The organism is Aquimarina brevivitae (assembly GCF_004216895.1).
Classification (GTDB): Bacteria; Bacteroidota; Bacteroidia; order Flavobacteriales; family Flavobacteriaceae; genus Aquimarina; species Aquimarina brevivitae.
In genome coordinates this window covers 8,894-66,564 of the sequence record NZ_SGXE01000006.1, presented here as the reverse complement: position 1 = coordinate 66,564, position 57,671 = coordinate 8,894, and the positions used below count along the sequence as shown (strand labels likewise).

Below are 57,671 nucleotides of genomic sequence, written 5' to 3'. Positions count from 1 at the left end.
TTCCATACTTGCGCAGGAGTGAGTTTACCTTGATGATACCAAATTTCATTATTATCGTCAGTAGCAAACAAATTGATATCTGCCAACTTACCGCTGGCAATAGTACCGCGATCGGTTAAATCTAAAGCAGCTGCAGCTCTATAGGTAATACCTGCTAATAATTCGGCATTACTTAATTTTTGAAAGGTGCCCAAAATACTTGCTTGTGTTAATAGGTCTCCCATCGGCGCAGATCCAGGATTCCAATCACTAGCGATTGCCAAGGCACCGCCCTGATCTAAAATCTTTCTTGCAGGAGTGAAAGCGCATCCCAATCCTAAAGATGCACCTGGAAGGGCTACGGCTATGGTATTACTGGCGGCCAGGATAGCAATTTCGGTGTCTGTGCTTACCTCTAAATGGTCTGCACTAAGCGCGCCCATTTCTGCTGCAACTTGACTACCGCCCGTTGTAAATTGATCCGCGTGTACGGTTAAGTTGAATCCCATTTCAATAGCTTTGGAGTAGTAGGGAATAATATCTGCGGTTGAAAAAGCACTTTCTTCAATAAACGCATCAATCCGGTTGGTTAACTTCTCTTGTTTTAAGACCGGAAAAAGTTCTTTAGATATCCATTCTAAATATGCTGATTCAGATCCATTGAAATCTTTAGGGAGCATATGAGCCGCTAAACAGGTGCTAATAAGATCAGCTTCGATATTACGGTTGGCAAGTGCGATGGCTCGTAACATTTTCAATTCTTCTTCTATGGATAAACCATAACCACTTTTAACTTCTATAGTGGTGATACCATTTTTGATCATTTGATTTGCCCGTTTCATAGTGTTATGAAACAATTGTTCCAAAGAAGCTTCTCTGGTTTTGGTTACGGTGTCCCAGATACCTCCACCTGCTTTAGCAATTTCAAGATAGCTCTTCCCGGCATTACGCATCGCGTAATCTTTTGCTCTACTCCCTGCAAAGCATATATGGGTATGGCAATCGATGAATCCTGGTGTTGCCACATACTTTCCTTTTAATTCGATTAGTTGGGCTTTGAGACGTTGGGCTTTTTTTAAGAGTTCTCTATGTGAACCAACTGCGATAACTTTTTCATCTTGTAGTAGTATTCCAGCATCTTGAATAATTGGAAGTTCTTCATCCTTTAAGGCTCCTTTGACTGGAAGTCCTTCCATACTGATCAATTGCGTAATTGGACCGATCAATTTGTAACTATGTTCTTGACTCATTGGTCTACATTTTTAGCTTGCGTTAGGGATTGCGGCTTTGTTGGAGCTCACCCTAGTAATAGGGTAGCGACTGCCAAAAGCCCGACCCCGAATAGGGGTAACGCCCGTATTAATATACTTCAAATTCCTCAGAGTAACTTGTAAATAATGATACATTATGTTCTTTAGCCGCTTTTTCGGCTGTTTTTAATACGAGTCCGGCTTGTATTAGGGTAATTCCTTTATTGATATCATCTGCAAACACACGATCTTTATCCGCAAATGCAACTTGTTTGCGAACCAGTTGATGAATCTCATCGAGTACAGGTCCAGATTTTAAGGGTTTACGGAATTCAAAGGCCTGAGCTGCGGTTAATAATTCGATTGCCAAGATTTTTTCGAGATTATTTAGGACACGTAGTGCTTTTCTACCACCTATAGAACCCATACTTACGTGATCTTCTTGGCCTAATGAGGTTGGTATACTATCCGCACTAGAGGGGAAGCATAATCCTTTATTTTCGCTGGCCAGGGCAGCTGTGGTGTATTGTAGGATCATATATCCTGAATTGATACCGGTGTCTTTCATCAGTAATTTGGGAACTCCTGGTGAGTTACCCTCTAAGGCCAAATATATTCTACGATCTGAGATGTTACCCAATTCTGAAGCAGCTAAGCAAGCATAATCAATAGCCATGGCTAAGGGTTGCCCGTGAAAACTACCACCACTTATCGTTAGTTGGTCATTGATAATAATCGGGTTGTCGGTGACAGCATTAAGCTCAACTTCTAAAAGTTCTTTGAGATGAAGCCAGGCATTTCTGGATGCCCCGTGCACCTGTGGTATACAACGCAGGGAGTAGGGGTCCTGTACACGATCGCAATCGATGTGATCTTCCATTATCTCAGAACCTTGAAGCATTGCTTGTACTCTGGCAGCTACGTGTATATTTCCCTTGTAGGGTCTTAGTTGGTGTAATTCCTTATAGAAAGGCTTCACTGAACCTTGCAAGCCTTCTATCATCATAGCTCCGATGATATCTGCCTGCGAAAGACATTGTTGTAATTTTTCAACTACTTTGACGCCGTGGGCTGCTATAAACTGAGTTCCATTGATTAGTGCTAAGCCTTCTTTAGGACCTAAATCTAAAGGCGTTAAGTTGTGTGCTTGCAATACTTCCTTAGCGGGAAGTGTTTTATTGTTATAAACTACTTCGCCTAGTCCCAATAATGGAAGAAATAAATGCGATAATGGCGCTAAGTCTCCTGAAGCACCTACTGAGCCTTGGCTAGGTACTACAGGGATTACATCAGTATCAATATGCCATAGAATTCGATCAACTGTAGCTTCTGCGATACCAGAAAATCCTTTACACAGGGATTGTAATTTTAAAATTAACATCAGTTTGGCTATTTCGGTAGCTATGGGCTCTCCAACACCAACACTATGACTTTGTAATATATTACTTTGTAATATGTTGGTCTCCTGTTTGGATATTTTGGTAGTACATAATGGACCAAAACCTGTATTGATTCCATATACAGGTTCTCCTTTATCTACAATAGAAGCTACATGTGCAGCGCTTTGCCTTATTTTATCTCTAGTTTCCTCAGTTATGGTTGCTTGTAATGTACCTCTTGCAATTTGTAGCGCTTTGCCACTGGTTAGGTAGTCTTGTCCAAAAGAGAAAATAGCCGATGTTGTTGACATTTGATGGGTGTTTTTTTGAGCAAACTAAAATACTACGTATATTTAATAATTAGAAATACCAATTTTGTCAATTATTAATAACTATGGGTTATCAGTTAGAATTACGTCATTTTACTTATTTTTTGGCTGTTGCCGAAGAACTACATTTTAGAAAGGCTGCAGAACGACTTTACATTTCTCAACCGGGATTGAGTAGACAAATACGGCAAATGGAAGAGATCATTGGGGCCTCACTTTTTATTCGGAATAAAAGAAATGTGGCACTGACCACCGCGGGAGCCTATCTAAAAAAGGAATTAGAGTTTGTAATGAATCATATAGATTTTACACTAAAGCAAACCAAATTACTGGATGCTGGTGGAGAAGGGGAGATTAGAGTGGGTTTTTTGGGTTCGGCCATGCAATCGGTTATTCCAACCTTATTGATCAAAGTGGACAAAGAGTATCCAAGTATTCAGTTTAGTTTAGAAGAGCTTTCTAACAATTTGCAGGTTGAAGCCATACAAAAGGATCAATTGGATCTGGGCTTTGTGCGATTAGCCAGAGTGCCAGATGGTATGGAAATGAAATCTGTATTTACGGATACGTTTTCTATTGCGCTACCGATTGATCATCATTTGAATCAAGAAAATTTTAAAAGTATTGAGCAAGTAGCAAAAGAGAATTTTATACTCTTTTCTTCAGACTATAGCTCTTTATACTACGATAAAATCATGAGCATTTGTGAAGACAAAGGATTTACTCCTAGGGTTACCCATAAATCAGTGCATGCCCAGACCATATTTAAACTAGTAGAAAGTGGTTTAGGAGTGGCGATAGTACCAACCTCATTACAACATGGATTTAATCTAGGTGTCAAATTCTTAGAGGTGCCAAATATTCCACAGCGTGCAATTTTATCTGCTATTTGGAAAAAAGACAATCGTAATCCTGCGCTTGAGCATATTTTACGATTTATTTAGTTTGGCATGTTGTAAAAAAACTGTTCTTCTACGATTTTTCCATTGTCTACTTTGTAAACGGCAAGCTCTTCAATTTGCATCCTTCCTTCTTTTTTAAAAGTGCAATCCATTTTCATTTTACAGGAAAAGTAATTGTTAGCTACTACTGGATCTGATATATGGCTGCTATGAAATTCTTCTACCTCTTTGAACCAATTTTCGCTCTTTTTAATGACTTCATCTTTACCGGTAATAACTTCATTTGGTGTTCCGGGAATTTCTTTACTTACAATATGGTCAGCATAGAGTTCTTGAATAGCTTGCATGTTTTCGCCAAGACGGCAAAGTTCTACCAATCGATTTGCAGTTTGTTGAGTATCCATTTTTGGTTTTTTTAAAAGTTGTTACTTATAAAAATACAAAAAAGATATTTTTTTTACCTCAAGAAACTGCTTCTTTGTAGGTTTCTAGGCAACGTTCTCTTGCTTCTTTATGATCCACCATTTTATCAGGATATTCATCGGTCCCAAATTCTTCAACCCATTCCTTGATATATGCCTTGTTTTTGTCAAACTTATCGATTTGTGTGGTGGGATTAAAGATTCTGAAGTAGGGTGCAGCATCTACACCGCTACCTGCTGCCCATTGCCAATTACCGACATTGCTAGCCATTTCATAATCTAAAAGCTTTTGGGCAAAGTAAGCCTCACCCCATCGCCAGTCAATAAGCAAGTGCTTACATAAAAAACTAGCCACAAGCATACGGACTCTGTTATGCATGTAACCAGTTTTGTTAAGTTGTCGCATCCCGGCATCTACCAGAGGATATCCTGTGGTACCGTTTTTCCACTTTTCGAATTCTTCTTCACTGTTGCGCCATTTGATATTGTCATACTTGGCTCTGAAAGCATTGTCTATGGTTTTGGGATAGTGATATAGGATTTGCATAAAAAATTCTCGCCAGATCAATTCTGACCAGAAGGTTTCATTTTTTTCTGCAATAGCCTTTTTAACCATTTTTCGAACGCTTACGGTACCGAAGCGGAGATGCGGACCTAAACGAGAGGTGCCTTCTTTAGCGGGATAGTTGCGCGTATCTTCGTAGTTTTGTATCAGTGTGGGGGTTACCGTATAATCGGGGACCTCAATACTTGACTTCTTAAACCCCATATCACTTAAGCTCAAATTCGGTAATCGGGTGTTTTGCAACAGGTTATCCAGATATTGAGAGGTGTAATGTATGGTTAGTTTAGATTCGTCAAAATGCTCCATCCATTTGTTCTTGTAGGGGGTATATACCACATAGGGATCTCCATCATTTTTAACCACTTCATCCTTTTCAAAAATAACCTGATCTTTATAGGTGAGAAATTCAATGTCATTTTCTTTTAAGAGTCCTTGAATTTCCCCATCTCGGTCTTTGGCATAAGGCTCATAATCTCTATTGGTAAACACCTTTTTTATGGTATGCTCCTTAATTAGATTTTTAAATATGGCCATTGGTTCACCGTAGTACACTGCAACAGAACTGTGGTGTTCATCCTGTAAAGTGCTTCTCATGCGTTGCACATTTTGATAGATAAAACTTACCCTTGCATCATCTTCGGGTAATTCATCTAGAATGTTTTTATCAAAAATGAATATGGGCATTACAGGATTATCACCTTTTAATGCTGCTAAAAAACCAATATTATCGTCTAATCTGAGGTCTCTTCTAAACCAAAAAATAGAAACTGCTTGTGCCATATAAAAATTAAACCTTTCTTTAGATTATTCAATAATTTTTAGTTGATGTTTAAGGTCGACATACCTCCATCAACACCAAGAATTTGACCCGTAATCCAGCTGCTTTCATCGCTTAGTAAAAATTTGGCAACATTGGCAATATCTTCTGCTTCTCCAACTCTTTTGAGTGGGTGTCTTTCGTCCATTTTTTCTTTTTTCTTATCGTTACCCAATAATCGCTCTGCAAGCGGGGTGTCTGTTAAAGATGGAGCAATTACATTAACTCTAAATTGTGGAGCGTATTCTGCAGCTAGTGCTTTAGCAAATCCTTCAATCGCACCTTTAGCCGCAGCTATACTGGTATGAAAAGGCATCCCTACCTTAACGGCAACGGTACTAAAGAATACTAAACTAGCTTGTTTTGAATTTTTGAGCTTAGGTAGTAGATCGTGCACAATTTTAATTAAAAACATAAAATTGATATTCATATCCTCCTCAAATGCTTTTGGGCTTAACATTTTAAAGGGTTTAAGATTAATACTCCCCGGACAGTAGACAAAGCCATCTATTGTATCTGGAAGATCTGTAGTGTCAATCTCATCTGTTGATGCATCATAATTAATATGCGTTACATCTATGTTTCCTAAGTTTTCAGAAGTTCGTGAAGCGATATAAATATTATGTTCTTTATATAGTTTCATCGCTATTTCAAATCCAATTCCGTGGCTTCCGCCTATTAATAATATATTTTTTTTCACGTTGTAAAAATTAATTAAGTATATCCTGTTTTAAATTGATGTTTTGTTGTTTTGGTTCTTGATACTCTCCAAACATTTGGATAAGTGCTTTTTTGCGATACTCAAATATTTCATTGAGTTTTGGCTTTACCAAAATGGGGTGTGCCAATTGCCCAATTATTCCAAAAGGAATTTTGTAGTCAATGATATCTTCCATTTCTACACCTCCCGGTATTTCTTTGATGAAGTGTTTATGATGCCAAAGTGCATATGGACCGAACCGTTGTTCGTCAACAAAATACTCTTTGTCTTTGACGTGTGTAATTTCGGTTACCCATTTGTTTTTGATACCGGCAATCGGAGTAACAATATATTGTATTAGTTGTCCAGGGAACATGGGACGATCGGCTCCAGATAGAATTTGGAATCCCATATAATCTGGAGTGATGGTTTTGAGATTTTTGGGATCAGACAAAAAATTCCAAGCCTCTTCTAGGGTTATAGGTAATTTTTGTTTGGCTTGTAATTGGTATATTTTCATATGCTTTTTACTTCATTACTTAGCTCACCAAGGCGAAGCTAAAATTCTAATTGAAGTAAAAATACAATTGATTTGTTTAACTATTTAATATGTTTTGTTAAACAAAAAATAAAATTTTGATTAAAAGTAGTGGTTTGCCCAGGATTCGGCATCATCTAAAGAGTCAAAGAATACAAAAGACTTATCGTAGAGCTTTTGCTCCTGACTAGCCACAGTTTTTTCTTCTTCAAAGGGAGAAACTACCGCTAACCCTTTCATATTTTCTAAAAGGCCCTTTTTATATACCTGAGCATCTATCTTATGTCTGTTTTTTCTATAACTGATCATCAAAAATTCTCTGTCTTGATAATTTTGCTCTAGTATTTCTTTTATAATCAGTGCTTTAGATAGGTCTAGATCAACACCTTCCTGGATCACAACAATTACATAATTGGTGTGCATAGCTAATTCACAGAAATCATTAGAAAATGTTTTCATAGGGTTGGGTTTTAAGCAGGTCTATACAAATATATGTTAAAGAAATCTAAAAATTAATTTTTAAGTACAAGATTTTCAAAATTTAACAATCTGTACAGCAATTATCTGCCTTAACCAATTTACAGCTTAGAACCGCCAAGAGTGCTCCTAATATAGGTGCAATAAAGTATAGCCATTGATGTTCCCAATTACCAGAAACTAATGCTGGGCCTAATGATCTTGCAGGGTTCATAGAAGCTTTGGTAACCGGACCGGCAAACATAGCCTCTAACAATACGACTCCACCGATAGCAATACCTGCCATAGTACCTATTTCTTTTGAGCCGGTGGACACGTTGATAATCACCACCATTAAAAAATAGGTAAGCAGTAGTTCCAAAACAAAGGCCTTTAATGGGGGGATGGAAGGAATGGTACCTCCTAATGTTTCGTTTGTTGGGAATAAAAATAGTACTATAGCACTTGCTGCTATTGCACCGCCTGATTGTGCAAGCACATATTTAGGAACATCCTGCCAGGGAAATTTTTTGGCGTAAGCAAAAGCTATGGTTACCGCTGGATTAAAATGTGCCCCAGATATTTCACCAAAAGCATAGATCATTGCCATGACAATAAGCCCCCAGGTTATGGCAACACCTACATGGGTTATTGTACCTTCACTAAAATCATTAATTACCATTGCGCCCGTTCCACAAAATACTAAGCTAAACGTTCCAATAAATTCCGAAATATACCTTCTCATTGCATTATGTTCTGGCAGCAAAGATATCAAACCTATTTTTAAGTTTTTGTTAACTCTTAATGTAACCCTATTCCTTATTTTCGTTACACATTATTCTAAAATTCATAATCCAAATTCACTACAATGAAAAAGATAGGTTTATTTTTTACCATGGTATTAGGTACTATGGTAACCGTAGCACAAGTGACTGTTCCACAACCAAGTCCTAGTGCTAAGATTGATCAAACTATTGGTTTAACAGAGGTAACTGTAGAGTATTCTCGCCCAAGTAAAAAAGGAAGAACTATCTACGGAAATTTGGTGCCGTATGATAAAGTATGGAGAACAGGAGCAAACAAAAATACTCAAATTACATTTGGCGATGATGTCAAAGTAGGTGGTAAAGAATTGAAAAAAGGAAGTTATGCGATCTTTACTAAACCGGGTAAAGACAGTTGGGAAATTATGTTTTATACCGATACCAACAATTGGGGAACACCTCAAAAATGGGAGGAAAGCAAAGTAGCTGCTAAGATATCTGCAAAGCCAAATCAACTGCCTATGGAGGTAGAAACGTTCACTATTATGTTCAATGATTTCACTATGGACTCAGCAATGATGTATTTGGTTTGGTCTAACATAGAGGTGCCCGTAAAAATAGAAGTGCCTTCTAAAGAAAAGGCCATGAAGAGCATTGAGGTAGTAATGGCAGGTCCTTCTGATGGAGATCACTATCAGGCTGCAGTATTCTATAAAGAAGTTGGAGAGTATGATAAGGCAAAAGAGCATATTGAAAAAGCAATTGCATTAAGAAAGAATCCTGCTTTTTGGTACCACAGACAACAATCTTTAATTTATGCTGCAAAAGGCAATAAAGATGAGGCTATTAAGGCGGCTAAAACCTCTTTAGCCCTGGCGGAAAAGGCTGGAAATGCAGACTACGTAAAGATGAATAAAGATTCACTTGCTGAGTGGGGAGCAAAATAAACGCTTTTCACTAGTACAAAATATTAAAAGCGCTCGTTAAGAGCGCTTTTTTTATGAGTTTTTGTAACACATAGTTCTTGTTTTGGGTTTGAGTTCATCTTGCGTACTGCTAACCCTTTTTAGGCTTTTGACGTATAGTTCAAATCAATACACTGGCGTACCTCGTCAAGTATGCTAATTAATTCCAGGCTTCTTTCAAAGGTCATTATGTTGCTTTCCATACCTCCTTTGCGAAGCATTTCAGAAACGTGTTGAGCTTCATAATTGTATCCATTAGTAGTGTAGTCAAATGTTTTAGTGATGGTATTGTTTTCAGTTATAATGGATACATCGGTTGGTTCGTGAAAACGACTATTAATTATAATTTTTCCTTTTTCGAATGCTATAATAGCTTCAGTGGTAGTTTGTTTCGTAATTGAAGCATATAGCGAAGCTTTTTGATTGGAGGCATAGGTAAATAGCATAGTACATTCTTCATCTACACCGGTAGGTCCAAAAACAGCATTTGCCTTAATATGATCAGGAGCACCTAGGAGTGTTAATGCAGCAAATATGGGATATATACCAACATCTAAAATGCTTCCTCCACCTAATGCTTTATTAAACAATCTTCCATTAGGATCAAAAGTCGCTTTAAATCCAAAGTCAGCAGTTAGGCTTTTTACTTCGCCCAGGGTTTTATCTTTTACAAGTTGCAGTACATATTGGTAATGTGGTAAGAAATAAGTCCAAAGCGCCTCCATTAAAAACACCTGATTTTCTGAGGCGGTAGAGATCATTTCTTTTACCTGTTCCGTATGCATTGCGAATGGTTTTTCGCACAAAACAGCTTTTTTATGCTTTAGACATAGCAAGGCATGTTCTTTATGGAAAACGTGTGGCGTTGCGATATAAATCACGTCTATTTTAGGGTCAGCTGCTAAGTCTTGGTAGTCATTATAATATGTTGTGGCGCTGTATGTTTTTGCAAATTGACTAGCGTTTTCAGTAGTTCTACTGGCTACGGCGTGCAAGGTTGTGTTAGGTACGTGTTTAAGATCAGCTGCAAATTTATGTGCTATTTTACCACAACCTAAGATCCCCCAATTAATTATTTTACTGTTTTTCAATGGTATAGTTGATGTTTTTATGTTGATTTGAGAATGATATTCAGATTGTATTTTTTCAAATCGACAATTATTTAATACTTATTTTAAGAATTTCAGATTTTTTAAACTAGTATTATATTTATTTTATTTTTTTATTAAAAGTAAGGTATTGAATTGCAGTTGGTTATTAGTTTTTTTAACTTTAAAAGACTTCACTAAAAACTTAACTGATATGAAAACATTAACCTTAAAAATGCAAACCAACACACCATTATGCAATTTACGTTTAAATAGGATAGAAGAGGAAATTCAACTTATCGTAAAAAAACTTAGAAACTATCACTACGAGCCGTGTACGCAATCCATGTATAAACAATATGCAGAGTTGGAAAATTTTCGTGAAAAATTAAGTCGATCCATTGGCAAAGCCAGAGATCTCATACATATGGATACCGTTTCCAAAGCTGAAATGACGAAAACCACTAATGATATTATTCAACTATACAATAATTTTATTGATAGTTCATCAGCCTATTTTGATAATGCAGAGTTACATCATCAAAAATAAATGCCTAATTTTTCTTGCTAAAAGCCTGTAGCAGTATTGCCAACATCATTACTAATGCACAACCAAACAAATTTAACCATAAATAAGGCATCCAATCGTACCACCATCCGATGATAACAATGATTTGAGTAATGATCGCTGCTATAAAGGTGGCATTACTTTTTACATACTTTATAAAAAAGGCCAATAGAAAAATTCCTAGTACATTGCCATAAAAGATGGAACCAATAATGTTTACTAGTTGAATAAGGTTGTCAAAAAGATCAGCAATACAAGCTACTAGGATGGCGATGACACCCCATAAGAACGTAAATCCTTTAGAGACATTTACAAAATGGCTATCTGTTTTTGGAACACTTACATTTCTTTTATAAAGATCCATGGCTGTCGTAGAAGCAAGGGCATTCAATTCTGAAGCTGTTGAGGACATGGCAGCACTTAAGATTACTGCAAGTAGTAAACCGATTAATCCCTTGGGTAACTTATCTAATATAAAATGAATAAAAACATAATCTTTATCATTGGTTTCGATAGTCTCGTCAGCTTTTTCGATAAGAGTTTTCGCTTTTTCTCTCAATGCTACCTCTTGCGTATTCAGTTCTTTTATCGTATTGCCAATTGCTGGATTATTTGCTTCGATATTGATGATATCAGATTGCGCTAAAATAAAGTCCTTCTTTTTGTTTTGAACACTTTTAAGTTCTTCGTCCAAGGTGGCATACTCATCAGCATATTGTGAATTTTCAACCGCTAATTGCGCTGCTGGATTAAAGTTAAGTGGTGTGTTGTTAAATTGATAGAACACAAATACCATTACCCCAGTAAGCAATATAAAAAATTGCATAGGTACCTTAAGCAAGCCATTGAAGATTAACCCTAACTGGCTTTCTTTTACCGATCTTCCAGATAAGTATCGTTGTACCTGACTTTGATCGGTTCCAAAATAGGATAAGGCTAAAAATGTACCGCCTATAATGCCACTCCAAAAAGTATATCTATTATTAAAATCAAATGAGAAATCAAGGATTTCCATTTTACCACTAGCGCCAGCAATAGCTAATGCTTTTGAAAAAGTGATATCGTCAGGAAGGTAACTGACAATTAGGAAAAATGCGATAAACATCCCTGTAAAGATAATCGCCATTTGTTGTTTTTGTGTTACACTAACCGCTTTGGTACCACCGGTAACGGTGTAAATAATGACCAATACTCCAATTATAATGTTTAAGGTATTTAGGTCCCAACCCAAAACAGCAGATAATATAATGGCTGGTGCAAATATGGTTATCCCTGCCGCTAATCCGCGCTGTACTAAAAAAAGTAGAGCAGTCAGCGTTCTTGTTTTTAAATCAAAGCGACTTTCTAAGAATTCGTATGCGGTATATACTTTTAATCTATGGTAAATCGGAATGAACACTAAGCAAATGATAACCATAGCTATAGGCAATCCAAAATAAAATTGTACGAAACCCATACCACTATGAAAGGCTTGTCCGGGTGTAGATAAAAAGGTTATCGCACTGGCCTGAGTAGCCATAACGGATAATCCAATGGTCCACCATTGCGCTTCACTACCTCCCTTTATGTATTCTTGTACATTTTTACTTCCTTTTGTTTTCCAGGCACCGTATAATACAATAAATAATAGGGTGCTAAATAAAACGATCCAATCTATGGGTTGCATATTAAAAAAGGATTAGAGTGTTAGGTGTTAAGAAAACATGTTAGAAATAAAGTAAAACAGTAGAATATAGATTGCGTTAGCAACCAAAACCAGTGTATATAGTTTTTTCCATTCGTATTTTTCAGGTTGTTCCATGGTTTATTTTCCTAAGGATAGTAAATTAGCAAATAGGCGATAGGCTCCGGAAACCCCAGCAGGAAACTCTCTAAAAAAGCTAAGTCCTGTATAAACGTAATACCCTTCACCGTATTTAGCTACTAACAAAGCTCCATTCTTTGGTGTTTCTCCTTTATCATTAGCGGTCAGTATGGCTTGATAGTCATCAGACCACTCTCCAGGAAAATACAAACCTCGCTCTTGTACCCATCCTTCAAAATCAGCTTGTGATAATTTATTAGGTGTATTGAGTACAGGATGATCTGGTACCAAAAATGTAATTGCTGCATTTTCATCGGTAACACGATCTCTTGATAAGGTTAGGGGATAAGGCCCTAAGGTATCCACTTTTAATCTGCGATTGGTATTATACTGTACAATGAGATTCCCACCATTTTTCACATACGAAAGTAAAATTGGCTGTTTGAATTTTAATGCATCCACCGTATTATAGGCTCGTATCCCCATAACAACTGCATCAAAATTTTGTAAGTTTTTTTCCGAAATAGTTTCGGGGTCAATCAATGTTACCTGATATCCTATTTGTGCTAAGCTTTCCGGTACCACATCACCAGCTCCGGCAATATATCCGATGTTTTCTCCTTTTTTGGTAATATCTAGTTTAACTACTTTACTTTCTGCAGGGAGAAATACCGTTTGAAATGGAATATGATCATAATCGATGGTGATCATTTCATCACTGAATTCCTTATTATTTACCATGGCCACTGGCTTAATGTAGCCTTCACTTTGTTGCTTTGGTGCATAGAGCGTAAAATTAATTGTCTTTTCTTCTCCCTTTTGAGCCAATTCAAAAGCTACAGATTGAGGACTTACTTGCCATCCTTGTGGTATGTTAAGTTTTAAGGTGCCTTCAACATTATCTTTACCAGCCTTAACGGTCACTGGAATGGTTTTATATGCTCCATTGGCATAAATAATTACCTTGTCCTTTATGCCTACCGCTACTTGAGGTATAATTTCAAGTGGGCGATAGACTTCTCCCTTTACCGGATCGGTGGTTTTGTACACCACATCTTTAGAGAAAGTGATAGGTGTACCTGCAATATTAACCGTAAAATTAGCTTTTACCTGGTGTTCCGTTTCCGGTTTACCAATCAGGTTTGGGTCTGCAACTTTATACATCCCTAAACTTCCTTTTTCTTTGAGCCAATAAGCATTAGTGTAAGGAATAGTTGCCGCTACCTTCCCTTTTAGGGTTTGATTTATTTTTTGATTGTTTTGTAATGGTTCAGCCTTAGAATAGGTAATATCAATTCCTTCGATAGTGAAAGATTGTAAGGTTATATCGGCATCACTTCGGTTTATGGCTTCAAAAGTAACTTCAACTTCGCTTCCTTTTGTAGCTAAGGGTGAACTGGAAACCGCCTCAAGATATAATCCTGCTGCTGCTGTAATAATATCTTGGATCTCATTAAGCTTTATCGTTCTCCAGTGTTCGTCTTTAAGCGATTTGATTAGCTTGTAGGCTTCTATAAGTTGCGGAATAGATTTAGAAGGATTTTTAAAGTCATAGTTTTGTTGTACTTCCGTTAGAATTTTACCAATTTTTTCTCCTCCTTCAACACGACTCCAAGTAGTATTTACCCCTTCGAATACATCAGACTTATCTTTAGGTAAGTTTCCTTTGATCAGCTCAATATATTCGGTAGAAGAACCTCTAGAGCCTGTGCTTCCAAATCCTTGGGATTTATGCTGACTTCTACTTAGCGAGGCAATTTCAGTATTAGAAAGTCCAAGTGTAGGATAGTATGTCCCAATGTCAAAAGCTAATAAATTTGATTTGTCAGCCTTTTCAAAGTTTTCTCTGCCTCCATAAAACCACCAAGAGGTATTAAAGAATAACCGTTTTGGCTGCCAAGGATCAACCTCTTTTAATTGTGATGGATATGCTGATTTATCGTTGGCTTTATCAAAAGCTTCGACGCTTAGTATAGCAGAGGAGGTATGGTGACCGTGTGTAGAACCAGGAGTTCTGTGATCAAAACGATTGATAATTACATCTGGTCTGAATTGTCTAATTGCCCAAACTACATCTGCTAATACTTCTTCTTTATTCCATATGGCTAAGGTTTCATCAGGATGCTTAGAATACCCAAAATCATTGGCTCTGGTAAATAATTGGTTGCCGCCATCAATTTTTCTTGCCGCCAACAATTCTTGTGTTCGAATTACTCCCAGAAGTTCTCTAATTTCCGGACCAATCAAATTTTGGCCCCCATCGCCTCGAGTTAGCGATAAGTACGCTGTTCTGGCTTTTGCCTCATTGGCCATATAGGAAATAAGTCTGGTGTTTTCATCGTCTGGGTGTGCAGCGATGTACAATACAGAACCTAAAAAGTTAAGTTTTTTAATGGATTGATAAATCTCAGCGGAATTGGGTTTTTTGGGCTTTTGGGCTTTTACGGATAGGTTAAAAAGCATAAAGCTAGCCAACAATACTATTCTATACATCATATTAAAGACTGTACTATTTAATGGAATTCCATCAAATATAAAAAGTTATTACAGCACGCTTTTTTGTTTAAGGATACTTTAACAGCCATAAAAAGGGTTTACTTTTTTCTTTCTACCAATTCTAGTTGATCTAAGGAAACATTAGTTGTAAATATACCATAGTTAACAATAGCCTTGCCTTTTTCAATACTATCAATGGTTCCGACTGATTTGCCATCCTCCATACGTACACGGTCTCCTGTTTTTAGAGTTACTTTGGGTTTTTTCTTTTCAATTTCTTGGGCTACTTTCTTTTCTTCTTTCTTTTTCTCTCGTATTACTTCAACCTTTTTTTCAACTTCTTTAGCGACTCTTTTTTCTTTTGCTTTTTTAGCTTTCTGCTGTTTTGCGGTTTGCTTAACTCGCTTGGAGTTTTCTACTTCTACTATTTTAAGAAACTCTCCAATAAGTTCCCTTTTTCTTTTAGTATTGAAATATTTTTCACTGATTTCATCGATCTTTTGACCTAAGTAAATCATTCTTTGGTTACTATCGTATAGTTCCTGATAGCTCTCCAACTTGTGTTGTACTTTTTGGTTTATTTTTTCGAGCTTTTCTTTTTGTTCTTCTGCTTTTTGCTCTTTAGTTTTTAGTGTCGAGGTTGTTTTTTGCAGTTTAGATCTTTCTTTCTGTAGGTTAGCAATACTTTTATCAAAACGTATTTTACCGCGTTCTACTTTCTTCTTGGCTTTATTAATCAAGCTATAGGGTATGCCGTTTTTTTGCGCTACCTCAAAGGTGAATGAACTTCCTGCTTCTCCAAGAAATAACTTAAAAAGAGGTTCTAAAGATCTGGAGTCAAAAAGCATGTTAGCATTGGTCATATTGGGGAGTTCGTTAGCTAACATTTTTAAGTTGGCGTAGTGGGTAGTTATGATACCAAAGGATTCTCTATCGTAGAACACCTCTAAGAAGGCCTCAGCAAGTGCACCTCCAAGTTCTGGGTCACTACCGGTTCCAAATTCATCAATAAGGAATAAGGTTTTATCATTACATTTTTTTAAAAAGTAATTCATATTCTTTAAACGATAACTATAGGTACTCAAATGATTTTCGATCGATTGATTATCTCCGATATCTGTGAGTATTACATCAAACAGGCACATCCTACTATACTCGTGTACAGGTATTAGCATTCCGCTTTGAAGCATTACTTGTAATAGTCCTACAGTTTTTAGCGTGATACTTTTACCCCCAGCATTCGGTCCAGAAATTACTATGATGCGATTATTTAGGGTGAGTTCAATACTTTGTGGATAAGTTTTCTCGCCTTTTTTATAATTGGTTATATAGAGTAGTGGATGGTATGCGTCTTTAAGATAAAGTTCTCGTTCTTGGGTTATTTTAGGAAGGACAGCGTTTAGTTGTTTAGCATATTTTGTCTTAGCTGCTACGATGTCAATATGACTTAAAAATTCTTGGTATTGCTTTAATAATGGTGTATAGGGTTGTAAACTGAGGGTTAGTTGTTTAAGAATCTTGACAACTTCTTCACGTTCGTCATATTGCAGGTTATTTAATTCGCGATTATACTGCACGGTGGCTTCGGGCTCAATGTAAACAATACTTCCGGTTTTGGAATTACCTAAGATTGCTCCCTTTACTTTTTTACGATACATCGCTTTTACTGCCAGCACACGTCGGTTATCGACTACACTTTCTTTAATTTCATCTAAGTACCCAAAACTATTATAGCGAGACAAGTCTTTACCAAAGCTACCATTTAATTTACCTTGAACTGTGCTGATTTCTTTGCGTAATTTTTGGAGGAGAGGTGAGGCATCATTTTTTACTTCGCCAAACTTATCAATAATTCTTTCTATGGCCTGTATGATATGATTAGTTAGCTCTACTTCAGAAGCTGTGTTGTTTAATGTTGGATACAACTCTTCATATTTTTTAAAAAAACGGATGAGCTCATTTGAAGTAGCGCTTAGGGTGCTTATTTTTTTAAAGGCAGAGGTTTCTAAGAAGGTGTTTTCTATTTGGAGTAGTTTAATTTCTTTATCAATGCTATCGTAACCGTGATTCGGTATTTTCGCTTCATGCAGATCAGAGGATTTATATTCGTTTACTTCGTGTAACGCAGTAATCAATTCGTCCTCATTGCGGAATGGTTTAATTTCCAAAGCTCCTGTCTGACCGTGTTCGGTGTTACAAAATTCAGCAATTTGAGCTAAAACGGTTTTAAATTCGAGATCGTCTAAAGTTTTTTTAGAAATTTTGATCATTCTTTGTTTTGGACTTTTATTGATTTATATTTCCTCTTTTAATTTAAAAAGGAAACAAAAATACGTAATTACCTACTTTTTTAATATCGCTATGGATGTAAATATTGACCCCAGCTGGAAAGCATATCTAGAAAATGAGTTTACTAAACCTTATTTTAAAAAATTAGTTGCTTTTGTTGAGAATGAATATCAAACTCACCAATGTTATCCAGAAGCGTCAGACATATTCGCTGCATTTGATTATTGCACTTTTGATAATGTTAAGGTAGTTATTATCGGTCAAGACCCGTATCACGGACCGGGACAGGCCAATGGTTTGTGTTTTTCGGTCAATGAGGGTATTTCACTACCACCTTCCTTGCAGAATATTTTTAAAGAAATTGAGTCTGATTTAAATGAAAGTATCTCTAAATCCGGTAACCTTCAACGTTGGGCAGAACAGGGAGTCTTACTACTTAATGCGACCTTGACGGTTAAGGCTAATCAAGCTGGTTCTCATCAAAAACAAGGCTGGGAACAGTTTACTGATACTATTATTTCCTTACTATCTGAGCAAAAAGAAGGATTGGTTTTTATGCTTTGGGGAGGATTTGCAAAAAAGAAGGGTAAAAAAATTGACCGAAATAAGCACTTAGTGCTAGAGAGTGGGCATCCCTCTCCCTTAAGTGCTAATAGAGGCTATTGGTTTGGACATAGGCATTTTAGTAGGGCTAATACATATTTAACCCAACTGGGAAAAGATAGTATAAAATGGTAAGTGCTTAAGCAGCTTCAGCAATTTTAGCAGATTTATTTTTTGCTACTACTGATTTACTAACTTTACTGGTTTTGGCTTTGCTATTTTTACTATCTACGGATTGCATACTAAATTTTAGTAAAATAAAATTAAATGCAATAAGACCTCCAAGTATTAAAAGAAACGTAAGCATATTGATTAAGGTTTTAATTTTTTCGCTATTTCATCAGTTTTTTAAAATGCGATCGTTATTAACAGCTTTTCTTTTATGTGGGGTATGGCAACAAAGATATTAAAAAATAATTGTTAATAACTACTGTATTACCACATACTTTAGCTTTTTATTCAATCGTTAAATTTAATTCTCTTTCAAATTATATTTCTAATTCTTTACTAGGTTTTGTTGCTGATCTCATATTAATTTAGAGAAATTAGTCATTAAAGTTTAATGAATTTAGAAACGCTATTTCCTTTTTTGATAAAATAATAACCAGCGGATAAATTACTAACATCAATGGTTACCTCATTTCCAGAATACACTTTGTGTCCTAATGGAGTGTAAATATCTATTTTTAGGTGGTCAAGGTCTTCATTTTCGTATTCGCATAGCGTAATTAAGTCGTTAACAGGATTTGGATAAAAGCAGTTACTAGTAGTTGTTTGTTCAAACTCTTCTACAGAAAGGGTATCGTCTGTGATGCCGGTTTTAGAATAATTAGTAACTACTTCCCAGATCATGGTTTGTAGATATCTAGCTAAGGCTTCTGAAGGTACATCACGATTCGTTTCGTTTTCAAGAAATAAGTCATTAGGCAGACCAACAGGACTTTCATTATAAATGCACGCATAATGGATCATCGCGACTGCATAAGCACCTAGATCATTGACGTGTATAGTGTCTTCAAAAAATTCATCAAAGGTGGTAATACCTGGTACTACACCAGCTTGTACATCGTCATAGAGACGTGCCATCATTCTATGTCCTGGTATAATGTAAACTGGCGTGGCGCCGACAGGTCTATTGTTATTAGCATGGTCCATCATTTCTTCCCAAAGGAGCTCATATTCGTCCAGCATTGTTCTAAAAGGGCCATCTCGATCATCTATATTAGTCCAGGTAGTCCAGAGTAGGGTTGGTGTCCCGTTACCTGCATTACCATTTTCCCAGGCGTTGTTAACATAGGTGGATAGATATTCTTTTGCCGGGGTGATTTGTGGTGGATTGGAGCTATCAACGGGTAGCGGTACCCCTTCGGTAATGACAAGCAACTCCCAATCAGCGATATCATATCTTGCGGAAGGGTTTAAGGTGTGTTCATTATCCCATCTCCAAAACATAGGTGATCCTGGTATGGTAGCTGTCCCTACATTGTCATAATTGCCCCCAAGAATATCATAGATCAAAAAACGATATTGACCTGGCCAGGGATGGAACAAAGGATCCGTTAAACTGTGACCACTATGTATTTGTCTTACTTCTAATGGGTATGCCTCTTTAGGCGGTAAATTTTGTCCATATAGTAGTTGAAACGTACTAATTACCGTAAAATATACCAAGAGATGTAGCTTCATTTGTTCCAAGTTTTAAGCTTCTATTTAGGATTTAACTGCCTTTCTATATCTAGAACGCTTTTGATACTTGGAACCCTACCCCTAAATTGACTTTTTTAAAGTAATATTCTACTTTTATCTACTTTGGTATTGATGATATTTAAGTCAAGTAATTTTTGCTGTACCTCTTCTAAAGTATGTTCATCTAATTGAGATTGACTCCACTCTGTTATTTTCAGCCATTCTTTGACATCTATTAGTTTTTGATCGTATTTAGATGCTATGATTTTATCAATATCTGGTATCCTTTTAAATGTATCCGTAATTTCATTAATAATAGATAGAACAGTTTTAATATGGTTCATATTATTAGCAATAAACTCTTGGTGAGCAGCGATAACAAAACAAGGCCATGGAGTAGGGCAGTCGCCCAACCTTCTAAATACCCCTTTATCCACCAAAGGTTTTGTGGTAAAATGCTCCCACATAAAATAATCAGCTTGTCCAATTGTTAAAGCATCGATTGCTCCTTGAAGATGGTGTACTACCTGAAAATCTAAAGCATTGGTATCCCATCCTTCGTTTTCTGCTTGGACATAGGCCATAAGATGAGACCCAGATCCGTAACGACTGATGGCTGCGGTAGTTCCTTGTAGCTCTTTTATGTGTTGATATGTTGATTTTGCCGCTACATGTATTCCCCAAATTAACGGGGACGTCACATAGGTTTGCAAAATTTTAGAAGGATTACCAGCTGTGATATCTTTTACAATTCCCTCAGTCAATATGATAGCCATGTCCAATTCCTTATTTCTTAATGCCTGGCACATGGCTCCGGTACCTTCAGGGATATCCCTCCAAATGAGGTTGATATCCTTTTTTTTGAACAAATTATCCTCGATTGCATTGTGCCAAGGCAGATTGAAATGCTCTGGAACTCCTCCGATTTTAATGTTTTTCATAAAAAATTGCTTTTTGATGTGTATTTCATCGATAAAATATGAATTTTAACGATGAGTTATGAATTTTTTTATTATATTTGAACAGTTCTCTGAATAAGAAACTACATTTGAAAAATAATATAGCCCAATTTAAACACAATCTTTGCTATGAAAAAGAATTTTTTTAAGAACAGACAAGCATTAGTAAAAGTTGCAAAATTAAAAGACAATACCTTAGAGAATGGAATTGTTGTTTTTATTGCAATTCTACTGATCACCAATTTATTTTTAAGCCTTAAAGTATTATTTGGTTAGTAGCTGATGCACTTTATGTGTTGTTTTTAAAAAGGTTCTAATTTCTTTTTGGGACCTTATTTTTTTGTCCTCATTTTTCCTTCTAACGTACCTATTTAATCCCATATCGTCGTGCAGCCTGGCCTTAACATTATCTGCTAACTGTAGGTCAAGGATAGTATTGAGCTCTTCTTTTAAATCCTGATTATAGATAGGGGTAAGCACTTCAATTCTTTTGTCCAAATTACGTACCATCCAATCAGCACTTCCAATAAAGGTTTTAATTTTACCACCATTAGCAAAACTATAGATTCTTCCGTGTTCTAGATAACGGTCAACGATACTTATTGCTTTAATATTCTTGCTATGTATAGGATCATTAGGTACTAAACAACAAAACCCTCTAACGACTAACTTAATAGTAACGCCAGCCTTGCTAGCTTCATATAATTTACTAATAATTTCCGGGTCTTCTAAACTATTTAATTTGGCTTTGATAAATGCTATGCGTCCATTACCAGCGTTTTCTATTTCTCGGTCAATTAACGTATTAAATTGCAAGCGCGTGGTATAGGGAGAAACCGTCAAATGTTTTAAGGATGGTTGATTTGTGGATCCTGATAGAATGTCAAATACCAGTTGAAGTTCCTTGGTGACCCTTTCATCTTTAGTAAATAATCCGTGATCGCAATATATTTTTGCGGTTTTAGCATTAAAATTTCCTGTACCTATATACCCATAGGATACTTCTTTATTATTTTCTATTCGATGTACAAGAAGTATTTTGGAATGTACTTTTATTTTTGGATAACTGTAATGAACTTCTGCGCCTTTGTTAGCTAATATTTCTCCCCATTTTAGATTGTTTTTTTCATCAAAGCGAGCTTTTACTTCTACAAATACCGTAACTTTCTTACCATTTGCTAAGGCTGTTAATAGCGCAGAAGTTAGTGCGGACTCTTCGGCGATACGGTAGAGAGAAATCTTGATTTCTGTCGTATGCCTATCCGTAGCCGCCAATGCAATAAAATCCTGTACGTGGTCAAAGGACATATAAGGAAAATGCAAGAGTTGATCTCTTTTACTAATGAGCTGAAATAGGTCTTGTGGTTTCGTAAAATTGTTGTGAATAATTGGTTGCTCTTTAGAAAAATGAAGGGTTTGGTTATCAGTAGGATCTGGAAATGAAAAAAAATCACTAAAATTATGATATTGACCTCCAGGAACCATGTCGATCTTACCTAGTCCAAAAAGCTTTCTTATTTTTTTAACTAAATTTTCGGGCATGCTAGCATCATACAACAATCGTGTGGGCTGCCCGGTGATCCTTTTGCTTAAGGATTCCTTAATTTGATCTGCCAGCTCTCCTTTAAATTCATCTTCAATGTAGAGTTGTGCATCTCTGGAGAGTTTTATTTGATAACACATTTTAACTTCGACGTCATTGAATACCTGTTGGATGTTATATTGGATAAGGTCATCTATAAATGCAATATAATGTTTGCCATGATGTGTCGGAAATTGTATAAACCGACCCAAATGATCAACCGGTATGTTTACAATTCCTACCTTATCGTTTTGATCAAAAATTACTACAAAGTAGAGTTTATTGTTTTGTAAAAAAGGTGTTGCTTCTTGACTTAAATCTATTATGTTTACTGTCAGATAGGGTAAAATACTATCATTAAAATACGCCTTAGCAAATGCTTTTTGGGGATCTGTAAACTTTTTTTCGGAAAGAATATAAATTCCGTTTGATGCCAGTTCGGGAATAATTTTGGTATTGAAAATAACACCAAATTCGTGAAGTTGTTTTTTTACAATTTTGACAATCTTTTTTACTTCTTTAGAAGGTTTTAAAGCTAGTTTTTTTCGGATTTTCTTGTCTACAGACTTTATCTGTCTTAACCTAGCCACCCGCACTCTAAAAAATTCATCTAGGTTTGAAGAATATATTGCTAAGAACCTAAGTCTTTCAAACAAAGGATTTTTAGTGTCTTCGGCCTCCTGAAGAACTCTTTTGTTAAAACTGAGCCAATTGATATCTCTATTGAGTAATGGGATCTGTTTATTGCGCATAGTACAAATTAAATGATCGCAATATCGATGGTGTTTAAATTATCGTTAAATCTAGTGAGGATAACTCGCAATTTTTTCGAGACAAAAACGGATGAGACGATCTACCGCTTCTTTAGGATCCGTACTAAATTTGCCCAATGGTCGGTTAGCTAACACTACATTCATAGAAATTGCCTTATGACCAAGTAGTTTGGCTAATCCATAGATGCCAGCAGTTTCCATTTCTAAGTTAGTAATCAACTTATCTTTGTACGAATAAGCTTCTATTTTATGATTTAAATTAGTGTCTTTAAGTGGTGCTCGCAAAACTCTACCTTGCGGACCATAAAAACCTGCGTTAGTCATCGTAATTCCTTTGTGAACATTTTTATCCACAAAGTGAGCGCCTAAGTTCTCATCCCAATGTACAGCATAAGGTGCTTTTGCAGCGTCCCATGTTAGATATTTACCCAAATCTGAAGCTAACTTTAGATCCTGTATGTCATCGCTTTGATAAAAATGAAGCAAATTGTCAAACCCTATTCCTATTTCAGAAGCGATAAAACTATCTACTGCTATATGTTTTTGAATAGCACCTGTAGTTCCAATTCTGATGATATTGAGAGCAGTTGCTTCTTTTTTGATCGTTCTTTGGGTAAAATCAATATTTACCAAGGCATCTAATTCGTTGAGTACAATATCTATATTATCCGTTCCAATTCCTGTAGAAATTACGGTCAATCTTTCACCTTGATAATATCCTGTTTGTGTAAAAAATTCTCGCTTTCGGATCGTGAATTCTATTTCATCGAAATACGAAGTGACTTGACTTACTCGATCTGGATCACCAACCGTTATTACAGTGTTTGCAATATGTTCTGGTAAAAGATTAAGATGATATATGCTGCCATCTTTATTCAGAATTAATTCAGATTCTGCTATTCTCATACTATAACTTTAATAATTTATGACTTTCATAATCATATAAGTAGTCATACTTTTTAACCCCTCCATAGTACCATTCCAACTTTTGGGTGTTATAAAAATTCTTTTTTTCTGCCACTGCAAGCTTACCTCGTTCAGATAATAATAAACGTTCTTTGGTTTGGTTTAAAAATTGAAAAAGTCGAGCAATAACTCTTTTCATTTGCATATCCCCGTAACCATAATAGCCTTGATATTCCAGGGCATAGCCCAATAATTGTTTTGTATTGAGTATTTGATGCTGCTGAATCATTTTAAGGATATTGTGTTCCAGCACATTTAAACCGGTAAGCATATTGGGGAAACGTTGTAAGTGTGCTCTGAGGCAAATACTCATGTATTCAAAAGAGGTGTTTTTTTTGATTTGCCCTACAAAACGCTGGGGATCACTCTCGCAATAAATAGTCCATAAATAATCTGCAAATTCTAAATCGTCTGTGGAGAGTTCTGTTCTATTTATAAAATGTTGCCGGAGTTGAGTTTTATTTAGTTCTGATAAACCCAGAACTTCATTCTTCACTCTACCGGAGCAAACCAGTGAAAATTTTGGCGCTTGGATGTTATTTCTAAGTAAAAAACTAATAGCAGCAATCATATTAATATGGCAGAACAGATCATACTCAAACCATAATATTATTTCATCATATTGGCTATTTGGTTTATAGGAATGTAACTCGCTACTAAATTTTTGACGATAATCATCTTTAGAAATACGGTAGTATCTCTGTAAAAAATTTGCGCGCTTTTGTAAAGACGCTTCGGATTCTAATACGGTATGAGTGGGCCCTTCACAGAGTATTTCTCTCCAAATCTTGGTTTGACCTTCTACGAAATTAAAAGCTTCTAAATTAGCTTTTAGGCTATCCCCGTTAAGAATATGTAATGTGTGATGCCCCAATTAAAATGTTTTGATACCGTTATTATTTATCCACCTACTCTTTTAACCTTAAACCCTTTGTCTTTAAGAATTTCCATAATTTCTTGGCGGTAGTCTCCTTGAATAATTATGGTTTCGTTTTTAAAACTACCACCAACACCTAATGTTGTTTTAATTTCTTTTGCTAGTTTTTTGAAGTCTCCATCTGCCCCTGTATAGCCATCGAGTATAGTAACAGGTTTACCTTTTCTCTTTTCATATTTGCATAAAATAGGATCGTCTTGCATCCATATTTTATCAGTATCAGGTGTCTTTTCTTCTTCTTTAAATTCGTGCTCAGGAAATAAATTCTTTAGTTGATCCTTTAAGTCCATTTTATTTACTTTTAATTAAGCCGATCTCAACGAGTCGTTGATGTAAAAACTCACCAGCTGTAATATCTTCGTATTGTTTAGGATTGTCTTCTGTAATACATTCTTCAAGACAATTCAGTTTCATGTCACTTCTTGGGTGCATAAAAAATGGAATGGAATATCTTGGTTTACTCCATTCTTCTTTAGGAGGGTTAATAACACGGTGAATGGTCGATCTTAGTTTGTTGTTTGTATGCCGCTCTAACATATCACCAACGTTTATGACCAACTCATCTTCTTGGGGTATTGCATCAATCCATTCTCCATCTTTGCGCTGTACTTGCAAGCCACCTGTAGAGGCTCCCATTAGCAGGGTAATTAAATTAATATCACCGTGAGCACCGGCTCTAACAGCTCCTTTTGGTTCTTCTTGTATAGGTGGGTAATGTATCGGTCTCAAAATACTATTGCCGTTGCTTGCCCAATGATCAAAATAATGCTCATCCAATCCAATATACAAAGCCAAAGCTCTAAGTACATAGATTCCGGTTTTTTCTAACATTTTATAGGCCTGCATACCCGTTTTGTTAAAATGCTCCAGTTCTTCAACCTGTACATTTTCAGGATATTCTTCAGAAAGGTTAGCGTCAGCATCAGGTTCTTGACCAAAGTGCCAAAACTCTTTTAAATCGCCTTCTTTTTTGCCCTTAGCGTGTTCTTTACCAAATGCGGTATATCCTCTCTGTCCACCGAGACCTTCAATTTCATATTTCTTCTTCACAGCTACCGGAAGATCGAAAAAAGCTTTTACCTCTTTATATAAATTATCTACTAACTGATCATCTAGGAAATGATTTTTGAGTGCAACAAAACCAATATCTTCATAAGCCTTACCGATTTCATTCACAAACTTTTGTTTTCTATTAGGATCATCTGATAAAAAATCCGCAAGATCAACACTAGGTATATTATTCATTAATTCAGTATTAAAATTATGTGTACTACTAGGTTTTTACTAATAAACCTGAAAATGCAAAATTACGCATTTATAAAGGATGGCGGTAATTTGTTATTAAATTTAATTATTCTTAATAAAACAACTCTAAAATTATTAAGTATGTAATAAAATTGAGAATTGAACTTTATATCTCTTCTAATTTATAGTACATTTACGTAAATAACAAACCCAATATGAACTTAATTCCTCAACCACACACTAAAATTACATACGATACATCAAAGCATACTTCAGAGACTTTACTTTCATTGTATAGATCGCTGTTAATGCCAAGGCTAATTGAAGAAAAGATGTTGACCTTACTGCGCCAGGGTAAGATATCCAAGTGGTTTAGCGGTATTGGCCAAGAAGCTATTGCAGTTGGGGTTACCGCTGTTTTGCAATCCCAGGAGTACATTTTGCCGATGCACCGCAACTTAGGTGTTTTTACTACACGTAATGTACCACTACACCGTTTATTTAGTCAGTGGCAAGGAAAGGCTAATGGATTTACAAAGGGTAGAGACCGTTCTTTTCATTTCGGTTCACAAGAATATAAAATCGTTGGAATGATTTCGCACTTAGGGCCTCAATTAGGAGTGGCTTGTGGAATTGCGCTTGGTAATAAGTTACGTGATAAAAAAGAGGTAGTGGTCGTTTTTACTGGAGAGGGCGGCACTAGTGAAGGCGATTTTCATGAAGCGTTGAATCTTGCTTCTGTATGGAAGTTACCGGTACTATTTTGTATAGAAAATAATGGATATGGATTGTCTACACCCGTTGATGAGCAATATGCTTGTGAGCATTTAGCGGATAGAGCTGCCGGTTATGGAATGAAGTCTCAAATTGTAGATGGTAATAATATTCTTGAAGTACACGACATCATAGAGGAGTTATGTGCTGAAGTACGTGAGCATTCAACACCCGTATTAGTAGAATTTAAAACCTTTAGAATGCGAGGACACGAAGAAGCTAGTGGAACCAAATATGTGTCAGATGCATTAATGAAACAGTGGGCAGAGAAAGATCCTATAGAAAATTTTAAAGCTTTTTTAAATCAAGAAGGAGTACTTTCGGAAGAAGAGGATAAAAAAATACACGAAACCCTTAAAAGTATCATTGACGAGCAGTGGCAACAAGCCAATGAAGCGCCTACGATCACACCTGATCTAGAAACTGAATTGGAGGATGTCTACCATAAGCATCTATACAGTAAAATTTATCCTTCATCTGCTACGAGCGAAAAAAGGCTTATCGATGCAATTTCAGATGGTTTAAAACAGTCTATGCAACGCCACGAAAACCTCGTAATTATGGGTCAGGATATTGCAGAATACGGTGGTGTTTTTAAGATTACAGAAGGGTTTGTGGATGAATTTGGAAAAGAACGAGTTCGAAATACACCCATTTGTGAATCAGCAGTAATCGCTGCGGCCTATGGGCTATCTGTAAATAACTTTAAGGCTGTGATGGAAATGCAGTTTGCAGATTTTGTGTCCTCTGGTTTTAACCCTATTGTTAATTTATTGGCCAAGTCGAACTATCGCTGGGGTCAAAAAGCGGATGTGGTTATACGTATGCCTTGTGGAGCAGGGGTAGGAGCAGGACCTTTTCATAGCCAAACTAATGAGGCCTGGTTCACCAAAACACCTGGATTAAAAGTGGTATATCCTGCGTTTCCGGCAGATGCTAAGGGGTTATTAGCTGCAGCAATTGATGACCCAAATCCTGTTTTGTTTTTTGAACATAAGGCATTATACCGAAGCATACGCGAGGAAGTTCCTGATGATATATACACCATACCTTTAGGTGAGGCTAAGGTATTAAGAAGTGGTACGGATATAACAATATTAACTTATGGAGCAGCTGTACACTGGGCGTTGGAGGAATTAGATCAACAACCAGATATCGCTGCCGATTTGGTGGACTTACGTTGTTTAAAGCCATTAGATTTGGATACGATTATAACTTCCGTTAAAAAAACAGGTAAGGTTATCATTTTACAAGAGGATACCTTGTTTAATAGTATGGCCTCTGAACTTTCAGCGATACTACACGAAAACTGCTTTGAGTTTTTGGATGCGGCTATCGTTCGGGTAGGCAGTATCGAAACGCCAATTCCTTTTAATTCAGAATTGGAGCGGCAATATCTTGCCAAAAGTCAATTTAAGGAGGCGTTATTGAATTTACATAGCTATTAGATGGTCAATATGAATAATTTAGAAGTATTTATGCATAAATTCTAAAATACAATAAATTCACTTTTGCCAGTTCTGTAGTTATATGTTAATTTCGTGCCGGTACTCTTCACTAGTTATAAGGTGTAAAGAAGAGTTAAATACGATATCGATGAATAAATCAGAACTGGAGCTGCTTGGCTCTTCTAAAATCCTTGTTACCGGTGCTGCCGGATTTATAGGTGCTAACCTATGTGAAACTCTTATTGCTACTGGGGCTCAGGTAGTGGGGATGGATAATTTTGCAACAGGTCACCAAAAGAACTTGCAAGAAGTATTGTCCAAAGATAATTTTGAGTTTATAGAAGGCGATATCAGAAATCTTGATGATTGTCATAAGGCGTGTATGGAGGTGGATTTTGTATTACATCAAGCTGCGCTTGGCTCTGTACCGAGATCGATTAATGACCCTATTACAAGTAATGATGTTAATGTTGGAGGCTTTTTAAACATGTTGGTTGCGGCCAGGGATGCAGGTGTGAAACGTTTTATCTATGCCGCAAGCTCCTCAACTTATGGAGATTCTAAAGCCTTACCCAAAGTAGAAGAAAACATAGGAAAACCTTTATCTCCCTATGCTATCACAAAGTATGTCAACGAATTATATGCAGATAATTTTAAAAAGACTTATGATCTTGACACCATCGGATTACGATACTTTAATGTGTTTGGGCGAAAGCAAGATCCTAATGGAGCATATGCGGCTGTAATTCCTAAATTTGTAATGCAGTTAATGCAACATCTGTCTCCAGTAATTAACGGAGATGGTACCTATTCTAGAGACTTTACTTACATTGATAATGTAGTACATATGAATCTTAGGGCTATTGTTACAGCAAATCAAGAGGCTTTAAATCAAGTATATAATACGGCATATGGCGATAGAACAGATCTAAATGAACTGGTGTCTTTATTAAAAGAATATTTGTCAGAATTTGATCCTCAAATTAGGGATATCGTGGTAAAACATGGTCCTGAAAGAAAAGGAGATATTCCGCATTCTTTAGCTGCTGTGGATAAAGCTAAAAAACTACTGGGTTATAACCCCCAGTTTGATATTAAGGCGGGATTAAAAGAGGCCGTACAGTGGTACTGGAATAACCTGCAGCAGAATAATTAGAAATATAACGTTATGGAGAAAATTAGTATTGCGGTAATTGGTTTAGGTTATGTTGGCTTACCGTTGGCACGGTTATTTGCAACAAAATATACTACTGTTGGACTTGATATCAATACGGAAAGAATCAAGGAGCTTAAAGCAGGGAAAGATAGTACCTTAGAAGTTGAAGATGAGTTATTAGCTGCTGTTTTAAAAGATGATAATACCGAAAATGTAGGTTTGTATTGTACCGCATCGATTGAGGATATTGCAAATTGCAACTATTATGTAATTACAGTACCAACCCCGGTTGATAAAAATAATCGGCCCGATTTAACACCGCTGTATAAATCGAGTGAAACTGTGGGCAAGGTATTAAAAAAGGGAGATATTGTAATTTATGAGTCTACTGTTTATCCTGGAGTTACAGAAGAAGAATGTGTTCCTGTTCTTGAAAAATTAAGTGGATTAAAGTTTAATCAAGACTTTTTTGCGGGTTATTCGCCAGAGCGAATTAATCCAGGTGATAAAGAACATACCGTGGATAAAATATTGAAAGTAACTTCTGGTTCCACACCAGAGATTGGTAAAAAAGTAGACGATTTGTATGCTTCAGTGATTACTGCAGGTACTCACCTTGCACCGACTATCAAGACAGCAGAAGCAGCCAAAGTTATTGAAAATGCACAACGAGATATCAATATTGCTTTTGTAAATGAGTTAGCAAAGATCTTCAACCTTATGGATATTGACACCCACGCGGTCTTAGCAGCAGCGGCAACGAAGTGGAACTTTCTACCTTTTAAGCCAGGATTAGTAGGAGGCCATTGTATAGGGGTAGATCCTTATTATTTAGCTCAGCGAGCTCAAGAGTTTGGTTATCATCCTGAGATCATACTAGCCGGACGAAGGTTAAACGATAGTATGGGACAATATGTGGCATCGGAAGTGATCAAACTAATGGTTAATCATGATATTCGTATTAAAAATGCAAAAGTATTGGTATTAGGAATCACATTCAAAGAAAACTGTCCTGATGTACGTAATACCAGAGCTGTAGATGTGATCCGTAATATGAGCGATTTTGGCACAGATGTAACGGTTTATGATCCTTGGGCAAATCCAGAAGAGGTTCAAAAGGAATATAATTTAAAAGTCCAAAATGAATTACCAACTGAAAAATACGATGCTATAATACTCACCGTAGCGCATAAAGAATATTTGAATATTGCTTTATCTAGTTTGCTTAATGACAATGGAGTACTTTATGATGTAAAAGGAGTGCTTAAAGAAAAAGTACACGGGAGGTTATAGCATATCAGTTTTCAGGCTTAATAGGAGCCGAAGAGCTGAATATCATAAGATTTTATGTTTAGCATAAAAAACTACCTGATCATAATAACCAGGTAGTCTTAAAGGTGTATATATTAATATTTTATCGTTCCGTAATATCTCCTGAACCACTTACTAATTTTTCAGTAGTTTCAGGATTGCCTTTATAAAAAATATCTCCAGAACCGGATATAATTGCTTTCAAAAATCGGGTAGCATATACTTCAATATCGCCAGAGCCTGAGATAACGGTATCTGCATTAGAAGCCTTTAGTTCAAAAGCTTCGATATCTCCTGAGCCAGATAAGTTAGCATTGAAATCAGTACAAGAACCTTTTAAAACGATTTCTCCGCTTCCAGAAAGATTACCTTCAACCGATTCGGCTTCAATTTGAAGATTGAGCTCTCCTGATCCTGATAAAGAGCCTTCGAAGTGCTTAGCTTTTATAACATCTTTACTGATCACTTCTCCTGATCCAGATAAAGTAACTTCATTTAGGGTAGAAAAAGGGACAATGATTTTTAAGGATTTTCCTTTTGTACTTTTAAGATATCGTCCTTTTTCCACATATATTTTAAGTTGATCGTTATCTACTTTGGTTACAATATTTTCAAGTAAGTTGCTTTCACCTTTTAAAGTTATGGTGCCTTCACTACCGGCTACTAGTTCAACATCTAGTGCACCTTTCACTTTAATTCTATCGTAGGTGTTCACCGTTCTGGTTATGGTAACTTCATCACCATTACCTTTTACTTTTTCACCACCCCACCATTGGGCTTGTATGGTAGTAGACATTGTTACTGCTAGGAGCAACATTAACTTTGTTAGTTTCATATTTTATTGTTTTAAAAGAAAGTTTAGTTTTTGTGTAATTTAACGCCTCCATAACTGGATGAAATTATGATAGAATTTCCGCTATTTTCTGTCCCATAATACCCTTTATACTCTTTAGAGGTGCCCTTAGTGTCCTTGTGCTTCACTGTAAAATCACTATCGACATTAATGCCTCCATAGGATGCTTTAAGATTAAAATCAAAATTAAAATCAGGCGCTACATTAAGCTCTACACCAGAGTAGTCTGCATCTATGATTACTTCTTTTACAGACGGCTGTAGTTTATGAACAATGATGGAACCATAATCTGTATTAAGAACTAACTTATCTGATACTGTATTGATTTTTATATCTACATAATCACCAACCCCATTAATACTACCAGTGTTTCCTAATTTTAATCCGCCATAATCACAGTTATAATTAAGTTCTTTTACATTATCTAATTTGGATTGTGTATAATCTGCTACAAGGTTAATGTACTCAGAAGAACCTACTTCGTAGTCCGAGTAATCCGCATTGATATTCCCTTTTTTCATCACCTTAATAGAGCTATTATTGGTATAGTCAATATTAATATCATTAGTATCACTAAGAAGTTCGCCAATGATTAGTTGACCATAATCACAATTGATTTTAGAGCTTCCCTTTATTTTATCTAAGGTGATACTGCCATAATTATTATTTAGATCAATAGCATTGGTTACAGGAACTTTCACTTTATAATTGATTTTCATAGAAAGATTTCTGCTGGATCCTCCGGTAATTTTATCCCACCAGGATTTTTTGTTTTGATCAAAAACTGTAATAGCACTTACCATTTGGGTAGAACTTTTAAATTCTACATCTATGCTTTCCAGTTTTTCTATCACTTCTTCCTCATCATTACCACTTACCTTAATGGTAACTTCGATTACAATTTTATTCTGATCCCAAGAGGTTATATCTAAGTTTCCATAATCATTTTTAATTTTAAGTAAGGCATCGCTATTAACTGAGAATTCCTTTTTCAATGATTTTTCCTTATTGTACTTACCCTTAAGATCGTTAGGGTGTGCAAAACTCAATAAAGGAATGAGCAATGCTAAGAACAGTTTATAGTATATAGTTTTCATTTTCTGATTGTTTTAAAGTTTTGATTGTATTGATTTTTGCTAAGACGTCTTCTAATAATTGTGCTCTTTTTTGAAAGTTTTTGATCATTGCACTGATTACTCTAGGATCCTGACCACTTTCAATTAAGTCGATTTTAAGTTGTTGATAATCGGATTCTAATTTTTCAATTTGGAGTAACACATCATTGACCATTTTTTGATTTTCAGGAGATGCATTTTCCTGTATTTCCTCCATCTTGTTGGCTATAGTGGTTACAAAAAAGCTTTGCGTTTGCTCCATCTCTGGCGAGATGCTAGCTAAATCGATTGCTGTTTTTGTAGTCATTACACCCGATGTTGAAATGATACCCAATAGAATAGCAATACTTGCTGCGATAGCTAACGGTTTGTACCATTGGATACGTTTTTTGTTTAAGGATACTACCTTAGTTTCATTTTGCCGTTGAAGCTTTTCCATAAAGCGATCTCTATGGTTTACTGAAGGCTCGTATATATCTGTTTGCTGATGCATTTTCTCAAATACTATTTTAATTATATCCTTTTTCATGCGACTTCTAATTTTTTTCTCAAACTTTGTTTAGCTCTTGAAAGTAGTGTTCGACAATTAGCATATGATATGCCCATAATCTGACCAATTTCTTCATAATCAAACCCTTCGATATAATGTAGCGATAAGGCTGTACTATAACTGTCTTTTAACTCTTTTAAGGTTTCCAGTACTGTTGATACTTTATCGATAACCAATTCCTGATTTTCAGGTTCCTCTTCGGTTAACCGATAATCTACCGTTTCCAAAGTAACCTCATAATAGTTAGCGCGTTTTTTAAGGGCCGAAAGACTTGCGTTGATGACAATTTTTTTCAACCAAGCGCCAAACATTTTATTGTCCTCTAAGGAGGGTAATTTTAGAAATGCGGTTAAAAACGATTCTTGCATTATATCTTCGGCTTCTGCAGAGTCTTTTAATATCCGAAAGGCAGTATTGTACATTGCTTTATAATACCTATCGTAAGTCTCCATCTGAGCCTGTTCGTCTTTATTTCGACATTTTTCGATTAACTCCTCTGTATTTAAATGGGTTAGTGCCAAGAAATAATCATTTACGTTTACCTTAAAGATAGCTCTGTTTTCAATTTGTTACACTTTTTGAATACTTTTTCTTTTATGGCATAACAATTGTCCTAATCAGGAAGGAAAATAGCTCCTGGTGTTAATAAATAAAAGACATTAAGGAGTTTAGTGAAAAAGTAATTTATAATAAGAAAGTTCATTTTGAAATATTAATGACAAAATGACTTCAACATATATCTATGAGTAAAGCAAAATTTACAACACTTGACAGTTTGTCACTGCAGTCTATTGATGAAGATGCGGAATTAATACCGTTGATGACTCCTGAGGATGAGGAAGAGATTAACAATGAAAACCTACCGGAGGTGTTACCCATTTTACCTTTGCGTAATACGGTGCTTTTCCCCGGAGTAGTGATTCCTATCACTGCTGGTAGGGATAAGTCAATACAACTTTTGAATGATGCTAACAATGGTTCAAAAACGATAGGCGTTGTCTCTCAAAAGAAAGAAGAGGTAGAAAATCCATCCATTAAAGATATTAATAAAATTGGTGTGGTTGCTCGTATTTTGAGAGTACTCAAAATGCCAGATGGGAATACTACAGTTATTTTGCAGGGAAAGAAACGATTCAATGTAGCTGAAGTAGTTACAGAGGATCCTTATTTGAGTGCAAAAATTAATGAGGTTCCAGAGACCAGACCAGATAAGGATAGTGAAGAATTTGGTGCTATTATTGAATCCATCAAAGATTTGGCCCTGGATATTATCAATAAAAGTCCAAATATTCCCTCAGAGGCTTCTTTTGCTATCAAAAATATTGAGAGCAATTCATTTTTAATAAACTTTGTGTCTTCGAACTTAAATTTACCTGTAGAAGAAAAACAAAAGTTGTTAGAGATGAGCAACTTAAAGGATAGGGCATTGGCTACGCTGAAATTTATGAACGTGGAGCACCAAAAACTTGAATTGAAAAATGTGATTCAAAGCAAGGTGCAAAGTGATATGAGCCAACAGCAGCGCGAATACTTTTTACATCAACAAATGAAAACCATCCAGGAGGAACTTGGAGGCGTTTCTCATGAGGATGAAGTAGAGGAGATGCGCAAACGTGCCAAAAGCAAAAATTGGGATGAAAAGGTAGGGAAGCATTTTGACAAAGAATTGGCTAAAATGCAACGTATGAATCCTCAAGTTGCTGAATACTCCATTCAACGGAATTATCTAGATCTATTTTTAGATTTACCTTGGAACAAGTTCAGTGAAGATTTATTTGATCTTAAAAGAGCTAAAAAGATATTAGATCGAGATCATTATGGATTGGATGATGTAAAAGATAGGATCATTGAGTACCTAGCGGTTTTGAAGTTAAGAAATGATATGAAATCGCCTATTCTATGTCTTTACGGTCCTCCAGGTGTGGGTAAAACTTCTTTAGGAAAATCTGTAGCTGAGGCCTTAGGTAGAGAATATGTAAGGATATCTTTAGGTGGCTTAAGGGATGAAGCAGAGATCAGAGGGCACAGAAAAACCTATATAGGGGCGATGCCTGGTAGAATAATTCAAAGCTTAAAAAAGGCGGGTACCAGTAATCCGGTTTTTGTATTGGATGAAATTGATAAGCTTGCCATGGGTAATCAAGGAGATCCATCCTCGGCCTTATTGGAAGTTTTAGATCCTGAGCAAAACTCCGAATTTCATGATAATTTCTTAGAAATGGGGTATGACCTTTCTAAGGTTATGTTTATTGCGACTTCGAACAGTCTAAATACGATACAGCCAGCGTTGCGCGATCGTATGGAAATTATAAACGTTACAGGGTACACTATCGAAGAAAAAGTGGAGATTGCCAAGCGACACCTTTTACCTAAACAATTAAAAGAACACGGGTTAGATGCTACGCATTTGAAAATAGGGAAGGCGCAATTAGAAAAAATAATCGAAGGTTATACGCGTGAGTCTGGTGTGCGTGGTCTCGAAAAACAAATCGCTAAAGTAGTACGCTATGCTGCAAAAAATATTGCGATGGAGGAGGAATACAATATTAAAATAACCAATGAGGATATTATTGAAATATTGGGTTCACCAAAGCTAGAACGCGATAAGTATGAAAATAATGATGTTGCAGGAGTAGTTACTGGTTTAGCCTGGACGAGTGTTGGGGGAGATATTCTTTTTATAGAATCTATACTATCTAAAGGAAAAGGAAACCTTACCATTACTGGTAATTTAGGAAAGGTAATGAAAGAATCAGCAACCATCGCAATGGAGTACATAAAATCGAATGCTAACGAATTGGGTATAAATCCAGATATATTTGAAAAATATAACGTACATATCCACGTACCTGAAGGTGCTACACCAAAGGATGGGCCGAGTGCTGGAATAACGATGTTAACCTCTTTAGTTTCGCTATTTACCCAGCGAAAGGTTAAAAAGAGCATTGCTATGACAGGAGAGATCACATTGCGAGGCAAAGTATTGCCTGTTGGAGGTATTAAAGAAAAAATATTGGCTGCTAAAAGAGCACGTATTAAAGAGATTTTACTTTGCGAAGACAACAAACGAGATATTAATGAAATTAAGCCAGAGTATCTTAAAGGTTTGACATTTCATTATGTTAAAGAGATGAGCGAGGTATTGGACATAGCCTTAACAAATGCTAAGGTAAAAAATGCTAAGAAACTATAAGAGTTGTATTTACAGTCAGATATAAAATGCGGAAAGCCGATCTATTTAGATCGGCTTTCTCTTTGATTTAGGTTTCAAAATTAGCAAGAAAAACAAAATCAATCTTCAATATTTTCTCTTAATATAATTTTATACTTATTTAAATTTTTTAAAACTGCTTCACTTCCTTTTACCACAGCTTCTAATGGATTATCACCTAAGCAAACCGGTAAGTCTGTAGACTTTGATAAGCGATCATCAAGTGCCTTTAGTAAGGATCCTCCACCAGTAAGATAAATCCCAGATTGGTAGATATCAGCGGCTATTTCAGGAGGTGTTTCTGACAGGATGTCAAGTACACTTTTTTCAATCTGAGTTAATGATTTATCCAAGCTTTTGGCAATATCATTATCAGACACTTTAATTTCCTTTGGTAAGCCTGTTTGTAATTCTCGTCCTTGTATGGTTGTATAGCGTGGTTTTATTTTTGGAGCAGTCATAGCAGATCCAATAGTGGTTTTTAAGTGCTCGGCTGTAGACTCTCCGATGACCAGATTGTATTGTTCTCGGATATAATTGATAATATCATTGGTAAATAAATTACCTGCGACTTTTAGTGATTTGCCTCTTATTATAGCACCATAGGATACTACTGCAATTTCAGTAGTGCCTCCTCCAATATCAACAATCAAATGACCTTTGGGTTGCAATATATCTAAACCGCCACCTATAGCGGCAGCAATAGGTTCTGGGATTAAGTATACTTTTTTGGCTTTTAATCGTTTTGCAGATTCTTTTACTGCTCTGCGTTCTACTGAGGTACTCTCACAGGGAACAGCGATAATCATATGGTAAGAAGTAGATTTAAATATAGCGCCTTTGGGTATGGCGTGAATAAAAGTAGACAGCATTTTTTCTGCGGCATCAAAATTGGCAATCACCCCATCTTTACAAGGTGAAACGATTTTACTGTTTTTAGAAACCTTACCGCGCATTGCCAAAGCTTCTCTTCCACAGGCAAGTATTTTACCGGATAGTCTATGGATAGCGACAATAGAAGGGTGGTTGATAGCAATTTTTCCGTTATGAGTGATCAGCGTATTTGAAGTTCCTAAATCAATAGCGATCTTATCTTCATAAAAGTTCAAAAGACTCATAGTGGTTAGCGTTTAAGTTCGTTATAGATTTGGGTTCTGAGTCTACCTCAGAAAATTGGCATATAGCTATAACTCCAAAAAGTAAGTATTATTGTTCAGTATTCTTTTTTTTGTTAGAACTATCAAATTACAGCCAGATTATTATATTTTTGCTTCGATGAACAGAAAGCTCACGATACTTTTCCTTTTTGTAATTAGTCTTCAATCGTTATCCGCTCAGATCGGAGGGCGATACACGTACCAGTTTTTAAATTTAGTATCTTCTCCAAGACAAGCCGCATTAGGTGGTAAATATGTTACGGGGTACAATATGGATCCTACCTCTGCCTTATTAAACCCGGCAACAATTAATTTGGATATGCATAATCAACTCGCCGTAAATTATGTAAACTACATTGCTGATGTAAATTATGGTTCTGTAGCTTATGCCAGAGCTTTTGGAGAAAAGAAGAGAATGTTTCATATCGGCGTAACCTATATTAATTATGGTAAATTCAACGGATTTGATGAGTTTGGGAACGAAACAGCTTCTTTTGGAGCCGGAGAGGTGGCCATTTCGTTTGGATACGCTCAGCAGATAAAAGCATCTAGATTTCACGTAGGAGCTGGGGTAAAAGTGATCTCGTCAAAGCTTGAAGAATATACCTCCCTGGGAGGAGCTGTTGATATTGGGGTTATTTATCATTATCCAGAAGAAAAACTGGACGCGGGCTTGACCATACGAAATCTAGGCACCCAATTTACTACTTATGCAGGTACCCGAGAACAACTGCCCTTAGCTATTGATCTAGGAGTGGCAAAAACATTAACCGGTGTTCCTATTCGCTGGAATGTTACCTTAGAAAACTTACAGATATGGGATGTAGCGTTTAGCAACCCAGCGAGAGATGTTACAGATCTCGAAGGTAATGTAGAAGAAGATGACCCTAGTTTTATAAACAATGCACTCCGACACGTGGTATTGGGTGTTGAATTTTTTCCGGAGTCTGGCTTTAATGTTCGCGTAGGTTATAATTTCAGAAGGTCAGAAGAGTTGCGTATTGTAGATCAACGATCTTTTGCAGGGCTGAGCGGTGGTTTTTCGCTAAAAATGGGAAAGTTTAGATTTGCATATTCGTATGCGAGATATAATGCAGCTGCTTCTTCGAGTACCTTTGGACTAAATATAAACTTACAGTAATGAGCACTAACACTATAATAATTGCTATTGATGGCTATTCTTCCACAGGAAAAAGCACTGTAGCAAAGCAGTTGGCCAAAGAATTAGGATACGTCTATGTAGATACAGGTGCCATGTATCGGGCAGTAACCTTATATGCTATGGAAAATGATTTTGTATCAGTTAGTGATTTTAATAAAGAGGCACTTATTGCTGCCTTGCCTGAGATAGAGGTGCGTTTTGAGGTCAATCCGATGACTGGTCTTGGAGAAATTATTTTAAATGGTACCAATCGCGAACAAGAGATTCGAGGGTTAAATGTAGCAAGGCATGTGAGTACAATTGCTGCTGTTCCAGAAGTTCGTAAAAAACTGGTGGAGCTTCAGCAAAAGATGGGCGAGCGCAAAGGTATTGTAATGGATGGTAGAGATATAGGCACCGTAGTTTTTCCTGAAGCTGAATTAAAATTATTTATGACCGCTACTGCTAAGGATAGGGCAGAACGCAGGTATAAAGAACTTATAGAACGCGGAGAGGAGGTAACCTACGAGGATGTACTCAAAAATGTGGTCAATAGAGATCATTTGGATAGTACAAGAAAAGATTCTCCCTTACGCCAAGCCGATGACGCTATCGTAATTGACAATTCTAACCTAACACTTAAGGAGCAATTTGATAAAATATTAGCAATAGCACAGGATCACTTAAAGTAACCTGACCATCAATAATCACTGCGGCACTACACCAGTTATAGCACTAATAAGTAAAAGAGTAGTTCGAATTACTGATTACCAGATAATACTGTATTTTTCAATTTTAAGCGATCTAAATCTCGAACTTCATAGTATTTAAAGTCTTCTTTGATATATTCGATAAGTTCAGCATATTTACCTTCACTTCGTAATACCAAAACTCGATTCAATCGCAATACGTGATCTGTAAGCATTTTATGCTGAGGGATAGTAGGGTCGTTGATATCGTAAAAAGGCTTATTGGTAAGAATTTCGTATGGTCTTCCGTCTTGTAACACAATTTGATTTTTGTGTTCGTACAGCACTTTATCCTCAGATAAAATTTGACTGTAAGATAGTGTGCTGGTACACACCAAAATAATAAGTAGTAGTTTATTCATAATGCAAGATTTATGGGCGTAAAGCACAAATCTACGGTAAAACCATATATAATCATTATTTATTAGATATAATGCAATAATAATCGATAAAAAGCGTTAATCTTTTTATTTTGATTAGAAAAAACCTTGATTTTAAATCTATTATAACTCTTATAAATAATAAAAGTCACGATTTTCGTGACTTTTACAAGTATAATAATATGTAAGAAAAATTTTATAAATTAGGTATGATCAGCTCTTGATCTGGGTGAATTAAATCTGGATTTTTAAGCTTATCCGTATTGGCCTCAAAAATGGCTTTGTATTTCATAGGGTCTCCGTAATAATGCTTTGCAATCTTACTGAGAGATTCACCTTTTTGAACTGTATGTCTATGATATACCGAAGTATCTTCTACCTTGATATCAGCCTTGATATCGGCTGGATTTTCTCCTCCAATTTCTTTTATTTTGTCCCAAAGGATATTTTTTTCATACTGCGTCTGAGCAGTACCTTTAATTTTTAGCACGCCATTTTCTTCTTGAACATCTCCGTTTTTGATTTTAAGTTCCTCTCCTAAATTCAATACGTCTTGATATTTTGATTTTACCATAACTAAGTTGATTTAAAGTATGAATACTATGTTTTACTCAAATATAAACAATTTACTTATGGATACGATGGAATTGAAAGATAAAAAATAAGCTTTCATTATGATCCATTTTTAATTTTTCTATATTCGATTCCTAAAGCAAGCCAAGTGATGTTTAGAAAGCGTTTCTATTATGTAATCAAGTTTCAATACCTGGGGTTTCGATACCACGGTTGGCAAAGACAGCCCAATGTCATTACGCTACAAAAGATGGTGGAACGGACGATTAAATTTGTTTTGGAGCACAACAATTTTAAAATTTTAGCGGCCAGCAGAACGGATGCTAAGGTGTCTGCCAATGAAGCGTATTTTGAACTCTTTGTAGATCACGAGCCCATTGAAATGGATCCTTTTTTTGAGCTATTAAATCAAAACCTACCCCAGGATATACGAGCGTTAGCGATTGAAGAAGTAGATGAAAAATTTAACATCATCAATGCTCCGAAACTGAAGGAGTATATGTATCTATTTTGTGTAGGAGAAAAGTTTCATCCCTTTGCAGCTCCCTTTATGTACAACATCATTGAACCTATTGATCTGGAAAGTATGAAAGAAGCTGCTTTGTTGTTTGAGGGAAAACACGATTTTAAATCTTATTGTCATCGCCCCACCCCAACTACCCAAACTGAAGGGGAAATAGTATATTGTAGGATAGAAAAAAATGAAATTTATACCGCTAATTTTTTTCCTGAAGAAAGCTATGTGTTGCGCGTCAAGGGTGCAGGTTTTAAGCGCAATCAAATACGATTGATGATGGGAGTATTACTGGATGTTGGCAAAGGAAGAAAAACTATTAATTTTGTAAAAAAAACCTTACGCCCTGATCTGCACTATTATAAATTAGAGCATATCGTACCTGGGTCTGGATTAATTTTGAATCAAATAACGATGTCATAATATGAAGATCGTATCAGTCAATAGAGGAGAGGCAGTCCCAGTACAATGGCGAGGAAAAACGATCCAAACTGGGATTTATAAATACCCAGTGGCTAGCATTAGTGTGGGCGAAACAGATGTGCTGCACGATGCCGTAGTAGATCGCAGATATCATGGAGGCGTGGATAAGGCATGTTACTTGTATGGGGAGGACCATTATGCCTATTGGAAAGAAAAGTATCCTGTTTTAGATTGGAAGTATGGGATGTTTGGTGAAAACGTAACTGTGCAGGGTTTTGATGAAAGCGAAATCCGTATTGGAGATATCTATCAAATGGGAACTAGCCTTGTTCAAATTACCAGACCCAGGCAACCTTGTTTCAAATTAGGTATACGATTTGGAACGCAAAAAGTATTGAAAGAATTTATTCAATCGCTAAGGACTGGGGTCTATGTACGTGTTTTGGAAAATGGAGGAGTGAAAGCCGGAGATGAATTTACTTTGGTAAAGCGAAATGAAGAAGGTGTTAGTATTAAAGAGCTGGTTCAGCTACTTTTTCATAATAAAGAAGGCGCGTTTGATGCTATATTAGCTAAAGCCATAGCTGATCCCTTGGTAACCGAAGCAGATAAAGCGGAGATTGCTAAATAAACCACGCTGTTAAACTGTCAATTTTTTTAATAGTGCAATTTGCCCTAGATGATAATAGGTGTGATTAATAATACCTGCTATATTTCTATAGTTTGTTCCGTATTTGGCATCCGCAAATGCTTCCAATAACTGATCATCACTTAATTGTTCAGTCAAGTCAGAAAACTTTTGAGTGTTATTCCATAACCGGTCTTGTAGGTCCTGCCATTGGGCTTCAGAAGTAATGGGTAGCATATCGAAACTAAACTTATCCTTTATGTCTAAGGGTCCTCCTTGCAACACTTTAACCAAGCCTTCTATATAATAATTGATATGATAGGTCAAAAGCGCTATAGTATTGATGCCTTTAAGTTGTTGAGTCGCTTGTTGCCAGTTTACCTCTCTTAATTGATCTTTGAGATTGTTACACACCCAATTGCCCTGGAGTAGTACTTCTTTTATTGCATCAGCTAATGCTTTGGAAATGGCCATATCAAAAGAGTTTTAATAAAATATTCACTAAGGTAATTAATCCAATGGTTAAGATGAGCAGCAAAGAGATTTTTCTAAATTTTTCTTGTGGAATTAGCTTTAAAACCTTTTTACCGATATACGTACCTACTAAACCTATCAGAAATAAAAAGGGAACGTAGATTAAATCGTGCTGATGGATATACCCATTTTCGTAATACACAAAGGTTCGGGTAAAATCTATTAAGAAATCTATAAAGGCCGAGGTGGCAATAAATACATTCTTTTCTAAATTAAAGGCCGCCATGGTCAATCCTCTAATGGTGCCTCCGGTTCCGAGGAGGCCAGCGGAGAACCCAGATAATACCCCACCGGTAATGGCGTTTTTGGTATTCGGTAGGATGATCAGGCTTGTTCTGAGGAGAAACAAAAGACTGAGTGCTACCAAAAACACGCCTAATACGATCTCCAAAACGCTAGAGTCTAAAATTTTGGTTAAGAATCCGCCTATGACCACAAAGATTACGGAAGGTACACCAATGGTTAGCAAAAGCTTTTTGTCTAACCCTTTTTTGAATAGAAAGATTTTACTGATGTTACTAGACAGGTGAAATAGCGCAGTTAACCCTAAAACCGATTCAAAATCAAAATAGAAGTTAGCGATCGGTACAAAAAACACCGAGGAACCAAACCCACCAATAGTTCCGATGACTTCTGCCAGGAGTGCTAAAAGTAGAAATAGGGTGCTGATTTTATTCATATTACCTAGATAATTGGATTAGTGAACTACATTTCTGTAGTGTAATAAAGTCCAGGTGTTTCTATAGAAAACTAAGGTAATAAGAATATTCAATTATAACTTGTTTAGTGAATCTTGATATATAGCACGATCAAACTTGTAATTTTTGTTTAATGAATTCAATGTTTTCCATGGTCAATGGTTTTTCGAAATAAGCAATAACACAGGAATATTTTTCTGCTTTTTTTCTGTCTTCAGGACGGGAGGAAGAGGTTAAAATTGCTACTTTAACACCATTACATAATTCTTTTGCTTCACGTTCATCTAAAAATTCCCAACCATCCATCACAGGCATATTTAGATCCAAAAAAATAAAATCCGGACAATATTTTTCTATGAGTGCATATGCCTCTTTACCGTTTAAGGCCTCATCCACTTTTAAAATACCAGCTTTTCTCAGCATAATTTTAGCAAGAAAATTAGAAGTTTCATTGTCTTCTACTAATAATACCTTACTCATGATTTAAATTTTTAACATTATACGAAATTCTGTTCCCTTATCAGGTATGCTATGTACAAAGATTTCTCCATCATTGGCTTCTACAATGGATTTAACAATGTACATTCCAACGCCCTTACCATCTACGTGGGTATGTAGACGTTTAAAAAGCCCAAAAACTTTTTCTTCATACTTTTCAGAATTGAAACCTAAGCCGTTATCTTTTACCGATAGACATAGCTGTCCGTTTTCTCGGGTGGTTTTAATTGTAATCAGGAGGGGCCGTTCAGGATCACGATACTTCAGGGCATTGGTCAGTAAATTTTGTAAAATACTTTTTAAATGTATGTAAGAAAAAGTAAACTGTTCAATAGCTTCAAAATCTTCTTCAATACTCGCATTTGCAGCTTTAATCTGTTCTGCAATACTTTTTTTTACTTCATCAAAAACTTCTTTAATATTAAGGGTTTCTTTCTTGTTTTTAAGGGTTGATTTAAAATTAAGTACATCATTTAGCGTATAAATGGTATTATGTAGACGATTAATATTTTTCTTTAAGCGTTCAAAAATTTCTAAGTCCTGTTCATCTTTTACCTCAGTCAGTTGGAGCATTTCTGACAGAACTGATATATTGGTGATGGGTGCTTTTAAATCATGTGCTGCCACGTACGAAAAATCTTTAAGCTCTTTGTTTTTGGCTTCTAACTGTTTTGCGTGGCTTTTTACCTTAGCTATCTGTTGTTCCAAGGCTTGGTTATACTCTTGTAATTGTTGTGCGGCAATTTTACGTTCGGTAATATCCTCAATAAAAACGTGGATAAGGGGTTTATTCCCCACAAGGTATTTACGAGGAGTAGCTTTGGCATAAAAAAAAGATCCATCTTTTCGTTTAAACTTTGTTTCAATGCTTAATTGCTCTTTGTTTTTCATTTTCTGCAATATCACATTTGAGTGATTTATCTCATCTTCAGTATGGAGTTCGAATACACTTTTTTCTAAAAATTCTTCTTCAGAAAAACCAAATGCGGAAACCGCACTATCATTAACATTTAAGATATTCATCTGTAAGTCGTGGACAATCGTAGGAATAATCGAATAGTTAAAAATTTGTTTATAAATATCCCCATCGAGGTCGATATGCTGATAGTCACTCCAATCCTTAGGTATCTCAGCGTTTGTAGTTGTGTTATTTTTATTTTTTGTAGCCATATCTGTAAAAAGTATTTACCAGCGTAAAGCTCTATCAAATGAAATAAGCACCAATAAATTATAGTATAGTAATGTATGAAAAAATAATGAGAACTACAGCGGCTATAACCGTAAAACTTAAGGGTGATCGCCGCTAATCTACAGGCTTAGTTGATAAGTTTTGTTATAAGAAGGGGAGGCAATGTTTTTATTGTAATTGCGATCTGATGCTATTGTAAATTCTTAGTTTCCTGACTATCATAATGAAAGTCAGTAGGTTGGTGTTTGGTGTAGTAGAAATATTCTTAACAGGACCAAGGTTTGGCTTAGGTACTTTTTATATATGCTAATAACAAAATAAATAGTGGATGTCCATAAGTCAATAATATTAAAATTAAGATTACACTTCCTAATATAGCATTTATAAGGTCAATACCGCATAACCCAAAAAGACGCCAAATAGGATGGGGATCGGTGACAATACCCTAACCCATAGGGGTTTTAGGATATCGGCTGATTTCAAGGCATATTGATGATGCATTTTGCGTGGCACAGTATAAAGTACCAGGGATGTGGCTAACATAAACCACCCCAATACTTGAAATACGATAGGATATTTAGCGATTTCAGCACTGATGATCAATGCTCCAGCAGGTAGCATACGTATGGTAATTTCGGCATAGTTGATAAATGCTGTGCTAGCAGCTTTTCTTAAATAATATCTTGCTTTTGATGGGTTTACCAGCATTAAGATACCAACGCTAATCAAAAACAAACCAAAAAGGATGACACAATACTGAGCAATGATTTTCATATCTAAATAAGTATCTATACACCAGGAAAAGTTACATTAGTTTTGGCTAAAATGGATTTTGGAAAATTGACATCAAATTTCAGTAACATAAGCTAAACCCAAAAAAGACGAACTAAAAGAACCCAGGATTTAATCTTTTAAGACTTCGACTCATCTCAAATACAAGGAAACCAGGCTAAGCTAGCTTTCAATTTACTATGGATTCAACAGCCACAATAAATTTTTACAAGAGTATTCATATCCGTTTCTTTTATTTCGTAATAACATCCAGCTCCCTCATCCGCAGGGCGATAAATGGTTTTTTCTGAATTCCAGCTATGTTTAATATCCATTCCGGTACTTTGGAACATGGCTTCGATCCATTGTATTAAGCTTTCTTTATTTGTTCGAGGTAGGGTCAGGGTAATTGTTTTGCCACCTGCTTCTTTACACTGTGCTTCGGTATAGGTAATACCATTTTCAAATTCTTGGGTAAAGGCACAAATCATGTTTTCACTATAATCGTACATTTTTACATCCGTTTTATCGGATGATACTTTATAATTGTTCAGCAAATAGGTATACAAAACGTCTTGCTGGTAGTTGGATTGTTCTTGCTGTGCTTTGAGTTTCGTAATATTTGGCTGTTCCAACTCAAAGTTTTGCGCAAGCACTCCTACCGGAATTACAACTAACATGCATAGGTGTATTATTGATTTCATATCGTACTACTTTTGTGTTCCGTGATTCAAAATACTAAAAAAGTAGCAGTATCCGTCTCAGTACGATCAACAATAAAAAAATCGCTAAAACAGAATTCAATGCTTTAGCGATTTTAACTACATAATTAGAACAAAACTATCTACATAGTTTTAGTTGAGCTTAGTTAATAATTCTTCGGCTACTTTCTCAGAACTAGCTGGATTTTGACCGGTGATCAGTAAGCCATCGGTTACTACGTGTGGATTCCAATCTTCCGCTTTGCTGTAGACACCGCCATTTTCTTTGAGCATCTCTTCGACTAAGAAGGGAACAACATCTGTTAGTTGTACTGCTTCCTCTTCGGTATTAGAGAACCCTGTAACCTTTTTATCTTTTACCAGCGGAGCGCCATCTTTGCTTTTCACCTCTTTAAAAATCGCCGGTGCATGGCAAACGGCCGCCACGGGTTTATCGTTATTATAAAAACTTTCAATCAAGGAAATAGAGTTCTTATTGGTGGCCAAATCCCATAAGGGTCCGTGACCTCCTGGATAAAAAACAGCATCATAATCGGACTGATCCACCTCTTGTAATTTTTTAGTATTGGCTAATTTTTGTTGGGTCTCCGTATCCTTATCAAATCGTTTAGTGGCTTCAGTCTGAAAATCTGGCTGCTCACTTTTAGGATCTATTGGCGGTTGACCTCCCTTAGGTGATGCTAGCGTAATTTCAACTCCCTTATCCTTTAAGGTATAATAGGGTGCAGCAAATTCTTCTACCCAAAATCCTGTTTTTTCTCCTGTATTTCCTAATTCCTCGTGACTAGTTAGTACAAATAATACTTTTTTCATCGATTTATTTTTTGTGTTATTACTAAACCTAATAGATATCAGGTGTGTTATGGTACGTTATACAACTGTATAAGGTAGTAAAATCTACACGCCTCTTTAGGTAAAGTGTTGTTAATCTTTTCCTATAGATACCGTAAAATTAAAGGGAAAGTGTTGGATAAAAATTGATCTATGATAAGAAACTATTCTGCTGTCAATTGACGCCGTATTCTACTTAAGCTTTCGGTAGTGATTCCTAAGTACGATGCGATATGATAGTTTTTTACGCTTTGTTCAATGTTAGGGTAGGTGTGTATAAAATCTAAATAGCGTTCTTTGGCGGTTTTGGATAAATTGGCCAGTATTCGTTTTTGAAAAGAGGAGAAAGCACGTTCTAATTTTACCCTGAAAAAGGATTCTAATTGCGGAATCGCTTCAAACATAGACTCCATATTTTTTCGGGATAATCCATAAACAGTGGTATCCTGAAGGCTTTCAATATGCATAATTGCATTTTCTTCTTTAAAAAAAGCGGTATAATCACTGATCCACCAGTCTTTAATCGCAAACTGTAACGTATGTTCTTTACCAGATTCATCAATGAAATAAGTGCGTAAGCAACCATCGATCACATAATATTGTGTATGAACCGGGTCATTGGCTGATAAAAGGGTAGTACCTTTAGGTATGTACATTTCTTCCAAAATACTATCCAAAAAAGTAAGATGCGCTGAATTGAGTGCTGCTCCGTGAAATATTTGACTGATTAATGTAGCGGTATTCACTTCTGTTTTTGATTATATACGTTGTCAACTATGGGTTCATTTACTTAAAGTATCCAAAGAAAATGAAATCCTGGTAAAAGCACTCTTTTTTAAGTGTTTTTTAGGACGCTAAAAACAAGATTGGTTTTTCTAGAAGTTTTTAAGAGCTTCAGGGTTTTGAATACAAAACAAATCTTACACGGTTAAAAATGGAGGGTAAAACCTGAAACTATTAACTATAAACGACAAACTATCAATCATCAACTCAACTGATATAATTCCAGATATTTTTATGCTTGCCTAATTGAGTATACGTATATCGAACGATGGCGTGTTGTTCTTTCTCTAAAGCAGGATCTTCTTTTAAAATTTGCAAGGCATAATAGCGGGCTGTTTTGAGAATTTCATTGTCTTTAACCACGTCTGCAATCTTAAGATTTAATACCCCACTTTGCTGTGTACCCATAATATCCCCTGGGCCACGTAGCTTAAGGTCAACCTCTGCAATTTCAAAACCATCATTAGTAGCAACCATAGTCTGTAAACGGGTTTTACTATCTTCTGATAATTTATGACCGGTCATTAGGATGCAATAACTTTGTTCTGCTCCACGACCGACACGGCCGCGCAACTGATGCAGCTGTGATAGTCCAAAACGTTCTGCACTTTCGATAATCATTACACTGGCATTGGGTACATTAACCCCAACTTCGATAACGGTAGTGGCTACCATGATCTGAGTTTGTCCTTTGACAAAGCGTTCCATCTCATAATCCTTATCAGCGGGTTTCATTTGACCGTGAACAATAGATATTTGATAATCCGGTGGCGGAAAATAACGTGCAATACTCTCGTAACCATCCATCAGGTCTTTATAATCCATAGCTTCGGATTCCTGAATGAGTGGATAAACGATATAGATCTGTCTGCCTTTTTTGATTTCATCAGCAATGAATTTAAACACCTTTAAGCGATTACTGTCATAGCGATGTACGGTTTTGATACTTTTTCTACCTGGCGGTAATTCATCAATAACCGAAATATCTAAATCCCCATACACACTCATGGCTAAGGTTCTTGGTATAGGCGTTGCGGTCATCACCAAAATATGTGGGGGATAGGTATTTTTATGCCACAGTTTGGCCCGCTGGGCCACTCCAAAACGATGTTGCTCGTCAATGATGGCTAATCCTAAATTATGGAATTGTACCTTGTCTTCAAGCAATGCGTGAGTCCCCACCAGGATATGAAGGCTGCCTTGCTCCAATTCCTCGTGGATTTGCCTGCGTTCTTTGGTGGTAGTGCTGCCCATTAAGAGCTTTACGTTAATGTCCAGATCTTGGACCAGCTCCTGTATCCCTTGGAAATGTTGAGTCGCTAAGATTGCCGTTGGTGCCATAATACAGGCTTGAAAACCGTTATCAATAGCCAATAACATGGCCATTAACCCAACAATGGTTTTACCAGAGCCTACGTCCCCCTGCAAGAGTCGATTCATTTGTGCACTGGTGCCTAAATCATTTCGGATTTCTTTGATCACTCTTTTTTGTGCATTGGTGAGTTCAAAGGGTAGGTGATGACTATAAAAGTTATTGAAGTAGCTTCCTACTTCTGTAAATGGAAAGCCTTTTATTTTTTGTTTGCGCACTAACTTTTTGATCAGTAGTTGCAATTGAATATAAAAAAGCTCTTCAAACTTTAAGCGATATTGCGCCTTGGCGAGCAATTCCTGATTTTTAGGAAAATGTACGTTAAACATTGCTTCACTTTTAGAGATCAAATGCAAATCACTGAGAATACCTACGGGTAGTGTTTCCATAAATTTCACCTGAGTCTCTGTAAATAAGGCTTCCATCATTTTACTAATCACACGATTGGTCACTCCTTTGTTAGAGAGTTTTTCGGTAGAGGGATATACCGGTTGCATCGTAATCCGCAGAGACTGTTGATGTGTGCTAAGCAGTTCCATCTCGGGATGGGGCATACTGTAACCGTTGTAGTATTTGGTTTTCCCAAAAATGACATAAGGCGTGTTTAGTTTCAGGTTTTCTCTAATCCATTTATGACCTCTAAACCACACTAATTCCATTTGACCAGTATCATCAACGAAAGTAGCTACCAGGCGTTTTCCTCTTTTTTGTTCTACGGTTTTGAGATGGACAATTTTACCAACAATTTGAACCTCTGCACTGGTAGGTCTCAGCTCATAAATTTTGTAATATCTGGTCTTATCGATATACCGGTTTGGAAAGAGGTTAATCAGGTCCTGAAACGTATGAATACCTAACTCGGTCCGTAGCAATTGCGCTCTGCTAGGGCCAACACCTTTAAGATAATCAATAGGCGTTTGTAGGATATTAGGTTTCATTAAGGCGAAGATACTATTATTAATAATTTGGGTCAATCTGTAGGGTGTTTAAACTTTGGTTTTGGTTAGTAGTTGGCAGTTATTAGTTTGTAGTTCTTAGCCTTTAGATCTTAGTTCATGGATGTCAGGTCGAGTGGGCTGCGAAGCAGGTTGTATCGAGACCTTCTTTGAAGTTGGTAATTGATAGTTGGTGGTTCTTAGTTTGTAGTTCTTAGTTGGCAGTATGTGAGTCTTTGAGTCTTTGAGTCCGTGAGTCTGTGAGTTGGCTAGTTGATGAGTTTAATTTTGTTTCAACATTAGGTACTTAATACTCAATACTTCATGCTTCGTACTTCGTAGTTCTTATTTCTTAGTTGGCAGTATGTGAGTCTTTGATTTTGAAGTTTTTCCTTTGCGATTCTTATTTTTCAAAAAGGGGATTCTCTTTACCTTTTGTCACATTGCCATTAGATTTTCGTTACTTTGGCAGAAGAATTGATGAAACATTGGTATGCGATTATTGACTTTATGTATGGCTGTATTTTGCAGTCTTTTTGTTGGGCGTAAAACATATGCTCAAAAAGAACAACCAGCCCTAGATTTTATAACAGCTAAAGTTAAGGTACAACCAGACTTTGATACTAAAAGTATAACCGGTACCGTTCAGTATACCTTTGATGTTAAAGAAGCGACAGCTACGTTTTTTATAGATGCACAGCGAATGACGATAGCACAAGTATTACTCGATGCTGCTGTGGTTCCTTTTACGTATCAAGATAACAAGATCACTATTACTGAGCCATTAGCAGCGAACACTTCTCATACTATTGCTATTAGCTACAAGGCTTCGCCTAAAAAAGCACTGTATTTTGTGCCAGATTATATGGGTAGGGATCAAATCTGGACCCAGGGTCAGGGTAAATACAGCTCTAACTGGTTACCTAGCTTTGATGATATGAATGAAAAAGTTGAATTTGACCTTTCTGTGGTGTACAAAAAAGGATACGAAGTAATTGCTAATGGAGCCCTAAAAGAAACAAAGGTTTTAAACGATTCGCTACAGCAGTGGAATTATGATATGACGCATCCAATGAGTAGCTATTTGGTAGCTATGGCGATTGGTATCTATGATAAGGTAGAAGAGACTTCCAAAAATGGAATTCCATTAGTAAACTATATCTATCCCGAGGATTCTCTCGATTATAAATTTACCTATAAACATAACAAAGAGATTTTTGATTTTCTTGTAGATGAGATCGGTGTGGCATTTCCCTGGCAGAACTACAAACAAGTCCCAGTGAAAGATTTTTTGTATGCCGGGATGGAAAACACCACGGCTACTATTTTTTCAGATGCTTTTGTAGTGGATAGTATCGCCTACAAGGATCGCAATTATATCAATGTCAATGCACACGAATTGGCGCATCAGTGGTTTGGCGATTTAGTCACCGAAACCGAAGGTACGCACCATTGGTTGCAAGAAGGCTTCGCTACATATTATGCGTTATTGGCGGAGCGAAAGATTTTTGGAGAAGACTATTTTTTGTATAAGTTATATGAAAGTGCAGAGCAATTAACAGCCTTGTCCCAATCGCCGCAGGCTACTTCACTATTGGACCCAAAGGCAAATTCATTGACCTTTTACCAACGAGGAGCTTGGACGCTTTTTGCGTTACAAAAATTGATCGGAAAAGCGAATTTTAAAATCACCATTCATAATTACTTACAACAACATCAGTTTGACAATGTAAGCACTGCTGATTTCTTTGAGATTGCTACTGAAGTAAGTGGGGTAGAGCTTACAAATTTTAAACAGCAATGGTTGGAGAATGTCAGTTTTCCTTCTCAGCAGGCCTTAGCTATATTAACCGAGTATGATTTTATCAAAAAGTATCTGGCGCTTGCTGGTGAACGCACACAGCCTTTAGCCGGTAAATGGGGGGCTTTAGTGAAGGCTTTAGAATTTCCTGTTAATAACTATTTAGGTCAGGAGGCAGTATATCAATTGGCTGGGGATACGTCACAAGAGGCTATTGCGATTTATGATAAAGCCTTTGAAACCAATAATATATTTGTACGACAGGCTATAGCAAGTTCGATGAGTACAATTCCTATAGCTCTTAAGGAGCAATATGAAACCCTGCTCCAAGATCCGTCCTATGCCACTATAGAACCGGCCTTGTATCATTTATGGGCCAACTTTGCTGCAGATAGGGCGAAGTACTTAGAAGAGACCAGCTCGATTACTGGGTTTAGTGATAATAATGTTAGAATATTATGGTTGGTGTTGGCGCTTAGCACGCCAGAGTATAATCAAGCAAAACATTCACAATATTTTAAAGAACTAACGGCATACACCAGTCCAGATCACCATTTTAGTACACGACAAAATGCGTTTTCGTACTTGGAAAGTATGAACGCCTTTAATGACCAGGCACTATTACATTTGGTCAATGGCGCTACTCATTACAATTGGCGATTTAGAGATGCTTGCCGAAAAATTTTAGACGATTTATTAAAAAAAGAGACATTTAAAAAGAAATACGTAGATTTAAAGGAAAAATTATCCCAATCTGAACTGGAATACTTAAGAAGAAAAATGGAACTTTAAATTATGCGTGCACTTGTAATCTCAGGAGGCGGTAGTAAGGGCGCCTATGCCGGAGGAGTGGCTCAATACCTGATACAGGAACAAGGTCGAAAGTACGACCTGTTTTTGGGTACGTCAACCGGAAGCCTATTGATCCCTCAATTGGCCATTGGTAATATCAAACGGATGTATGATATCTATACCAATGTTAATCAACATACTATTTTTAATGTCAATCCCTTTAGAGTTCGTAAAAAAGGAAACCGGGAGTATGTTTCTATAAATTTTATGGCATCGCTTATTCAATTTATGAAGAAGAAGCGCACCTTTGGTGAAAGCAAGAACTTAAGAAGAGCGATTCGTAGAAATTTTACGGAGTCGGAGTTTAGGCTGGCCCGAAAAAAAGTAAAGGATATCGTCGTAACCGTGTCTAACCTTACCAAAAGCCAAACGGAATACAAATCCATCCACGAGTTCTCCTATGAAGATTTTTGTGATTGGATCTGGATCTCTTGCAATTACGTGCCCTTTATGAGTTTGGTGACCAAAAACGAATGCGAATATGCCGATGGCGGTTTTGGTTGCATGGTTCCGATACGAGAGGCGATTAAACGTGGGGCTACCGAAGTAGACGCGATCATCTTAGAGTCCGAAAATATGGAGCATAATAAAGTATTGGGTAAAAATCCCTTTTCCTTGATGGTCAATTTATTTGGTTTTATGTTAGACCAAGTAGAGCATCACGATACGGTGGTAGGTAAATTGGCAGCCATTAATAAAGATGTGCCACTGAATCTGTATTATACACCATCAAAACTTACAGAAAACTCCTTGATATTCGACAAACAATTGATGGGTAACTGGTGGCGACAGGGGTACGAATATGCTGCCGCAAAAGCCAAACAAGCACAAGAAAACGAGTTGAAGGATATTGATATGGCCGGGTAGCTGTTTGTGTACAACGGCTGTATTGCCATCAAATTTCAACATAACCAGAACAACTGGTGATACCCTAAATAGTTTTATTTACCTTGCGCTCTATTTTTTTTGGGTATCAGCGCCAATATGCCGTGCTAATACACTTTTAAAGGCAATATAATACTTAGCAATAGAATACGTTCTACAGTAGCTAAAACTAGCAACCATAACATCAACATAAGTAATGAGAGTACACGCATTAACGGTATTATTTTTCTTTTTTACACTTGCAGCGGTAAGTCAAGAACAAAAAGACCTTTTCTTAGAAACTGCTTACGGAGTGGATATGGAATTGATTTTTGTAGAAGGGGGTAGTTTCGAAATGGGTAGTCCTGAGGAAGATCCCTACCATCAATATTTTCATCAAAGATTTAATTCGTGTAGAGAACGACTAACCAAAAAAAATGTTTCAGATTTTTATATTGCAAAATTTGAGTTGACCTATGATCAGTATATGAAAATTACTGATGCGTATGTAGATCAACATATTCCATACAGACTAATGGATACTGTAGCAGGGCAACCTGCGGGCTATCTGTCCTGGTGGGATGCAGTTCGGTTTTGTAATCGTTTAAGTGATCTGGCGGGGTACAAGCCTTACTACATAGATGATGGTGATGGTGGATTGCTAATAGACAACTCCACTAAAGGATACCGTTTACCTACTGAAGCAGAATGGGAGTACGCGGCTAAGGGGGGAGTACATAATAAACCCGATAAAGCCTATGATATAGATGCCATGTCCTGGTACAAAAATACTGGGGGTAAGGTTTCTGTAGTTGGACAAAAAGCACCAAATGCGTTGGGATTGTATGATATGACCGGTAATGTATGGGAGTGGGTCCAGGATCAATTTGGTCCTGGTGGGTATTATTATGGAGCTTACTATATGGTTAAAGGTGGGTGCTATCAGTCTGATGCTGCCTTTTGTAGACCGGCTGCTAAAACCGGTTTTTTACCCAAATTAAGAGATATGCCTCTAGGGGTTAGAGTAGTTAAGCATATTCCTATTCAATAGTTGTATCATGGAAACTCATACATTACATCGTAACATATTAAAGCGAATCAGCTTACTACTATGGGTACTAATCCTCATCAGTGCTTGTAATAGCGAAGAGTTCTCAGCAGAAAAAACCATTCAGACTAAGGATGTAGCGGTTACCTTAAGTTATCATTATGATATAAATGCTACCCTGGATATTGTAGCCTTACCTCACGTACCTATTATGCTTCCTGGGCGTAAAAAAACTAAAAAGCTCTATGTAGCAGTACATATAGCGGGGCGAGAAGATTTTGTGGTGGAGCATATTACAGCAGCGGATCTCATCGAAGATCCGGATCGATTACAAAAATTAGCAGCGACCACCGAGGTATTAGTTTCACCCAACACGGATAAATTAATTTACAAACGAAAACGAAAAGCTGGGGATACCATCATCGGTGTATCCTATATGGATCAGAAGTATCCCTTCATAGACCCTTATTTTGATCAGGAAATTACAAGTGCTGAGCCTGCCTGGGATCAGATCAAATCAATTGAAGTGTTAGCAAAGGATTTTATTGGTAATGATGCTGAGGGTTCGCTGTTTTATGGATATACACAGCCTGAATTTGTTTTTTGGACCACCCTTAGAAAACTTACGCCCGAAAACACATATGACTGGATGGTATTGCAAGAGTTTTTTAGAAAAGAATACAATATGGAGCATATCCAATATAGATGTAAGGATTGGGAGCAACGCAGTGAACGTTGGAAACAGTCAGTGCGCCGAGGTATAGCTCAGCACTATACCACCTATCCTAGCTCCAATGATTATAATTTATTCTTTTACAAAGGCGCTGTTATAGAAACCATTATAGAAGACTCCAAGGATGAAACGATCGCAAAAGACTATTTTCAATTTCTTTTAGCTAATTTTGAGAAAGGTATAGTAGGTACTGCGAATGACAGATTAAAAGACGACGCTATTTTTAGAAAAAAGTATAGGGATACTCTTGTATCCAGATGCGAAATTGTATTACAAAGCAAAGAACCACAACATGTAATAAGCGTTTTAGACGTGGCCAATACCTTAAATGATACCGTGCTACTAAAAAAAGCAAACCTCCGACGAAAAGAATTAGATCTCTAAATCAAAACAGTAACCTAATTAAAAACCATAGATGCCCAAACCAATGAAATATTTACCCGTTGAAAACATAACCTATCATACCGACTTAAATTCAAACGAAGTTCTACATAGGCTAGAGGGCATAATTGAATCCTTTAATAGGAATACGAAGACAGAATTTTATAGCCATAGTAATCCTAAATATTATATAGGAACCATTGATGATACCTCATTCAGCATTAACCGAATAGTAAAGTTTAAAAATCCATTTTTGCCAAGAATTATAGGAACTATTCAACCGAGTTTAAATAAGACTCAGGTCACTATCAAAATGAAGTTGCACGGAGGTATCTTATTATACGTTATATTTCACTGTGGTGCATTTGGTCTGGTTTTTCTAGCTGTTTTTGCCGCCTCGATACTCAATGGAAAATATAATCCAAACATGATACATCCGCTAAGCTTTTTCTTGATAGGCTATGGATTGACTATGGCAGGATTTAAGTATGAAAGCATAAAATCTAAGAAATACTTTGCCAAACTTTTGGAGGCAGAATATACTAACTCAATAGATTCGTAAAACAACCTAATAACTACTAATTTTTTATTTTAAATCTTATGAAGATACTTCCCATTATCCTTAGTTTACTTACTGCTCAATGCATAATCGGCCAAGAGGAACTCATCGATGCGATAGAAACTATTAACAACCAAAAAGATGTAGAAAGCGGCAAGGTGCTTTGTACCGAAGCCTACTGGACTGCAGAAAAAGATGGAGGACAGCGTAGTTTCAAACAATTTGCAAAAATGCCTGCTGAGTTAGAATTAAAGTTAGTAGACAAAAATGTAAAAGAAAATCGTGCGGTGTTAACGGTTGATCTGATATTCAATAACGAAGCGGTGGGTAAAATATACCTGTATACCATTAAAAACGACGATCAGTGGTTGCTAGATGGCATCAATGAATCGAAGCACATGATCGCTTATTTTATGGAAAGCAAATGCTCCGGTCACTTTGATCCTACGATGATTGCTGCGAATGCAGACTTGCAGCAAATAGGGGAGACGATGCTAACCCATATTACAGATACGGATGCATTAACCACCTATATGCAAGAGGTGTTTACCGAGGATTCAGATTTTGATTCTGTAGTAGAACAATTGACGGATACAAGTTATGACAAAACGGTGGTCACTAGCGCAGGCTATGACGAAGATTTTGGTAAAGGGTATGTGTTTTTTACGCAATATAAAGAAGGACAATCCTATGATAGTACGATCACTCTTTACGTAAGCCGAACCGGTATGGGCACCTGTAAGGTGTATGATTATAATTTCGCTAGCCCTAGTGCGAATTCATTTTTGAGATAAACTGCAGGTAAAACATCCTAAGGTTCCAATTGCTGTCTCTGGATAGCCAGACAAGCTATGTCGAGCTTAGTTGACTTGACAGAAGAATTAAGAATTAAGAAGTACTAGGTATTAAGTATAAAGTAAGTTGAAACAAAATCAAACTCAACAACTAGCCAACTCACAAACTCACAAACTCACAAACTCACAAACTCACAAACTCACAAACTCACAAACTCACAAACTCACAAACTCACAAACTCACAAACTCACAAACTCACA

Annotated in this window: 55 protein-coding genes (1 of these 55 cut by a window edge); 19 read left to right on the top strand and 36 right to left on the bottom strand. The window is 36.5% G+C overall.

Annotation, left to right across the window (positions count from 1 at the left end; translation table 11 throughout):
• Positions 1-1,229, bottom strand: partial view of an imidazolonepropionase gene (gene hutI, locus EV197_RS15520; protein ID WP_130287720.1) — the 5' portion only. The gene continues 31 nt to the left of window position 1, outside the view; the window shows 1,229 of its 1,260 coding nt (coding positions 1-1,229); its start codon is at positions 1,227-1,229; its stop codon lies off the left edge, out of view.
• A 109-nt stretch (positions 1,230-1,338) separates the two neighbouring features.
• A complete protein-coding gene (gene hutH, locus EV197_RS15515) occupies positions 1,339-2,919 on the bottom strand; it encodes a histidine ammonia-lyase (protein ID WP_130287719.1) in 1,581 nt (526 codons plus the stop codon).
• 83 nt (positions 2,920-3,002) lie between these two features.
• On the opposite strand from hutH, the gene EV197_RS15510 reads away from it, so the two are divergent.
• The gene (locus EV197_RS15510; protein ID WP_130287718.1) at positions 3,003-3,881 is read left to right on the top strand and encodes a LysR family transcriptional regulator; all 879 of its coding nucleotides are present in this window, start codon (positions 3,003-3,005) and stop codon (positions 3,879-3,881) included.
• On the opposite strand, the gene EV197_RS15505 is transcribed toward EV197_RS15510, so the two are convergent.
• From EV197_RS15505 to EV197_RS15480, 6 genes are all read right to left on the bottom strand, one after another.
• Positions 3,878-4,243 (bottom strand): SnoaL-like domain-containing protein, encoded by a 366-nt coding sequence (locus EV197_RS15505; RefSeq protein ID WP_130287717.1) that lies wholly within the window; start codon positions 4,241-4,243, stop codon positions 3,878-3,880. The genes EV197_RS15510 and EV197_RS15505 overlap by 4 nt on opposite strands.
• A gap of 58 nt (positions 4,244-4,301) precedes the next feature.
• Positions 4,302-5,606: a cryptochrome/photolyase family protein gene (locus tag EV197_RS15500; RefSeq protein ID WP_130287716.1), complete on the bottom strand. Its 1,305-nt coding sequence runs from the start codon at positions 5,604-5,606 to the stop codon at positions 4,302-4,304.
• Positions 5,607-5,644: 38 nt separating this feature from the next.
• Positions 5,645-6,343 carry an SDR family NAD(P)-dependent oxidoreductase gene (locus EV197_RS15495; RefSeq protein WP_130287715.1) on the bottom strand — a complete coding sequence of 233 codons (699 nt, stop codon included), beginning with the start codon at positions 6,341-6,343 and terminating at the stop codon, positions 5,645-5,647.
• A gap of 10 nt (positions 6,344-6,353) precedes the next feature.
• Complete coding sequence (locus EV197_RS15490; protein ID WP_130287714.1) at positions 6,354-6,863, bottom strand: SRPBCC family protein; 510 nt, start codon at positions 6,861-6,863, stop codon at positions 6,354-6,356.
• Between the two features lie 120 nt (positions 6,864-6,983).
• Positions 6,984-7,340 carry a hypothetical protein gene (locus EV197_RS15485; protein WP_130287713.1) on the bottom strand — a complete coding sequence of 119 codons (357 nt, stop codon included), beginning with the start codon at positions 7,338-7,340 and terminating at the stop codon, positions 6,984-6,986.
• Positions 7,341-7,422: 82 nt separating this feature from the next.
• The gene (locus tag EV197_RS15480; RefSeq protein WP_130287712.1) at positions 7,423-8,082 is read right to left on the bottom strand and encodes an MIP/aquaporin family protein; all 660 of its coding nucleotides are present in this window, start codon (positions 8,080-8,082) and stop codon (positions 7,423-7,425) included.
• A 123-nt stretch (positions 8,083-8,205) separates the two neighbouring features.
• On the opposite strand from EV197_RS15480, the gene EV197_RS15475 reads away from it, so the two are divergent.
• Positions 8,206-9,048, top strand: a complete 843-nt coding sequence (locus tag EV197_RS15475; RefSeq protein WP_130287711.1) for a DUF2911 domain-containing protein — start codon at positions 8,206-8,208, stop codon at positions 9,046-9,048.
• Between the two features lie 119 nt (positions 9,049-9,167).
• Here the strand turns inward: EV197_RS15475 and EV197_RS15470 are convergent, their stop codons facing one another.
• Positions 9,168-10,157: a Gfo/Idh/MocA family protein gene (locus EV197_RS15470; RefSeq protein WP_130287710.1), complete on the bottom strand. Its 990-nt coding sequence runs from the start codon at positions 10,155-10,157 to the stop codon at positions 9,168-9,170.
• A gap of 211 nt (positions 10,158-10,368) precedes the next feature.
• Here EV197_RS15470 and EV197_RS15465 point away from each other — a divergent pair, with 211 nt between their 5' ends.
• Positions 10,369-10,704: a hypothetical protein gene (locus EV197_RS15465; RefSeq protein ID WP_130287709.1), complete on the top strand. Its 336-nt coding sequence runs from the start codon at positions 10,369-10,371 to the stop codon at positions 10,702-10,704.
• Between the two features lie 4 nt (positions 10,705-10,708).
• On the opposite strand, the gene EV197_RS15460 is transcribed toward EV197_RS15465, so the two are convergent.
• From EV197_RS15460 to EV197_RS15450, 3 genes are all read right to left on the bottom strand, one after another.
• Positions 10,709-12,388 (bottom strand): sodium:solute symporter family protein, encoded by a 1,680-nt coding sequence (locus tag EV197_RS15460; protein WP_130287708.1) that lies wholly within the window; start codon positions 12,386-12,388, stop codon positions 10,709-10,711.
• Positions 12,389-12,526: 138 nt separating this feature from the next.
• A complete protein-coding gene (locus EV197_RS15455; protein WP_130287806.1) occupies positions 12,527-15,019 on the bottom strand; it encodes a PIG-L family deacetylase in 2,493 nt (830 codons plus the stop codon).
• Positions 15,020-15,120: 101 nt separating this feature from the next.
• Positions 15,121-17,292 (bottom strand): endonuclease MutS2, encoded by a 2,172-nt coding sequence (locus tag EV197_RS15450; RefSeq protein WP_130287707.1) that lies wholly within the window; start codon positions 17,290-17,292, stop codon positions 15,121-15,123.
• Between the two features lie 91 nt (positions 17,293-17,383).
• Between EV197_RS15450 and EV197_RS15445 the strand changes: the two genes are divergently transcribed.
• Positions 17,384-18,049: a uracil-DNA glycosylase gene (locus EV197_RS15445; protein WP_130287706.1), complete on the top strand. Its 666-nt coding sequence runs from the start codon at positions 17,384-17,386 to the stop codon at positions 18,047-18,049.
• Positions 18,050-18,053: 4 nt separating this feature from the next.
• Here EV197_RS15445 and EV197_RS17125 read toward each other — a convergent pair whose 3' ends face one another.
• The 3 genes from EV197_RS17125 to EV197_RS15435 all read right to left on the bottom strand — a co-directional run bounded on the left by EV197_RS17125 (position 18,054) and on the right by EV197_RS15435 (position 20,541).
• Positions 18,054-18,221, bottom strand: a complete 168-nt coding sequence (locus tag EV197_RS17125; RefSeq protein WP_165389071.1) for a hypothetical protein — start codon at positions 18,219-18,221, stop codon at positions 18,054-18,056.
• A 245-nt stretch (positions 18,222-18,466) separates the two neighbouring features.
• Positions 18,467-19,600 (bottom strand): T9SS type A sorting domain-containing protein, encoded by a 1,134-nt coding sequence (locus tag EV197_RS15440; protein ID WP_130287705.1) that lies wholly within the window; start codon positions 19,598-19,600, stop codon positions 18,467-18,469.
• 95 nt (positions 19,601-19,695) lie between these two features.
• A complete protein-coding gene (locus EV197_RS15435) occupies positions 19,696-20,541 on the bottom strand; it encodes a substrate-binding domain-containing protein (protein ID WP_130287704.1) in 846 nt (281 codons plus the stop codon).
• A 147-nt stretch (positions 20,542-20,688) separates the two neighbouring features.
• Here EV197_RS15435 and EV197_RS17120 point away from each other — a divergent pair, with 147 nt between their 5' ends.
• The gene (locus EV197_RS17120) at positions 20,689-20,835 is read left to right on the top strand and encodes a hypothetical protein (RefSeq protein WP_165389070.1); all 147 of its coding nucleotides are present in this window, start codon (positions 20,689-20,691) and stop codon (positions 20,833-20,835) included.
• On the opposite strand, the gene ppk1 is transcribed toward EV197_RS17120, so the two are convergent.
• Genes ppk1 through EV197_RS15410 form a run of 5 tightly spaced genes read right to left on the bottom strand, consistent with a single transcriptional unit; the run spans position 20,824 to position 26,062 of the window.
• Positions 20,824-22,893 carry a polyphosphate kinase 1 gene (ppk1, locus tag EV197_RS15430; protein WP_130287703.1) on the bottom strand — a complete coding sequence of 690 codons (2,070 nt, stop codon included), beginning with the start codon at positions 22,891-22,893 and terminating at the stop codon, positions 20,824-20,826. The genes EV197_RS17120 and ppk1 overlap by 12 nt on opposite strands.
• A gap of 51 nt (positions 22,894-22,944) precedes the next feature.
• Positions 22,945-23,820, bottom strand: coding sequence for a nucleoside phosphorylase (locus tag EV197_RS15425; RefSeq protein WP_130287702.1), 876 nt, complete (start codon positions 23,818-23,820; stop codon positions 22,945-22,947).
• Position 23,821: 1 nt separating this feature from the next.
• The gene (locus EV197_RS15420) at positions 23,822-24,754 is read right to left on the bottom strand and encodes a DUF1835 domain-containing protein (RefSeq protein ID WP_130287701.1); all 933 of its coding nucleotides are present in this window, start codon (positions 24,752-24,754) and stop codon (positions 23,822-23,824) included.
• A 26-nt stretch (positions 24,755-24,780) separates the two neighbouring features.
• Positions 24,781-25,107 (bottom strand): translation initiation factor, encoded by a 327-nt coding sequence (locus EV197_RS15415; protein ID WP_130287700.1) that lies wholly within the window; start codon positions 25,105-25,107, stop codon positions 24,781-24,783.
• Between the two features lies 1 nt (position 25,108).
• Positions 25,109-26,062 carry an isopenicillin N synthase family dioxygenase gene (locus EV197_RS15410; protein ID WP_130287699.1) on the bottom strand — a complete coding sequence of 318 codons (954 nt, stop codon included), beginning with the start codon at positions 26,060-26,062 and terminating at the stop codon, positions 25,109-25,111.
• 215 nt (positions 26,063-26,277) lie between these two features.
• Between EV197_RS15410 and EV197_RS15405 the strand changes: the two genes are divergently transcribed.
• The 3 genes from EV197_RS15405 (at position 26,278) to EV197_RS15395 (ending at position 30,733) form a co-directional block, all read left to right on the top strand.
• Positions 26,278-28,284, top strand: a complete 2,007-nt coding sequence (locus EV197_RS15405; protein WP_130287698.1) for an alpha-ketoacid dehydrogenase subunit alpha/beta — start codon at positions 26,278-26,280, stop codon at positions 28,282-28,284.
• Positions 28,285-28,432: 148 nt separating this feature from the next.
• On the top strand, positions 28,433-29,440 hold the full coding sequence (locus EV197_RS15400) for an SDR family oxidoreductase (protein ID WP_130287697.1): 1,008 nt from the start codon (positions 28,433-28,435) through the stop codon (positions 29,438-29,440).
• Positions 29,441-29,452: 12 nt separating this feature from the next.
• Positions 29,453-30,733: a nucleotide sugar dehydrogenase gene (locus tag EV197_RS15395; RefSeq protein ID WP_130287696.1), complete on the top strand. Its 1,281-nt coding sequence runs from the start codon at positions 29,453-29,455 to the stop codon at positions 30,731-30,733.
• A gap of 121 nt (positions 30,734-30,854) precedes the next feature.
• On the opposite strand, the gene EV197_RS15390 is transcribed toward EV197_RS15395, so the two are convergent.
• Genes EV197_RS15390 through EV197_RS15375 form a run of 4 tightly spaced genes read right to left on the bottom strand, consistent with a single transcriptional unit; the run spans position 30,855 to position 33,790 of the window.
• Positions 30,855-31,586 carry a head GIN domain-containing protein gene (locus tag EV197_RS15390; RefSeq protein WP_130287695.1) on the bottom strand — a complete coding sequence of 244 codons (732 nt, stop codon included), beginning with the start codon at positions 31,584-31,586 and terminating at the stop codon, positions 30,855-30,857.
• A 23-nt stretch (positions 31,587-31,609) separates the two neighbouring features.
• Positions 31,610-32,701 carry a hypothetical protein gene (locus tag EV197_RS15385; protein WP_130287694.1) on the bottom strand — a complete coding sequence of 364 codons (1,092 nt, stop codon included), beginning with the start codon at positions 32,699-32,701 and terminating at the stop codon, positions 31,610-31,612.
• Complete coding sequence (locus EV197_RS15380; RefSeq protein WP_130287693.1) at positions 32,682-33,248, bottom strand: hypothetical protein; 567 nt, start codon at positions 33,246-33,248, stop codon at positions 32,682-32,684. Before EV197_RS15380 ends, EV197_RS15385 begins: the two co-directional genes overlap by 20 nt.
• Entirely contained in the window at positions 33,245-33,790 is a 546-nt protein-coding gene (locus tag EV197_RS15375; protein ID WP_130287692.1) for an RNA polymerase sigma factor, read from the bottom strand. Before EV197_RS15375 ends, EV197_RS15380 begins: the two co-directional genes overlap by 4 nt.
• Positions 33,791-34,011: 221 nt before the next feature.
• Here EV197_RS15375 and lon point away from each other — a divergent pair, with 221 nt between their 5' ends.
• Positions 34,012-36,462 (top strand): endopeptidase La, encoded by a 2,451-nt coding sequence (gene lon / locus EV197_RS15370; protein ID WP_130287691.1) that lies wholly within the window; start codon positions 34,012-34,014, stop codon positions 36,460-36,462.
• A gap of 98 nt (positions 36,463-36,560) precedes the next feature.
• On the opposite strand, the gene mreB is transcribed toward lon, so the two are convergent.
• A complete protein-coding gene (mreB, locus tag EV197_RS15365) occupies positions 36,561-37,598 on the bottom strand; it encodes a rod shape-determining protein (protein WP_130287690.1) in 1,038 nt (345 codons plus the stop codon).
• A 157-nt stretch (positions 37,599-37,755) separates the two neighbouring features.
• Between mreB and porQ the strand changes: the two genes are divergently transcribed.
• On the top strand, positions 37,756-38,778 hold the full coding sequence (gene porQ, locus EV197_RS15360) for a type IX secretion system protein PorQ (protein WP_130287689.1): 1,023 nt from the start codon (positions 37,756-37,758) through the stop codon (positions 38,776-38,778).
• Entirely contained in the window at positions 38,778-39,470 is a 693-nt protein-coding gene (gene cmk, locus EV197_RS15355; RefSeq protein WP_130287688.1) for a (d)CMP kinase, read from the top strand. Before porQ ends, cmk begins: the two co-directional genes overlap by 1 nt.
• Positions 39,471-39,538: 68 nt before the next feature.
• Here cmk and EV197_RS15350 read toward each other — a convergent pair whose 3' ends face one another.
• Both EV197_RS15350 and EV197_RS15345 read right to left on the bottom strand, forming a co-directional pair.
• Positions 39,539-39,889, bottom strand: a complete 351-nt coding sequence (locus tag EV197_RS15350) for a hypothetical protein (protein ID WP_130287687.1) — start codon at positions 39,887-39,889, stop codon at positions 39,539-39,541.
• A gap of 214 nt (positions 39,890-40,103) precedes the next feature.
• Positions 40,104-40,481, bottom strand: coding sequence for a LysM peptidoglycan-binding domain-containing protein (locus tag EV197_RS15345; RefSeq protein ID WP_130287686.1), 378 nt, complete (start codon positions 40,479-40,481; stop codon positions 40,104-40,106).
• A 150-nt stretch (positions 40,482-40,631) separates the two neighbouring features.
• Here EV197_RS15345 and EV197_RS15340 point away from each other — a divergent pair, with 150 nt between their 5' ends.
• The gene (locus tag EV197_RS15340; RefSeq protein WP_130287685.1) at positions 40,632-41,417 is read left to right on the top strand and encodes a tRNA pseudouridine synthase A; all 786 of its coding nucleotides are present in this window, start codon (positions 40,632-40,634) and stop codon (positions 41,415-41,417) included.
• 1 nt (position 41,418) lies between these two features.
• Positions 41,419-42,048 carry an MOSC domain-containing protein gene (locus tag EV197_RS15335; protein ID WP_130287684.1) on the top strand — a complete coding sequence of 210 codons (630 nt, stop codon included), beginning with the start codon at positions 41,419-41,421 and terminating at the stop codon, positions 42,046-42,048.
• A gap of 9 nt (positions 42,049-42,057) precedes the next feature.
• Here the strand turns inward: EV197_RS15335 and EV197_RS15330 are convergent, their stop codons facing one another.
• The 9 genes from EV197_RS15330 to recG all read right to left on the bottom strand — a co-directional run bounded on the left by EV197_RS15330 (position 42,058) and on the right by recG (position 50,381).
• Complete coding sequence (locus EV197_RS15330) at positions 42,058-42,519, bottom strand: DinB family protein (protein WP_130287683.1); 462 nt, start codon at positions 42,517-42,519, stop codon at positions 42,058-42,060.
• Position 42,520: 1 nt separating this feature from the next.
• Positions 42,521-43,258, bottom strand: coding sequence for a sulfite exporter TauE/SafE family protein (locus EV197_RS15325; RefSeq protein ID WP_130287682.1), 738 nt, complete (start codon positions 43,256-43,258; stop codon positions 42,521-42,523).
• Between the two features lie 130 nt (positions 43,259-43,388).
• Positions 43,389-43,757, bottom strand: coding sequence for a response regulator (locus EV197_RS15320; RefSeq protein ID WP_130287681.1), 369 nt, complete (start codon positions 43,755-43,757; stop codon positions 43,389-43,391).
• Between the two features lie 3 nt (positions 43,758-43,760).
• Positions 43,761-44,945, bottom strand: coding sequence for a sensor histidine kinase (locus EV197_RS15315; RefSeq protein ID WP_130287680.1), 1,185 nt, complete (start codon positions 44,943-44,945; stop codon positions 43,761-43,763).
• A gap of 400 nt (positions 44,946-45,345) precedes the next feature.
• A complete protein-coding gene (locus EV197_RS15310; RefSeq protein WP_165389069.1) occupies positions 45,346-45,738 on the bottom strand; it encodes a hypothetical protein in 393 nt (130 codons plus the stop codon).
• Between the two features lie 203 nt (positions 45,739-45,941).
• Positions 45,942-46,439 carry a hypothetical protein gene (locus EV197_RS15305; RefSeq protein WP_130287679.1) on the bottom strand — a complete coding sequence of 166 codons (498 nt, stop codon included), beginning with the start codon at positions 46,437-46,439 and terminating at the stop codon, positions 45,942-45,944.
• 150 nt (positions 46,440-46,589) lie between these two features.
• Positions 46,590-47,270 carry a type 1 glutamine amidotransferase domain-containing protein gene (locus EV197_RS15300; protein ID WP_130287678.1) on the bottom strand — a complete coding sequence of 227 codons (681 nt, stop codon included), beginning with the start codon at positions 47,268-47,270 and terminating at the stop codon, positions 46,590-46,592.
• A gap of 182 nt (positions 47,271-47,452) precedes the next feature.
• The gene (locus EV197_RS15295) at positions 47,453-48,034 is read right to left on the bottom strand and encodes a Crp/Fnr family transcriptional regulator (protein WP_242610754.1); all 582 of its coding nucleotides are present in this window, start codon (positions 48,032-48,034) and stop codon (positions 47,453-47,455) included.
• A 244-nt stretch (positions 48,035-48,278) separates the two neighbouring features.
• Positions 48,279-50,381, bottom strand: a complete 2,103-nt coding sequence (gene recG / locus EV197_RS15290; RefSeq protein WP_130287803.1) for an ATP-dependent DNA helicase RecG — start codon at positions 50,379-50,381, stop codon at positions 48,279-48,281.
• Positions 50,382-50,892: 511 nt separating this feature from the next.
• On the opposite strand from recG, the gene EV197_RS15285 reads away from it, so the two are divergent.
• From EV197_RS15285 to EV197_RS15260, 6 genes are all read left to right on the top strand, one after another.
• The gene (locus EV197_RS15285; RefSeq protein ID WP_207224222.1) at positions 50,893-52,971 is read left to right on the top strand and encodes a M1 family metallopeptidase; all 2,079 of its coding nucleotides are present in this window, start codon (positions 50,893-50,895) and stop codon (positions 52,969-52,971) included.
• A gap of 3 nt (positions 52,972-52,974) precedes the next feature.
• The gene (locus EV197_RS15280) at positions 52,975-53,898 is read left to right on the top strand and encodes a patatin-like phospholipase family protein (RefSeq protein ID WP_130287676.1); all 924 of its coding nucleotides are present in this window, start codon (positions 52,975-52,977) and stop codon (positions 53,896-53,898) included.
• A 214-nt stretch (positions 53,899-54,112) separates the two neighbouring features.
• Positions 54,113-54,946 carry a formylglycine-generating enzyme family protein gene (locus tag EV197_RS15275; protein WP_130287675.1) on the top strand — a complete coding sequence of 278 codons (834 nt, stop codon included), beginning with the start codon at positions 54,113-54,115 and terminating at the stop codon, positions 54,944-54,946.
• 7 nt (positions 54,947-54,953) lie between these two features.
• Entirely contained in the window at positions 54,954-56,060 is a 1,107-nt protein-coding gene (locus tag EV197_RS15270) for a hypothetical protein (RefSeq protein ID WP_130287674.1), read from the top strand.
• A gap of 43 nt (positions 56,061-56,103) precedes the next feature.
• Complete coding sequence (locus EV197_RS15265) at positions 56,104-56,619, top strand: hypothetical protein (RefSeq protein WP_130287673.1); 516 nt, start codon at positions 56,104-56,106, stop codon at positions 56,617-56,619.
• A 38-nt stretch (positions 56,620-56,657) separates the two neighbouring features.
• Positions 56,658-57,410: a hypothetical protein gene (locus tag EV197_RS15260; protein WP_130287672.1), complete on the top strand. Its 753-nt coding sequence runs from the start codon at positions 56,658-56,660 to the stop codon at positions 57,408-57,410.
• Positions 57,411-57,671 lie beyond the last annotated feature (261 nt).

Coding starts and splice junctions, on each gene's coding strand:
- hutH (WP_130287719.1), bottom strand. CDS start 2,919: ATGTCAACAACATCGGCTATTTTCTCTTTTGGACAAGACTACCTAACC.
- EV197_RS15510 (WP_130287718.1), top strand. CDS start 3,003: ATGGGTTATCAGTTAGAATTACGTCATTTTACTTATTTTTTGGCTGTT.
- EV197_RS15505 (WP_130287717.1), bottom strand. CDS start 4,243: ATGGATACTCAACAAACTGCAAATCGATTGGTAGAACTTTGCCGTCTT.
- EV197_RS15500 (WP_130287716.1), bottom strand. CDS start 5,606: ATGGCACAAGCAGTTTCTATTTTTTGGTTTAGAAGAGACCTCAGATTA.
- EV197_RS15490 (WP_130287714.1), bottom strand. CDS start 6,863: ATGAAAATATACCAATTACAAGCCAAACAAAAATTACCTATAACCCTA.
- EV197_RS15485 (WP_130287713.1), bottom strand. CDS start 7,340: ATGAAAACATTTTCTAATGATTTCTGTGAATTAGCTATGCACACCAAT.
- EV197_RS15480 (WP_130287712.1), bottom strand. CDS start 8,082: ATGAGAAGGTATATTTCGGAATTTATTGGAACGTTTAGCTTAGTATTT.
- EV197_RS15475 (WP_130287711.1), top strand. CDS start 8,206: ATGAAAAAGATAGGTTTATTTTTTACCATGGTATTAGGTACTATGGTA.
- EV197_RS15465 (WP_130287709.1), top strand. CDS start 10,369: ATGAAAACATTAACCTTAAAAATGCAAACCAACACACCATTATGCAAT.
- EV197_RS15460 (WP_130287708.1), bottom strand. CDS start 12,388: ATGCAACCCATAGATTGGATCGTTTTATTTAGCACCCTATTATTTATT.
- EV197_RS15455 (WP_130287806.1), bottom strand. CDS start 15,019: ATGTATAGAATAGTATTGTTGGCTAGCTTTATGCTTTTTAACCTATCC.
- EV197_RS15450 (WP_130287707.1), bottom strand. CDS start 17,292: ATGATCAAAATTTCTAAAAAAACTTTAGACGATCTCGAATTTAAAACC.
- EV197_RS15445 (WP_130287706.1), top strand. CDS start 17,384: ATGGATGTAAATATTGACCCCAGCTGGAAAGCATATCTAGAAAATGAG.
- EV197_RS17125 (WP_165389071.1), bottom strand. CDS start 18,221: ATGCTTACGTTTCTTTTAATACTTGGAGGTCTTATTGCATTTAATTTT.
- EV197_RS15440 (WP_130287705.1), bottom strand. CDS start 19,600: ATGAAGCTACATCTCTTGGTATATTTTACGGTAATTAGTACGTTTCAA.
- EV197_RS15435 (WP_130287704.1), bottom strand. CDS start 20,541: ATGAAAAACATTAAAATCGGAGGAGTTCCAGAGCATTTCAATCTGCCT.
- EV197_RS17120 (WP_165389070.1), top strand. CDS start 20,689: ATGAAAAAGAATTTTTTTAAGAACAGACAAGCATTAGTAAAAGTTGCA.
- ppk1 (WP_130287703.1), bottom strand. CDS start 22,893: ATGCGCAATAAACAGATCCCATTACTCAATAGAGATATCAATTGGCTC.
- EV197_RS15425 (WP_130287702.1), bottom strand. CDS start 23,820: ATGAGAATAGCAGAATCTGAATTAATTCTGAATAAAGATGGCAGCATA.
- EV197_RS15415 (WP_130287700.1), bottom strand. CDS start 25,107: ATGGACTTAAAGGATCAACTAAAGAATTTATTTCCTGAGCACGAATTT.
- EV197_RS15410 (WP_130287699.1), bottom strand. CDS start 26,062: ATGAATAATATACCTAGTGTTGATCTTGCGGATTTTTTATCAGATGAT.
- EV197_RS15405 (WP_130287698.1), top strand. CDS start 26,278: ATGAACTTAATTCCTCAACCACACACTAAAATTACATACGATACATCA.
- EV197_RS15400 (WP_130287697.1), top strand. CDS start 28,433: ATGAATAAATCAGAACTGGAGCTGCTTGGCTCTTCTAAAATCCTTGTT.
- EV197_RS15395 (WP_130287696.1), top strand. CDS start 29,453: ATGGAGAAAATTAGTATTGCGGTAATTGGTTTAGGTTATGTTGGCTTA.
- EV197_RS15390 (WP_130287695.1), bottom strand. CDS start 31,586: ATGAAACTAACAAAGTTAATGTTGCTCCTAGCAGTAACAATGTCTACT.
- EV197_RS15385 (WP_130287694.1), bottom strand. CDS start 32,701: ATGAAAACTATATACTATAAACTGTTCTTAGCATTGCTCATTCCTTTA.
- EV197_RS15380 (WP_130287693.1), bottom strand. CDS start 33,248: ATGAAAAAGGATATAATTAAAATAGTATTTGAGAAAATGCATCAGCAA.
- lon (WP_130287691.1), top strand. CDS start 34,012: ATGAGTAAAGCAAAATTTACAACACTTGACAGTTTGTCACTGCAGTCT.
- mreB (WP_130287690.1), bottom strand. CDS start 37,598: ATGAGTCTTTTGAACTTTTATGAAGATAAGATCGCTATTGATTTAGGA.
- porQ (WP_130287689.1), top strand. CDS start 37,756: ATGAACAGAAAGCTCACGATACTTTTCCTTTTTGTAATTAGTCTTCAA.
- cmk (WP_130287688.1), top strand. CDS start 38,778: ATGAGCACTAACACTATAATAATTGCTATTGATGGCTATTCTTCCACA.
- EV197_RS15350 (WP_130287687.1), bottom strand. CDS start 39,889: ATGAATAAACTACTACTTATTATTTTGGTGTGTACCAGCACACTATCT.
- EV197_RS15345 (WP_130287686.1), bottom strand. CDS start 40,481: ATGGTAAAATCAAAATATCAAGACGTATTGAATTTAGGAGAGGAACTT.
- EV197_RS15340 (WP_130287685.1), top strand. CDS start 40,632: ATGTTTAGAAAGCGTTTCTATTATGTAATCAAGTTTCAATACCTGGGG.
- EV197_RS15335 (WP_130287684.1), top strand. CDS start 41,419: ATGAAGATCGTATCAGTCAATAGAGGAGAGGCAGTCCCAGTACAATGG.
- EV197_RS15330 (WP_130287683.1), bottom strand. CDS start 42,519: ATGGCCATTTCCAAAGCATTAGCTGATGCAATAAAAGAAGTACTACTC.
- EV197_RS15325 (WP_130287682.1), bottom strand. CDS start 43,258: ATGAATAAAATCAGCACCCTATTTCTACTTTTAGCACTCCTGGCAGAA.
- EV197_RS15320 (WP_130287681.1), bottom strand. CDS start 43,757: ATGAGTAAGGTATTATTAGTAGAAGACAATGAAACTTCTAATTTTCTT.
- EV197_RS15315 (WP_130287680.1), bottom strand. CDS start 44,945: ATGGCTACAAAAAATAAAAATAACACAACTACAAACGCTGAGATACCT.
- EV197_RS15310 (WP_165389069.1), bottom strand. CDS start 45,738: ATGAAAATCATTGCTCAGTATTGTGTCATCCTTTTTGGTTTGTTTTTG.
- EV197_RS15305 (WP_130287679.1), bottom strand. CDS start 46,439: ATGAAATCAATAATACACCTATGCATGTTAGTTGTAATTCCGGTAGGA.
- EV197_RS15300 (WP_130287678.1), bottom strand. CDS start 47,270: ATGAAAAAAGTATTATTTGTACTAACTAGTCACGAGGAATTAGGAAAT.
- recG (WP_130287803.1), bottom strand. CDS start 50,381: ATGAAACCTAATATCCTACAAACGCCTATTGATTATCTTAAAGGTGTT.
- EV197_RS15285 (WP_207224222.1), top strand. CDS start 50,893: ATGGCTGTATTTTGCAGTCTTTTTGTTGGGCGTAAAACATATGCTCAA.
- EV197_RS15280 (WP_130287676.1), top strand. CDS start 52,975: ATGCGTGCACTTGTAATCTCAGGAGGCGGTAGTAAGGGCGCCTATGCC.
- EV197_RS15275 (WP_130287675.1), top strand. CDS start 54,113: ATGAGAGTACACGCATTAACGGTATTATTTTTCTTTTTTACACTTGCA.
- EV197_RS15270 (WP_130287674.1), top strand. CDS start 54,954: ATGGAAACTCATACATTACATCGTAACATATTAAAGCGAATCAGCTTA.
- EV197_RS15265 (WP_130287673.1), top strand. CDS start 56,104: ATGAAATATTTACCCGTTGAAAACATAACCTATCATACCGACTTAAAT.
- EV197_RS15260 (WP_130287672.1), top strand. CDS start 56,658: ATGAAGATACTTCCCATTATCCTTAGTTTACTTACTGCTCAATGCATA.